Origin of the sequence: Anabaena sp. CA = ATCC 33047 (assembly GCF_963870205.1) — a bacterium.
GTDB lineage: Bacteria > Cyanobacteriota > Cyanobacteriia > Cyanobacteriales > Nostocaceae > Trichormus.
Genome location: NZ_CAWMSA010000044.1, coordinates 381,402 through 439,072 on the forward strand (window position 1 = coordinate 381,402; position 57,671 = coordinate 439,072).

Sequence of the window (57,671 nt, forward strand, 5' to 3'; positions counted from 1 at the left end):
ACCATCTTGGACGGTGCAGTATAACAGCCAGTGGTCGCTACATTCCATACTGCTTTGGACTTCGCATTCCATGTATGCTAAAGCGTCTGTAAGGATGGGAGAGCCGTTTTTGGCGGTTTGGGTTCTGACTCCGGCAAAGCGGTCAGCACCGGGCAGTAGACGCTTGAGGAAGTGTTTTTTGAGTTCTTGGTAGTTGCCTTCTTCGAGGACGTTGAGAACGAAGCGATCGCCTATTTGCATGAAGCTATCAATGGCGCGGTCTTTGGCGACTGCAATGGTGAATCCTAATGGTTGCAAACTCGCCTGTGCTACCCAAGAAGCTAACATTGCACTGCTGACATCGCCTTTTTTGGCGGTGACAATGTACAACCCGTTGCTAATTCGTCCCAATGCCTTTTCCATGTTGACATCGAGAGTCTTGAGTTGCTTAATGTTGCGTTGCCGTGTTAACAATTGACCTAAGTCGATACCAGCTTCTGTACACATTTGGTAGGTGGAAGGGGCTGGTACATCTTTAATGCGAATGGCTGGGAAGGCTTCTTTTACACCCAGGTCAATAAATTTGCGGCGCAGTGTATCAATAGGTTCGTCGTCGCCACCGAAGCACTCAAACAAGCCTACTACTTGCTTATCTTTGGCAACTGCTAATAGTGAACTAATCCCAGCTTGAGCCGCAACGGAAGTAGTAGGAGGCATACCGATAATTAAACCAGATGCTCTACCTGCTAGTTCTTGAATTTCTTGAATTTCGGCGGTACTGAGGTCGATAAATTCTGTTCCCACCCCGGTTTTTTGGATACCTTCGGCAATGGCTTGACCGAGGCGATCGCTATATCCATAATCGGAGGCGTAGAATATGCCTACAGTGGTTTCTGTTTTGGCTTGTCTTTGACTCCAATTTTGGTAGCACTCAGTTAATACGTCTAGGTGATGGTATAATAAGGGCCCGTGACCATTGGCAATAATGTTAATTTTGCCCAGTTCACTCATGCGCTTCATGGCGTTGAGCAGAGAACGAGCGTTAGGCCCCATGAGGCAGTCGTAGTAAAATCTAAAATCAGCTTCAATCGCTTCTAAGTCTTCGTCAAAGGTGCGATCGTCGCAGAAGTGCATCCCAAACGCATCACAGGTATAGAGGGTTTGGGTTTTGCGGTCATAACTAAAGATGGTATCAGGCCAGTGGAGGTTAGGAGCACTGACGAATTCGATGACATGACCTTTACCAATATCGATGCGATCGCCACTTTTGACAATCCGTTTAGAAAATGGCTCGTGTACCAAACCTTCTAAAAATTGCAAGGCAATTTTAGAAGCTAAAACAGTCGCTCTTGGTGCTAATTGCAGCACATCTTCCACCAAACCGCTATGGTCTGGTTCTGTATGACTGACAATAATGTAATCAATAGTCTTGGGGTTTACGAGACTTTTTAGTGTATCTAAATAAAGTTGGCTAAACTTCTGGTGAGAAGTATCGACTAAAACAGTTTGTTCGCCCCGAATCAGATAGGAATTATAAGTCGTACCGTTTTGTAGTCCGAATTCAATATCGAAGCGATCGCGATCCCAGTCTAGACAGCGAATCGCCGTAGTATTAGGGGCAATTTCTACAGTTTGGACAGTTAGCCGATGCTGAACATTTTCTGCTTGGGCGTAGCCGGTCGTAGACATCGCTGCCATTATTTTTTTAGTCTCCGAGTGCAAATAAACAGTATTGTTTCTCTGCCCCCCATTGTGCCGCCAACTGTCATTTCAAGTTGTAATAAAAACGATATTTCCCCAAATTCAACTTGTAGCAAATGTTGCTATTTTTCGGAGTATTTTTTAACCCTAAAACTCTCGGAATTTATTGGTAAATATAAACGTATCAAATTTTAAATATTGATATTTGTTCACATATTTTCACATTCATCACATATCATACATAACTTCTTATAATTAGGAACTTTTTCGTTACAAAACGCATATATTACACTTCATTGATAAGTATTGAAACCCGAAGAATATATCTCTCAAGAAACGCAGGGGTATAGGGGTGTAAGAGTGTAGGAGAAGAACGTGTTTCTTCTATATTTTCAGGACTTACGCAATTGGCATAATAGTAGGGTGCGTCAGATATCAATAATCAGGTTATTGACAGTATTTAAGGCATCTGACGCACCCTACAAGACATATTTAGTGTGACACTTGGGTAAGTCCTATTAACTAATGACTAATGACTAACCAAAACAAAATCCACCTAAAATTAGGTGGACTTGTTAAGTATATTTAGTGGATCCGAGCAGAGTCGAACTGCTGTCCAAATTGGGTATTGACCCCCCGCTCATTCACAGGTTTAGCCTTTCTGACCCTCAAGGCGGGAATCGTTCATTATCCCGAACGTAGGATGCTCTGATTAAGTCTTAGCTAGCAAGTCAACCAGAGAATACTTGCTAGGGCATCCGTTGGGGGTTGGTCTTTAATCCTTAACGGAGTCAGACTAAAGACGCTCGAATCTGTGAGAGATTATTAGGCAACTGCTACAGTAGCAGGCTTACGAGCAAATTTTACGATGTTATTCGCATTTACTTTTTTTTGAGCCTTGGATTTGCGAGAGATGACTCACTCTCGACCTGAATCACAGAGCAGCGTTCGCCAACCTGTCGAAACCGTTACGGACCCATGTGCTTCATAGTCTTATTATAGTGTGCCATTTTGGAAGTTGACAACCAAAAAGTATAGTTATTTGACATACTCCCCCCCCCTAGAAGGGTGGAGATTCTGGGTTCAAACAGCGATTGCAGGCTTTGCCCGTCTTATATCGCCTCGTCCAACAGACAATGCCCTGCCTGTTTCTGCGATTCTATCAGAAAGCCGTCCTTCTAGGACGGGGAACCTCAAACCCATTTCTTCGGTAATCTAAGAGAATTTTGGAAAAATATTGCTATTAGCACCAAATTCTTTCAAACCTCTCCCTAACCCTCTCCTACGAGGAGAGGGAAAAGGAAAAACGAGTATTACAGAAATCAAGCTGTAAATGTAGAGACGTTGCATGCAACGTCTCTACTTTCATATCTTTCCAAACATCTTTTAAGATGCAAGCAAATAAATTTTTGGCATAAATTAGGGATAGGAAAAATATTGTACAGCCTGGTGCTATAGCCATGACTAGCCAGACTCTGATTCAACCGGAAGAAATAGTTCATTTATCAGGTATCAGTTGGCATACCTATGAGAGTTTGCTAAATGAACTCAGTACCAGCCGCCGTTTGCGTCTGACTTATTACCGGGGTAATTTAGAAATTACGGTTCCTTCACCTGAACACGAAAGTTACAAAAAAGTCTTAGGTCGATTTGTGGAAACTTTAGCTGAAGAATTAGAAGTGAGAATTAAACCGCTTGGTTCTACTACTTTCAAACAACCAGAACTGAGTGGTGCAGAACCAGATGAATCCTTTTATTGTAAAAATATCAATTTCATCAAAGGTAAAAAAAGAATTAATTTACAACAAGATCCACCACCTGACTTAGTTATAGAAGTTGATATTACTAGCAGTTCCAAAGACCGCTTGACTATTTATGCAGAAATGGGTGTGCCGGAAATTTGGCGATACGATGGTCAATTATTTACTATCAATATTTTAGAAAATGGTCAATATAAGGTAGTTGATGAAAGTTTGGCTTTTCCAAATTTACCTTTGACCGAGATATCTAACTTTTTATCGCAGGTTGAAGAAAAGGATTATTTAGATTTAATTCAAGAATTTAGAAATTGGGTTAGAAGTAAAATTACGGCTTGCTGAATATATTTTGGCAAGGGCAAGACAAGAAAACGTTAAGGCGAATTAACAAGCTGATTGAGGCAACAATGCGACTAACGTTTGAAGATATCGGGAAGCCAGAAGCACTGAGGGAAAATCTAGCTGGCTTTGCGATCGCGGCGCATTGATGATACGAATCGGTTAGTTTATGCTGTGGATGATGAATATTTAACGATTATTGCTTGTCGATACCACTATTCTGATTGACAGCAAATTTTGATTAGTAAAGTCGCATTTGAATGCGTTAATGCAGCTTAACGAACTTATCGCGCCATCCAAAGTATCATCCTGTGTATACTGGCGATCGCAATCAAACTTTCCCAGCATTCATAGATATTCGCCTCAATTATCTCCCATGCTGTAGTTGAGTAATCTATCAATCGTCCTCTGCATCTTCAAACAGGCTTGGGATATCTCTTGCGCCATGCAGAATACGAATCACTTCAATTCCTTGGTTTATGGGACGGTAGAAAATTAGGTAGTTCCCTACTGGAAAACTCCGCAGATTGGGTACTAAGGAGTCACGCTTTCTTCCCATACCTGGGTTTGATGCCAGTATTTTGAGTTGGCTGTCAATTTTTTGTAGCACTCGATCTGCCTTTTCAAAGCTGTCATTAGCAATAAAATTCCAAATATCTAACAAATCAGCTTCAGCAAGCGGTTTTTTGAGAATTATCGCCATTATGCAGATTCTTGCTCCTGGCGTTGTTGTTTTGCCTTGGCGATAATTTCATCCATGTTTAGAGGTGTAGATTCTCCGCTATCAATTCCCTGCTGAATTTCCCGACGCAATTCTGCTAGGCGTATTTCTTTCAAAGCATCCTGTTCCTTGAGAAGCCGTAAACCTTCACGGATAACTTCACTTGCAGAAGTATACATCCCGCTTTCAACTTTCGATAGCACCCACTTTTCCAATTCGGGGGTTAAAGAAACGTTCATTGGCTACCTCTCGATAGGCTGATACCAATCATCCTATCGGGAATAACAAAAAATGTCCAAATTTGTTATTGCTATGGTTTGAAAACCGTCTCAGTCAGAAAATCTAGTGCAGAACGAAACCCAACAGGTTCAAGGTTTTTTGGGTAGTGCGTTAGCGCAGCTTAACGAAGTTATCGCTCCACCTAACCTACTATTCTAACTATGACTAAACCAAAAATTCTTCAATAAGAGCGTAAATATATTTTACACTCTTATTTTCAGATTATTGACATATATACCATAATAAGTTATTTTTTTAATATTTTATCGCACAAAATCATTGTTAATTAATATGTCTACTGAATCAGAAAATAAATCACAATTTCACCAAATTGAAGAACGTTGTCAAAATGCAAATATTGAAATAATAAGAGTAAATAAAGAAGATATTGATAAGGGATTTTGGATAAAGATAAAATCTGGAGAAGGTATTATTCAGATTCCAATTTTCGGAGAATCAAAGGCAGAATTACTCCTACAAGATGATATTCATTTTGAAAAAATTAGTGGTATTAATGGGTATCATGCCTATTATTCCATCGAACACAAGTATATTGAAGCTATGCTTGAATGTGAATATGGTGGGATGCCGCTTGGACATTATTCACTTTATGAAAGGTCTATCAAACCAAAACTAAACAATCAAGAAGAAAACTCAAGGATAGTTATTAAAATTAAAAACGATCAATACCACAATATTAAATTATCAGTTGGGATATCCAGTCCAACTTTTTCTGTTTTAGAAACACTTAGAGAATATATATTTCAAGGTCAACGGATTGACTATACTACTATCCGTATAGAACAGGTAGAAATTTCATCGCATGAAGAAGCTTTGGAAATTTTAGACAAATTCTCTGCTTCATTGCTTTTTGAGTTAACTTACATAACTGGATTACCAATTCTTTTAGCAGCTAGAACCGAATATAGCAGAAATATAGAGTTTTTAAGTGAAAATAAACATGAACTCAGTATTGCACGTCAATATGATAAAGAACCTATGTCTTTATATTTGTATGCAAGTACAGCAAGCATAATGCCTCTTGTACAATACTTAGCTTACTACCAAGTAGTTGAGTTTTATTTTCCTAAATTTAAAAAAGAGGAAGCTGTAAATATTATTAATCAAACCTTGGAAAATCCATTATTTGATACTGATCGCTATACGCAAATGCAAAACTTAATAAACAAACTTAACCCTTTGATAGCCAAGAATGAATATGCTAATGAGATATATGCTTTAAGAGCAACAATAAAAAATTGTGTACAACCAGAAGAGATCAAATCTTTTTTGGAAGAAAGAGAAGAAAGAAAAAAATTTTTTAATAGTTATAATAAATGGAAAGATATCACAGATAAACCAAGTCCACTTAGAGAACAAGGTGACATTGTAAATGATACAGCGAATCGCATTTATGCTATCCGTTGTAAAATAGTGCATACAAAAAATACAGAATCAATAAATTCAGACTCAACAAACAATGAAACCAAATTTATTCTGCCTTTCTCCGAAGAATCCCAAAAACTAGGTTATGACATTGAATTAGTTCAATTTATAGCTAGAAAAGTCCTAATAGCTTGTAGTAAACATTTATATATTTAGAATAATATGGTTCACTATTTCGGGTTTAAAATGTTGCTAAATAGCTATAAACTGACAGTTACTAATCATAGGTAAATTTAATATGTTACACTTGTAATCAGAGTATGTTTGTAATATGAAATCCCTGCAAGACTATATCAATATTATTCGCCCTGATGATAATGGTACTTTCGTTGCCTATGTTCCCGCTATTCCTAGCTGTCATGCTTTGGGAAAAACGCAACAAGAAGCTCTGAGAAAACTACAAGACGTATTTGAGATGATTTTAGAAGAGTACGAAGAAGAGGGAAAACCTTTTCCTGAAGACGTTAAACTTGGGATATTTCGTGACAACTAACATACTGAGAAACCATATTCTCAGTAACTTACAAACCATTATTTATAACAAACTGCCAAATAGATTAAGTGTTTGGCAGTATTATTTTTTGTGTTATTCTAGCTACAAAGCCTAGACAACTGCATAACAACTGTATATCCTTCCTCAAGAAAGTCTTCCTCCCGTGCTGTCTGCGTAGTCCACAATTAGGGGGAATGTATGCCAGTCAAAACACGACAACTGGAAAGACTTGCATCTGATCTTGGCTTTGAAAGAAAACACCAAAAAGGTGATCATGTGCGGTGGAAGCATCCAGATGGACGAGCAACCACAATACCAGTTTATCCTGAGATTGGTGGTTGGCTTCTATACGAAATCCTAGCCCAGCTAGGTGCTACTAAGGAAGAATTGAACCGACATCACAAAAAAGTCTGTTCAAAATTGAGCTAGATAAGGTCAGGTAAAAAATGCTCGCTAGTTTACAAGAACTTGATTATGATTGGTGCTTGAAACTGAGAAGTTTAAATTATTTTAATAGCTCTTAAAAAAAATAACTAATTCAGTATGTCTAGGCTGACCTAGTACGGAGTAAATTTCTTGCGGTAGGTCAAAAACAATAAAACAACCCAATCCGGTAATTACGGATTGGGCTATTTAGTCCAATAGTCGCTAAATAGTCAATAAATCACCCTTATCCCTTGCATACAAACCAAAAATAGCCAATTGCTAATTTTCAACTAATTAGCAATCAGCTGTTTTGTTACAGCTAGCAATTGTCTATTCCCTAACCTCATGCTTCTGCACCACCAACAACCTCCAAGAGTTCCTGGGTAATAGCGGCTTGATGGGCTTTGTTGTAAGACCAGGAAAGATTTACGTGTGTTTCGTCTGTCTGATATGTTAGGGGTGCTAGCTTACTGGTTGCATTGAACTCATTTGCCCTAGCTCAACACTCACAGCATCAAAGCGGTCATCTCCAGGACGGTAGGACAAAACTTCTAAACCAATTGGCTCGCCACTTACTCCATCTTTGATCAAAATCACCCCGTCGCCAAGTTCAGTGGCAATTTGGTTTTTTCTCGGTACTTGCCAAAAGACAGTTAATAGCTCCATTTCTGGTTCGTAAAACACCTTTATTTGAGCCACACTCTTTCGCCCTCCTTAATTGCATCGGTTTGGTAGGCTGTAATCAAGAATCCATCTCCATTTAAGCGTCGCGCCACCGCAACAACCCAACGTTTTTCTTTCCGTTCCCGATAAAATAATAATACTTCTGCATCTCGGCTACTGCGTCGAACTTCGTCCGGTGCAGCAAGAGCTGATTGAATTAGCTCCTCTAACTCCTCTATATCAGGATGCTTGATAATCAATCGTTGCCAATACTCTTCAGATGTTCTCACCGTAAAGCCTAACGGCGTAGAAATTTCAAACTTCATGGAAATGCTTGCACTATAAAGAGTTGTATCACATTTGTTTGTCGCATATCCTCAAAACCAAAAATAGCTAATCGCTAGTTTTAAACTCACCAGCAATTAGCTATTTTGTTACAGCTAGCAATTGTCTATTCCCTAACCTAATGCTTCTGCACCACCAACAACCTCTAGGAGTTCCTGGGTAATTGCGGCTTGGCGGGCTTTGTTGTAAGACAATGATAGGGACTTAATTAATTCACCGGCGTTGTCGCTGGCGTTGCTCATCGCTGTCATCCGCGCTGCTAGTTCACTAGCCGCAGATTCTTGCAATGCCCGCAAGAGTTGGTTACTCAAATACAATGGCAGCAATGAATCCAGAATTTGTACTGGGTCTTGCTCAAAAATCATATCACGGGGCAAAGGCCGAACTTGGTTAGTAACTGTCTGCCGTTCAACTTCAAATTGACCGCCACGGGTTGTTAAGCGGAAAATTTCGTCATCGGCTGCTTCTAAACCTTGGGGGTCAAGAGGTAGCAAAGTTTGCACTACAGGACGAGAACTTACCAAGGAGACGAAGCGAGTATAAACTAACTCGATGCGGTCTACTTTCTCTGAGAGGAACAAAGACAGCAATTCATCAGCAATCTTTGTTGCTTCTTCGGCGGTGGGGATTTGTTCTAAACCACTGTAGGTAGCATCAATCGGCTGATCACGGCGTTGGAAGTATTGAGTTGCTTTACGTCCAACAATCACGAAGGTGTAATCTAAACCTTCGGCTTTCAGTTCCTTAGCACGGTTTTCGGCGCGACGGATGACGTTGGTGTTGTAACCACCACACAGACCTCTGTCACCGGAAATTACCAGCAACCCGACTGATTTAACTTCGCGTTTTTTCAGTAGGGGTAGGTCTACGTCTTCAAACCGCAACCGGGTTTGCAAGCCATACAAAACTTGTGCTAAACGGTCAGCAAAGGGACGGGTAGCGATTACTTGCTCTTGGGCGCGACGTACTCTAGCCGCAGCCACTAGCCGCATAGCTTCTGTGATTTTTTTGGTGTTTTTGACCGACTGAATGCGATCGCGTATTGCTTTAAGGTTAGGCATATTCTTAAGTTCTGAGTCCTTAGTCAATAGCCAACAGTCAGCAGCCAATAGCCATTAATGTATTTACTAATGACTAATGACTAATGACTATTGACTAACTACGCTGTAGCTTTGAAGGTCTTTTTGTATTCGTCTAAAGCAGCCTTCAATGCTTTTTCTTCATCGTCACCCAGTACCTTCTTAGACTGTACGTCTTGGTAGTAAGGGTTAACACCAGATTTCAAGTAATCTCTGAAACCTTTGGTGAAGGTGGTTACTTTATCAACAGGGATATCATCTAAGTAACCGTTAATACCAGCGTAAAGAATTGCCACTTGTTCAGCTACGGACAAGGGTTGGTTTTGGGGCTGTTTCAACAGTTCCCGCAAACGTTGACCCCGTGCCAATTGGTCTTGGGTAGCTTTATCTAAGTCAGAAGCAAATTGCGCGAAAGCTTGCAAGTCGTCAAACTGTGCTAGTTCGAGTTTAATCTTACCAGCAACCTTCTTCATCGCTTTGGTTTGCGCCGCAGAACCTACACGGGATACGGAGATACCAGGGTTTACAGCCGGACGTACACCAGCGTTGAACAAGTCAGAAGACAAGAAAATCTGACCGTCGGTAATAGAAATTACGTTGGTAGGAATGTAAGCGGAAACGTCACCAGCTTGGGTTTCGATGATGGGTAGGGCGGTCATGCTACCTTTACCCAATTCGTCGCTGAGTTTAGCAGCACGTTCCAACAAGCGAGAGTGAATGTAGAATACGTCTCCGGGGTAAGCTTCCCGTCCGGGTGGACGACGCAGCAGCAAGGACATTTGGCGATAAGCTTGTGCTTGCTTAGACAAGTCGTCGTAAACTACCAGGGTAGCTTTGCCTTTGTACATGAAATACTCAGCAATGGTAGCACCGGTGTAGGGTGCGAGGAATTGCAGGGTAGCAGGGTCACTGGCGTTAGCAGCTACAACTACGGTGTAGTCCATTGCGCCTTTTTCTTGCAGGGTTTGGACTACGTTAGCAACGGTGGAAGCTTTTTGACCAACGGCAACGTAAACACAAACTACATCTTCACCTTTTTGGTTGATGATGGTGTCGATCGCGATCGCAGTCTTACCTGTTTGACGGTCGCCAATGATCAATTCCCGTTGACCACGACCGATGGGAATCATGGAGTCAATCGCGGTAATACCTGTTTGCATCGGTTCATGTACAGACCGACGGGCAATAATACCAGGCGCGGGAGATTCAATCAAACGGCTTTCGGTGGTTTTGATGTCGCCTTTACCGTCAATAGCACGACCCAAAGCGTCTACAACACGACCAATTAGAGCTTCACCTACAGCTACCTGAGCAATTCTGCCGGTGGCGGTAACGGTGCTACCTTCTTGGATGTCGCGACCTTCACCCATTAATACCGCACCAACGTTGTCTTCTTCCAAGTTTTGGGCGATACCAACTGTGCCGTCTTCAAATTCTAAAAGTTCTCCAGCCATGGCCTTTTCTAGACCATAAATCCGGGCGATACCGTCACCCACTTGCAGTACAGTACCAACGTTAGCTACTTTAACTTCTTGGTCGTACTGCTCGATTTGCTGCTGAATAATACTGCTGATTTCGTCAGGTCTAATTGAAATGCTCATCTGTGTATCTTTTTTTTCTTGCGAGACGGAAGATATGGAATAGACGCGAGAAGTATCGCGTCTGCATTTAGCTTGAGGAGTTAAGAGTTAAGTTTTAATTGCTTTGCCTCTTAACTTTACCTTCTAACTTTTCAGCTACTGCTTAAACGCAAGGAGAGGCGACGCAGTTGACCCCGGATACTGGAGTCAATTACCTGAGAGCCTATTTTGATAATCACACCACCAATCAGGTCACTATCTACTTTAGTTTCTAGTTCTACCTGACGAGCTTTACTGATGGCGAGTACCTTTTCTTTTACAGCTTCCAGCTGTTCTTCTGTCAGTGGCACAGCAGAAGTAACTTCTGCCAATACGGTTTGATTGAGTTGCCGCAATAGTGCTAGATACTGCTGGAGAATTTCCGCCAAGAAGAAAATCCGGCGTTTATCTACTAGCAGCAGTAAGAAATTGCGTAAATATGGGTTGGCATCTGCGCCCAAAATTTGTTTAATCGCAGCCTTTTTGTTCTCGGCAGAAATAAAAGGGTTGTCGATAAAAGTTTTTAGCTGCTGGTTCTCGGAAAGCAGACTCAGCAAAGTCCGCGCATCTGTGCCGAACTCTTCCGTCAAATTTTGCGATTGAGCGATGGACAACAGGGCCTGTGCGTAAGGCTGGGCTATTTCAGTGTTTGCTACTTTACTTGTCATACCTAGCCTCCCAGTTGTGCAATGCTGCGGTCAATTAAAGCTTTTTGAGCGTCATCAGCAATGCCGCCTTTAAGTTCTGTTTCGACCTTTTGCAACGCCAAAGCTACTACTCGCTGCCGCAACTGCGCGATCGCTTTATCTAGTTCTGCATTTAAGTCTGCTGTGCCGGCAGCTTGCAAGCGTTCAATATCTACAGCAGCTTGGTCGATAATTGCTTGACTTGCGGCTTGGGCGTTTTCTTGAGCAGCTGCTTTGATTCTTTCAGCTTCTGCTTGTGCTTGCGTTAGCTTTTGTTGTGCCTCTTGCAATTGCTTGGCGGCATTTGCGGCACGTTGTTCTGCATTCTTAATTGCTGTCTCAATGTTCTCGCGGCGAGTTTTGAGGGTATTACCTAGCACTTTCCGCCCAAAAACCAACAGCACAGTAATAATAATGGCTAGGTTAATCAGGTTGGTTTCTAGAATATTGGTATTTAGACTAAAACCACCTTCCGCCGCACCCTCTGCCAATTCACCTCCAACGGCGGTGGCTTCCGCCATCAACAGTAAAAAAGTCCCCATGATTCTTCATCCACAACTGCGCTGTCAAAGGTTTGTCATTTGTCCTGTGTCATTTCTGCTTGATTGTGGCTGAATGACTCAAACACAATGACTCATGACTGATCACGAATTTGTTGAGTTAACGCTGGTTTGCTAGATCAGCTCCTAACAGCTTTTCTAGAATTTGGCGACTTAGGGCATCGACTTGTTGCTCTAAAGAAGCCAGAGCTTGCTGTTTTTGCTGCTCAATTTCACTAGCAGCTTTTTCTCTTTGCACTTGAGCTTCTTGTTGTGCTGCGGCTATTTTTTGGGCAGCAATTTTTTGTGCTTCTGCTTGAGCTTCCGCAATAGTTGTTTGGGCTTGTCGTCTAGCTCCTGCTAACTCTTGCTCATATTGCTCTGCCAACTTTTCCGCTTTGGACAAACGCTCTTGAGCATCTAATTGATTGTTACGGATATATTCATTCCGTCCATCAATCGCGTTGCCTAGTGGTTTGTAAAGGGTGGCATTCAATAACAAGGCTAACACTAAAAACTGGATTGCCATTAAAGGTAGGGTAGCGTCTAAATCAAACAGCCCCCCTTCTTTAGCAACCTCTTCCACAGCCAATAAGGTGATCCAATGTGTCATGGTTGCTTGTTCCTATCTACTATGCTTAGTCCTGAGTCCTGAGTCGTGAGTTATAGAGTTAGGAGATAAACTCGTAACTCTTAACTCTTGTGTACTCAGTCCTCAGCACTCAGTACGCTGTACTGAATTATGCGAAGGGGTTAGCAAATAGTAGTACGAGAGCAACTACTAGACCGTAGATGGTTAACGCTTCCATGAACGCCAAGCTGAGTAGCAATGTACCGCGAATTTTACCTTCTGCTTCTGGCTGACGAGCAATACCTTCTACAGCTTGTCCTGCTGCATTACCTTGACCAATACCAGGGCCGATAGCAGCCAAACCAACAGCTAAAGCAGCAGCTAAAACGGAAGCAGCAGAAATCAATGGATCCATGATATTCTTTCCTTACTTTACTGAGTCGAGTGGGTTTTGATGTTGTGTTGCATCAATGGTCTTTTGTCATTATTTCATGACTTTTGTATAGGCGCGATTCATCACGTCTTTACTGACCAATGATTATCTGTCGTCTGAGGGATTTTTAGTGGTGTCCCTCATGCTCTTCGCCATGATGGTCTTCCATCGCTTCACCGATGTAAGCCGCGGCCAATGTGGCAAAAATTAATGCCTGGATGGCACTGGTAAATAGTCCCAAAGCCATGACTGGCAAAGGTACAAATAAGGGAACTAATAATACCAATACACCAACTACAAGTTCATCAGCTAAGATGTTACCGAATAAACGGAAGCTTAGGGATAGGGGCTTGGTGAAGTCTTCAATAATCTTAAACGGCAACATGAAGGATACAGGTTGCACGTAGTTGCCAAAGTACCCCAAACCTTTTTTGCTGAATCCGGCATAAAAATATGCTAAAGATGTCAACAAAGCTAAGGCAACCGTTGTGTTGATGTCACTTGTAGGTGCTGCTAATTCCCCTTCTGGCAAATGAATCAGCTTGAAAGGAACTAGGGCCCCAGACCAATTTGACACAAAAATGAACAAAAACAAAGTGCCAACGAAAGGCACCCAAGGGCGATATTCTTTTTCGCCAATCTGGTTTTTCGCCAAATCCCGAATGAATTCTAGGGCATACTCCATTAAGTTCTGTATGCCACTAGGAATCCGTTTAACGCTGCTGCTTGCTGCTACAGAAACAAGCACTAGCACGCCAATAACAAACCAGGATGTGAGAAACACCTGACCATGCAATTTTAAGTTACCTATTTGCCAGTACAGATGTTTTCCCACTTCCAATTCGGCAAGTGGAACAGAGTAGAAGTTCAGAAAATTCAGCATTTTCTTTCCATTTCAAATTCTTCTCTCAGGTTAACCGGAGAAGCGGAGCCTTTTAAGGTTGCCGGAGCTTTGGCGAGTCAGAGATAAACGCCACCCTAACTACATAGATGATGAGCGTGGCTTTATAGGTGAGAAATCCCAAAAATATGGGCATGATTTGTAGTTGATTCCACCGCGATGCTAGCAAAATCAGAGCTACTAACAGGGCTAACCGAGTTTTACTCAGCTGCTGTTTCTCTGTACCTAAACGCTCGACATCTTTCGCCAACATTCTCAAGTAAACCACACCTGTACACGCTCCCAACAAATAATTCAGGGCTACGTTTAAGGAGTAGAAGAACCAGACAGAGACAAAAATAATCCCTGTTAAGACAAGTGTGATTAGCAACAACTCCTGATAGAGTTGATAGAACTCCTGCATAGAAGAGTTTACTGGTTCTGTGTCCTCAAAACCAGGCTGAGTATCTTGTCGCGTTGTCTGAGTGGGTGCAATTGATTCGTCTGACAAGCTCACGGGACTTGAAACCAGTACAGCTAATTATGGTGACTGCACATTCAGTCAGCTGAATCATATCACGATCCGGTAACAATACTTTAGAAAAAAACAATTAACTTCTTGTTACACTCCCAAAAACAGCAAAAGTTTTCTTTCCAGCATCAAAGAGGAAAGTCTGGTATGCAGTCATCTAGCCACGTTCCTGGCTGAAAATTCAGAATTTTACTTGATTTGAGTAAACTTCTATCCTCCAATCTGGTTTTTTGAGTGTCCAGTCAGTTCTGTGTTGTGGTGATGCAGTCGGGTTTCTTCAACTCAGCTAGTGTTTGAGGCGCAATCACTTCACTGCTGAATTTCAAGAAACTCTGACTTACGGAGTGATCATCATCAGATGTTGAGCTACTGCTGGTCACTCTTCTACTTTACATGAGTTTTCCTGAAAACGGTTGTAGGCGATCACCCATCACCTGATAGGGTGTAAGAGTTTTGTTGTTCTTGACTCCTACACACTTTTTTTAGATTATCAGTTCGGCGTTTACTTTTACTACAACACAATTAAGCAGGTGTTAATATGAGCAACTGCTGTTGCATCAATGTTCTAACTGTATCCAACCCTAGTTGTACAGTCGCCAAAATCTCAGCCACAGTGGAATTACCATCACACTTTTGTAAAAACTCAAACTCGGCTGCTGACAGGTTAACAATTTGGTAGTCGTAATTAAATAAACACTGACTAGGAAATCCGTCAATACAGGGGTTGAGTTCGGGAATTGCTGAGAGTAGAATCTGATCATCTGACCAGTCGGTTTTGCTGATGGGTGGACGACCAAGGAAGAATTCGTAGTGTGTGACTTCTGGGTTGAGTAATTCTATTAAACGGTAACGTTGGCGATCGCTCAAGTTTTGCGCCCGTGCAATTAACTCTGGTGCTTTCCCCAAAAGTCTGTCTAAATTCCAAAAACTGGGATTAGAGAACCCGATAAACTCTAAACCTGAAGCATCAATTAATTCAAACAGAGTATCAATATTGTAGTCAACCTCCTGGGGATGAACATACATATCAGCGAAGCATTCATCCCGTTGGTTTTCCATAGCCCAGCGTTCTTTTTCCCGCTTGACAAGACGGTTGTTTTCTGGTAATGAGGCGAAGATTTGGCGACCGACTTGTACACCATCGCGATAATCGCCTTGTTTTTCATTTTGCAGGAGAGCGATCGCTTTTTGCATCAATTGAATTTCCCAGCGTCCCAACTCCCCGTAGACAAAAATGTGCATCAACCCACCAGGGGCTAACTTTTGCGCTAAAGCTTGTATACCACGGATGGGGTCGGGTAAGTGATGCAACACACCCACACAATTAATTAAATCAAACTCACCCGGTAACTGAGCCACATCATACAAACTCAGGTGATGAAATTCAACACGGTCAGCACCAGAACTTTTACAACGTGCTTTTGCTACTTCCAATGTACCGGAACTTAAATCAATACCGACTACCTGCGCTTGGGGGTTGAGATGTACTAAATATTCCGTTCCGACTCCCGAACCACAACCAGCATCTAAGATGCGGATATCTTGCTTTTGTGGTTTCCTTCCTGTGCAGAAGTTGTAAGCAGCCAACCAATTCCAACGCCAATTGTAACCGGGGGGTGGTTCATCTAGTATCGGTTCTGGCGGGAAGGGGTAAGTATCGTAGAGTTTCGCAACAGCACTACTGACAGCTTGAGAATCGGACATGAGCAGGACTAACGCAGCATTTCTGAGTTTAGCGGATAGGGGTGACGATTGGCATAGGGAGGAAGTTTTTCAAGTTATTAAGGATATTAAAAACCCCTTTCCATAGCTTGCTTCCCGTAGGGTACCTCTCCCCTGGAAATGTAGAGACGTTGCATGCAACGTCTCTACAAATTCCCCCATTCCCTACAAGGGAATGGGGGCAGGGGGGTTAGGTTTGAGAGACTTTAAGCTTAAAAACCTTGATTTTAGGCTAGCCCACGTAGGCGGACTTCTTTTATATAGGCGCGTCTTCCAGTCGTTCAGAATTAGTGCAAAATTTAGCTTTGTTGAGTGCGATTAAGTATTTAATAGCTAATATAATTTAATTAATATACATTGTCTAATAATTTACCTGACCAGGAGCATCAAATGGGGATAGGACTACCTGAATTTGCGGAAAATCCAGAAAATCGCTGCCCAGTGATACTTTTACTTGATACATCGGGTTCAATGTCAGGTCAGCCGATACAGGAATTAAATCGCGGGTTGGCGGCTTTTAAGGAAGATGTATTGAGAGATGCTCAAGCTTCCCTCAGTGTGGAAGTGGCTATTGTCACCTTTGGCCCAGTGCAACTGACACAAGATTTTGTAACCATAGACCAATTTACACCGCCCAAGCTAGAAGCTGATGGTGTGACACCAATGGGTGCAGCGATAGAGTACGCCTTGGATTTGTTGGAAAACCGCAAACAGACTTATAAAGATAACGGTATTCTTTACTATCGTCCTTGGGTATTTTTAATTACCGATGGTGCGCCTACAGATTATTGGGAAGGTGCAGCGCAAAGGGTGAGAGAAGCAGAAGAAAGTCGTAGACTGTCGTTTTTTACTGTTGCTGTCCAGAATGCGGATATGAATAAACTCAAACAAATTGCTCCGCCTCAACGTCCACCATTGATGCTGAATGGGTTAGATTTTCGCTCTTTGTTTGTTTGGCTTTCTACTTCCATGAAACGGGTTTCTAGTGGCAAAGTAGGCGAAGCTGTAGCATTACCGCCTGTGGGATGGGGTCAAATTACCACCTAGATTTTAAGGATTTATTGATTGTGAGTTGGAAAGCAATTGCTCGTTCTGAGACAGGAACGAGTCATCTAAGCCAAGGAATACCTTGTCAAGACTACGGGGGTTATCGCGTCTTTAAAGATGATGTAATTGTAGGCGCGGTTGCTGATGGTGCTGGTAGTGCTAAGTATGCTGATGTTGGTTCTGAATTGGTTGTAAAAAGGGTACTAGAATCTTTTTCTGAAATTGATAAATATCCAGATACACCAGAAGAATTAAAGCCAGGATTTTCTCAACCTCTGTCAAAACCAGAAGCTAATAAACTGTTTGAAAAAATTGTCAAAATAGTTATTACAGAATTACAAAACGAAGCAGAAAAACAAGGTTATTTGCTTAATGATTTAGCTTGTACACTTTTGGTTTTTGTTGCTACTCCCCACTGGCTAGCAGCTATGCAAATTGGGGACGGATTTATTGTATTGCGTCCTCAAAAATCAGAGGAATATCAATTGTTATTCCATCCAGATAAAGGTGAGTTTGCCAATGAAACTACTTTTATCACTTCAGAAAATGCACTACAAGAAATGCAGGTAAAGGTGATTTCAGGAGAGCAAGAATTTATTTGTGCGTCTACTGATGGGCTGGAAAAAGTAGCCATTCGTTTAAACGACTGGACACCATTTCCACCTTTCTTTAAACCTTTTGAGGAATACTTACAGCAAACACCAAACCCAGAAGAAGATGATAAATATGTGATGGATTTCCTCAACTATGAAAAGCTAAATGCTCGCACTGATGATGATAAAACTTTGCTTTTGTGTCTTTGGGAAAGAGAGTAAAATTCCATGACGCTTCTCATCTGCGGTAATACGAGTGAATCAATCACTCTGTTAGGTGAACCAATAGCTAAGAGTGGTGAAGGTACAATTTGGCGAACTAATCACGGTTACTTAGCGAAAATTTATCACTCGCCAACTCCAGAACGTGTGCAGAAGTTAGCGGTGATGATGGCGTACCCACCAATAGAGCCAAATTCTCATCTTAATCATATTTCTTTTGCTTGGCCTAAGTCGGTGCTGAAAAATGAACAAGGTGATTGTGTTGGCTTTTTAATGCCAGAAGTTAAGGGTGGAAAAGAACTTTTTGATATTTATAACCTCAAGCGTCGAAAGGCTTTGAAACTAGAGATTCATTGGCGGTTTCTGCATACAACGGCTCTGAATATTGCCTCAATTATTGCTGCACTTCATGAGGCTGGTTATGTATTAGGCGATATTAAACCACAAAATATTCTGGTTAATAATCGGGCTTTACCTTCAATTATTGATACAGATTCTTTTCAGGTTAAAAATCCTCACAATGGTAAAGTTTATCGTTGTTTAGTTGGTTCGGAAGGATACACACCAGCAGAATTAATTGATCAAGATTTTTCTAAGATTGAACAAACGGAAATACATGATAGATTTCGGTTAGCAGTAATTATCTATCAATTGTTGTTTGGTGGTGAAACTCCATTTCAGGGAAAATGGACAGGTGCGGGGGACACACCACAACCTAATGAACTTATCCGTCGGGGTTTATGGCTGTATTCACCAAATAATTTGATTCAACCTGTAGAGAGAACAATTCCTCTTGATATTGTTCATCCAGAGATTCAGCAATGTTTTCTCAGATGCTTTAATGATGGACATAAAAATCCTCATTTACGCCCGACTGCTAGGGAGTGGTTAGAGGCGTTAAGAGTAGGGAATGATAGCTTAACTATATGTGGCAGGGTAGACAGTCACTACTATAGCCGAACCTATGGTAAATGTTATTGGTGCGATCGCTCTACAAAACTTGGTGTTGATATTTTTCCTGGCGTTGTTAAATCAAAACCATCTGCTGTTTTGGTGTCAACATCACAATCGGCAATTGTTAATAATCAAGTAATAGGAAACCTACTGCAAACCCTCACTGGTCATTCTAGCGTAGTTAATTCTGTAGCCTTCAGTCCCAATGGTCAAACCTTGGCTAGTGGCAGTAGCGATAAGACTATCAAACTGTGGGATGTGATGAGAAGAAACCTACTGCAAACCCTGACTGGTCATTCTAACTCGGTTTTTTTTGTAGCCTTTAGTCCCGATGGTCAAACCTTGGCTAGTGGAAGTGGGGACAACACTATCAAACTGTGGGATGTGAGCAAGGGAAAACCACTGCAAACCCTCATTGGTCATTCTAGCTGGGTTCGTTCTGTAGCCTTCATTCCCAATGGTCAAACCTTGGCTAGTGGGAGTAATGATAACACTATTAAACTGTGGGATGTGAGCAAGGGAAAACCACTGCAAACCCTCACTGGTCATTCTAGCTGGGTTGATTCTGTAGCCTTCAGTCCCGATGGTCAAATCTTGGCTAGTGGAAGTAGCGACAAGACTATCAAACTGTGGGATGTGAGGAGGGGAAAGCTATTGCAAACTATCACTGGTCATTCTAAATCGGTTCGTTCTGTAGCCTTCAGTCCTGATGGTCAAACTTTGGTTAGTGGGAGTGATGATAAGACTATCAAATTGTGGGATGTGAGGAGGGGAAATTTACTGCAAACTCTCACTGGTCATTCTAGCTGGGTTCTTTCTGTAGCCTTCAGTCCTGATGGTCAAACTTTGGTTAGTGGGAGTGATGATAAGACTATCAAATTGTGGGATGTGAGGAGGGGAAATTTACTGCAAACTCTCACTGGTCATTCTAGCTGGGTTCTTTCTGTAGCCTTCAGTCCTGATGGTCAAACCTTGGTTAGTGGGAGTTACGACAAGACTATCAAAATATGGCAACTTAAAATATCTACTACTACAGGTAATTCATCAGCAATATCAGTTAATTCTATTTCTACAACAACCAATACAAGTGATAAAATTAAAAATAATGTATCTCAAAAATATCAGACTACAAACCAAACTATTCCTGTTGTTGCAGTGTTGCTTAGAGTATTGTTAACTCCTCTGTTAACTCCTCTGTTAACTCCTTTTTTCAATCCTGGCTTCGTTTGGGTAATAGTATTTGGTATTATAGTAATAATATTTTTAATTTTAATCATTAATAAAAAATAAATTATTACATTCAATAAAGTCACTTTTTCACTATTTAGTGATTTCATATAAACTTATATATAGATAGGTTAAATTATCTACACAATTATAATAATCAATATAAATAACCAAATAGGAGTAAATAAATTATTAATAATCAACCTCAACTAATTCCAGGAGAAGGAATTGTAGGCACTTATGGAGACTTACTCAAACAGGGACGTAGAGGCGATAACCTCACACCTCATCATATACCTGCGGATGCTTTTATGAAAGCCAAAGTTCCAGGTTATACACCAAATCAAGGATTTGCCATCATGATGGAACATTTATCACCAGGAAAAGGAGGTCGTCATCGGCAAACCATTTCTTACGGCAAACGCCCTAATTTAAACCTATCACCCAGAGACGCATTAGCACAAGAAATATGGGATGTACGTTCTATTTATATTCGTCAAGGTTTGTATAATAGAGAAATCAGGGAAAGTTTGCAAGCGTTAATCAAAAGTAATAAAGTAACTTGGCTATGTATTTTTGAGAAATAAGGTAAAAAACAATGAATCAAAATAATTTATTGGCTGCTTTGCGAGAAAATCGCTTAATGCAAACAGAAGAACAAGTTATCAATTTTGAAAATGCTTTAGCTGAACTAGCTGAAAATCCTGATGAAAATAATTTATCTGCATATCATCTAATTTTAGATGACCAATGTCAACAGCCAGAAGTGATGTTTAGCTTAATTCATTTTCTGGAATCTTTTGATATGGAAAAACAAATTACAGCATTTATTAATATTGTCCCTCAATTGATGATAACTGCACCTGAATGGACAAGAATTATTCACAACCGAATTTTAAATGATGAGTCAGCGTCTCAAGTTTATCAAAACCTATTACACTCAGCTAATTTAAAAACTCCTCATTTTCTCTACCATCTTTTGGAAGAAAGTATTGTAAACCAACTTAAAGCTAAAGAAAGCTCATTAAGCATCAAAAATAAATAATATTTTATATTTAGAATCCTTTATTTGAGATAAAATACGTAAAACCTAGATTCAGGAGTGCTGTATTTTTAGGAGAAGTTTTAAGAGTTAAATTCATGAGATTTTTACACTTTAATTTTTATATTAATTATAACTGCTAACATTTGTGGGATAAGCTCTCTAGCCTGTCTGGTGCGGGCAAGATGCCCACACCACAAGAACTATATTTTTGCATCATTTTAGTCTAGAATGCTGATATCATGTAGCATTTGCTACTCAAACCACCACTGAGAAGCACAAATTTAGCATTTAAAGTACCCAGTACGGATTTGCTGAGAAAATTTCACAAGGGAATGCAAAATAAAATATTTGGGGCAGTTTGTAAAGAAAATTTACAAAAATTAAATTTTCTCTCAGCCGCTAAAGAGTGGGTACTTGTGGAAATAGACAGTTCACGACCAAAAAATCTACATAGTTCTTAATAAATGAACAGTGCAAACGCAAAACGTTCTAATCTAAAAGCTGACTGGGTTAAATTTACTGGCAGTTTTGTAGGCAGTAATCGCGATACATAAAAACAACTATGTGTCAAGCCTCAAGCAACCCAGACTTAACACATAAATGATTATGATGGGAGTTTTAAAAATCCGATGAGTGTTAAGGCGAGTGGTGGAAGCTCAGTTGCGCGCCCGCAACTATATCAAACCCTAGCTGTAGCAACCATTTCTCAAGCGGAACAACAAGACCGCTTTTTGGGAACTGGTGAATTAAAGGAATTAGCAAGCTATTTTGCATCTGGTGCAAAACGTCTAGAAATTGCTCAAATCCTCACTGATAATTCTGAGATTATCGTATCCCGCGCTGCTAACCGGATTTTCGTGGGTGGTTCGCCAATGGCTTTCTTAGAAAAGCCCAAAGAACCCGAAATGGCAATGGCTGGTGCTGCTGTTGCTGCTGGCGGTGAGATGAGAGAAGGAATGAAACTTGGAACTGTCACCTACGTTGAAACTCGTGGTGGGTTCTTTGAAAATTTACGCTCCATTTTCAACACATCTGCTGGCGGCCCAACTCCTCCAGGCTTTAGACCAATTAACATTGCCCGTTACGGCCCTAGCAATATGTCCAAGAGCTTGCGGGATTTATCCTGGTTCTTGCGCTATGCTACTTATGCGATCGTCGCTGGCGACCCCAACATTATCGCAGTTAATACACGGGGCTTGCGGGAAATTATTGAAAATGCTTGCTCTGGTGAAGCAACTCTAGTAGCTTTACAAGAAATTAAAGCAGCATCCCTGTCTTATTTCCGTAAAGATGCTGAAGCCACAGACATTGTGACTCAGTACATGGATGTGTTGCTGACCGAGTTCAAAGCACCCACACCCTCTACCAAACTGCGTCAACGTCCTTCTGGCGACCAACAAGGTTTACAGCTACCACAAATTTATTTCAACTCGGCTGAAAGAAGACCTAAGTTTGTCATGAAACCTGGGTTATCAGCTAGTGAAAAAATAGAGGTAGTGAAAGCAGCCTATCGGCAAATCTTTGAGCGCGATATTACCCGTGCTTACAGCTTGTCAATCTCTGACTTAGAATCCAAAGTGAAAAATGGCGACATCTCCATGAAGGAGTTTGTGCGTCGTTTGGCAAAATCTCCCCTTTACCAAAAACAGTTTTACCAACCTTTTATTAACAGCCGCGTGATTGAGTTAGCTTTCCGTCACATTTTGGGACGGGGGCCAAGTAGCCGCGAAGAAGTACAAAAATATTTCTCAATTGTGTCTAGCGGCGGTCTACCAGCTTTAGTAGATGCTTTGGTAGATTCTCAAGAATACAGCGACTACTTTGGGGAAGAAACTGTACCTTACCTGCGTGGTTTGGGTCAAGAAGCTCAAGAATGTCGGAACTGGGGGCCACAGCAAGACCTGTTTAACTACAGTGCGCCTTTCCGTAAAGTACCTCAGTTTATTACCACTTTTGCGGCTTACGAACAGCCACTACCCGACCAACACCCCTACGGTTCTGGTAATGACCCCTTAGAAATTCAGTTTGGGGCGATTTTCCCGAAAGAAACCCGCAACCCCAGCACCAGTCCTGCACCTTTTGGTAAGGACACCAGACGCATCTTGATTAACCAAGGCCCTGGTATTAATAACCAATTGAGCAACCCGAAAGCCAGAGGTGTAGCTCCTGGTACTCTAGGCCCGAAAGTGTTCAAGTTGGATCAAATTCCGGCTACTCTGAGCAGAAATACTGGTCAGGGAGCAAGCGTTAAATTCTCTGAAAGCTCTACCCAAGCGGTAATCAGAGCGACCTACTTACAAGTGTTTGGTCGTGACGTTTACGAAGGTCAACGGCTGAAAGTGCAGGAAATTAAGCTGGAAAACGGCGAAATTTCGGTACGGGAATTTGTCCGCGCTTTGGCTAAGTCGGATTTATTCCGTAAGCTGTACTGGACTCCGCTTTATGTATGTAAAGCGATTGAGTACATTCATCGCCGCTTGTTGGGTCGTCCTACCTACGGTCGTCAAGAAAACAACAAGTATTTTGATATCGCTTCTAAGAAAGGTTTATATGCTGTTGTTGATGCGATTCTTGACAGCGTAGAGTACAGCGAAGCTTTTGGGGAAGATACTGTTCCTTACGAACGCTATCTGACTCCTGCGGGTGTGGCACTCAGAAAATTGCGCGTTGGTAGCATCCGTGAAGATGTTGGTGCGAAGGTTGAAAAACAAGAAACACCACGCTTTGTCGAATTGGGTACTGTTGCAGAAACCCGCACTGCACCGGATGTAAACTTCCGCATTAACCAAGGTGTTACCAAGCAACGGGAACAAACGAAAGTCTTCAAGCTGGTAGCTAACACTGTTGATAAAGTTGCTGTTCAAACTCTGATCAATGCAGCTTACCGTCAGATTTTCGAGCGTGATATTGCACCTTACATCGTTGAGAACGAATTTACAACTTTAGAAAGCAAGTTAAGTAACGGCGAAATCACCGTTAAGGAATTTATTGAAGGTTTGGGTTACTCTAACCTCTACCTGAAGGAATTCTACACACCTTACCCCAACACGAAAGTAATTGAGTTGGGTACTAAGCACTTCTTAGGACGCGCACCGATTGATCAAGCTGAAATCCGCAAGTATAACCAAATTTTGGCTACTCAAGGTCTGCGGGCGTTTATTGGTGCTATGGTAAATAGCCAGGAGTACAGCCAGGTATTTGGTGAGGATACTGTTCCTTATCGTCGCTTCCCCACCTTACCTGCGGCTAACTTCCCCAATACCGAGAAGCTATACAATCAACTGACCAAGCAAAACGATGATTTGGTTGTACCTAGCTTTAAGCCTGTGAAAGCGCGGATTGCGTCTGATAAGACACCAATTTTAGCGAAGGCGATCGCAGATTTAGCCGCCCAAGCCAGACAAATGGACAAGAGTAAACCCTTGTTCATTGAATTGGGTCGTTCCTTCAACGATGGCCGCGGACAGTCTGTAGAAGTGGGTGTTGGTACAACTCGCCGTAAACCGATTCGTATTTACCGCCTGACTGATGGTACAAACTCAACAGAAACACAGGTGGTAATTAACGCGATTTACCGTCAGGTAATGGATATATTTAGCGGACAAGTTCCTGACTACCTCCGCCGTTCTGACTTAGACAGTAAATTGCGGAACGGTGAAATTTCCGTGCGTGAGTTTGTGCGGGAACTAGCTAGTTCAGAAATCTATCGCAAACGCTTCTACACACCTTATCCCAACACCAAGGTAATTGAATTCTTGTTCCGTCACCTGTTGGGACGTGCGCCAGCTACCCAAGGCGAAATCCGTCAATATAACAAGTTATTGGCTGATAACGGTTTACGGGCTGCTGTGGAAGCAATTGTTAACAGCGCAGAATACAGCCGCTACTATGGCGAGGATGTAGTTCCATATCCACGCTTCCCATCTCTACCCGCAGGTAACTACTTGGGTAGTGTGCAAGCTGCTGCTGATTTGGTGAAACAATCTTGGTCTAGCTTGTCACCTTCTACTCTCACTGGTAGAGCAGGCGATCGCTAAATTCCTTGAGTTCCGAGATAGGGGACTAGGAACTAGGGACTAGGGACTAGGGACTGGGAAACTTACCCAGTAACCCATCCCCAAGACCCAGTACCAAATCCCCAGTTTTGCCGTGACAACTGTGGGAATCACGGTTAAACTGAAACGAATGTTACAAAGTATTAAGAGCAGTCATAAATGCTCAACAGAATGCCGGAGAATATTTTGCGTAAGGTAGCTGAGTTTAAAGGCTTGTTTAGTTGTGTGAACTAACGCCTACTTGTATGCTGATGACAATAGCAGTTACTTCAGTGAACTGTTGTGTCAAAAACGCGAGAGAATAATCTCAGCAACCAATTTAAAGTCGCACCAGTTTAATCAAAACCTGGTTTTATTTCGTACTGGAGGAATCCATTAATGAGTATCGTCACGAAGTCCATCGTGAATGCTGATGCAGAAGCCCGCTACCTCAGCCCTGGCGAATTAGATCGGATCAAGAGCTTTGTTGCTGGTGGTCAACAACGCCTACGCATCGCTCAAGTTTTGACCGACAACCGCGAGCGCATCGTTAAGCAAGCTGGCGACCAACTGTTCCAAAAACGTCCTGACGTTGTTTCTCCTGGTGGAAACGCTTACGGTAAAGAAATGACCGCTACCTGCCTGCGTGACCTAGACTACTACCTCCGCCTGATCACCTACGGAATCGTTGCTGGTGACGTTACCCCCATCGAAGAAATCGGTATCGTTGGCGTTCGCGAAATGTACAAATCCCTCGGTACTCCCATCGATGCAGTAGCTGGTGGCGTTGCTGCTATGAAGAACGTTGCTGCTGGCATGCTGTCTGCTGAAGACGCATCTGAAGCTGGTGCTTACTTCGACTACGTTGTTGGTGCAATGCAGTAGGTCGAAGCTGTTTCCACGGCACGAACTGAAATCTATTGCAATAAGGTTGGACATAAGGAAATAACAACATGCAAGACGCTATTACCTCTGTAATTAACTCCTCTGACGTTCAAGGTAAGTACCTTGACACCGCAGCTTTAGAAAAACTCAAAGGCTACTTCGCTACAGGCGAACTGCGTGTACGTGCTGCTACCACCATCAGTGCTAACGCAGCTGCGATCGTTAAAGAAGCTGTAGCTAAATCCTTGTTGTACTCTGATATCACCCGTCCCGGTGGTAACATGTACACCACCCGCCGCTACGCTGCTTGTATCCGTGACTTGGATTACTACCTCCGTTACGCTACCTACGCTATGCTAGCTGGCGATCCTTCCATCCTGGATGAGCGCGTACTCAATGGTTTGAAAGAAACCTACAACTCCTTGGGTGTACCCATCGGTGCTACCGTTCAAGCTATCCAAGCAATGAAAGAAGTAACCGCTAGCTTGGTAGGCCCCGACGCTGGTAAAGAAATGGGTGTTTACTTCGACTACATCTCCTCTGGCTTGAGCTAAGAGCTAATTGCACTTAAGTTGTTAGGTGCGGCTTTATTAAGGTCTGGAAATCAACCGTGAGTGCTAGAACGTCTAGTGGCTTATCAAACTAAAATTTAGTTATGAGTGTTAGGTGTCTAGTATTGATGTTTGATTTCCAGACTGGGAGAGATTATTAAATATCTGGGTAAAATACATAACTCCCGTTTTTTTTTGAAATAAAAAAGTTTTTCCATTTATCATAGGAGATTCAACTAATGGCGCGGTTATTTAAAGTTACAGCTTGCGTTCCTAGCCAAACCCGCATTCGTACCCAACGCGAATTACAAAACACCTACTTTACTAAGCTGGTTCCCTACGAAAACTGGTTCCGCGAACAACAAAGAATTCAAAAAATGGGCGGCAAAATCGTTAAAGTGGAATTGGCAACTGGTAAGCAAGGGCTTAATGCTGGTTTGCTGTAATTGCTATGAGTTGAAAATTATTATAGAAAGCTATACAAAGAGGTCTGATTTAGACCTCTTTGTTTTTTTGTTATTAAACGCAGATAAACGCAGATGAACGCAGATGAATTTATGTTTTATTTTGCACTATTCTTATACCGTTTCTTGATGTAGCTTGCGTGGCGTAGCGTTGTAGAGACTTTGCATGCAACGTCTCTACATCATTGATTTGATGCAACTTCGTAGAGAATTGGTATTAATCAGAACAGGTGGGCATTGCCCACAACGTAAAACTACAGCTTTGAGAAATTTCCAGGCAATGCCCACCCTACAAAAATTATCATCAAGGAAAAGGTGCAATCTGCTATGAATTTTGGTGAGTGACGGCGAATGTGGAAATTTTCCCATGAATCAAGTGAAATTTTGAAATTACGATGAAACGTCTTTTATTAATTACAGAAAGATTTGCGCCAGATTTGGGGGGAGTGGCTAGTAGTGCCACACGACTGGTGAGAACATTATGTCAATTGGGTATAGAAACTGATGTTATTACTTGGAGTCGTTATTTACAACCGGGTGAGGTTTTACCGCCAGAGTCTTTAGATATTCAGCCTCGTGTTTATCGTGTGGGTTTATATCGCCATTGGGATATGACTATGCCCCATACTTTAAATTTTTTAGAGTGGCTGCATCAAACTTATAATTATGATGCTGTGTGGGGACATTATCTGTTTCCTAGTGGTTTTTTGGCGACTTGGTTCGCAAAACTTCAGGGAATAGCTAGCACTGTTAGTGCGCGTGGTAATGATGTTGACAGGGAAATGTTTCCGCCTGGAGATTTTGCCCGGTTACAATGGACACTACAACACGCCAATGTGATTACGGCTGTTAGTGGTGATATGGCGCGGAAGATGCGGCTACTGTGTGGGCGTGATGATGTGTTAGTTTTAAAAAACACGGTTGATACAGAAATCTTTTCCCCTGAAAATCAAACTTCCCAGCAATCCACGTCTGTTTTTGCCAGCGAGGAGGAGTTTACACGGATAAACGATAATCTGCGGGATAGTTTGGGAATTGCTTCTGAGGAAGTGGTGCTGGGGTTTTGTGGGGAATTGCGGGAAAAGAAAGGGCAGCAGTTTTTACTCAATGCTTTAACAAGAGTTCGCCAGCAACAACCAGCTTGTCTGTTAATTATTGGCGAAGTTAGGACTTCTCAAGAATCTTTGTTGCAATTGTATGCAACTCATCAGCCAGAAGATGCCCAGCGAGTTATTGTTACTGGGCATTTATCTAACTCTGAAAAAGTTGCTGCCCATCTGCGGTTGTGTGATGTTTATCTTCAGCCTTCTCTGTGGGAGGGTATGCCTAATGCACTATTAGAGGCGATGGCTTGTGGTTGTTGTTGTATTGCTAGTGATGCGGGTGGGATTCCTGAGATTATTTCCCACGGTGAAAACGGGTTTTTGTTGTCTCGTTCCCATCTACATAAGTTGGGTGAGGCTGTTTTGGAATGTTTGGCAATGCCGTTAGGGGAAAAAAGGAGAATTCAGGAAGCAGCACGCGATCGCATCTTAACTGCCCATTCTATCACTCAAGAACTACAACAACTTCAAACTGTCATCGACCGCTTAATCCCTAACTCTTGATAAGCAGCAACTAAAGCCTCACCAGCCCGTCGCCAAGTATAATACTCTTCAATTCGCTGACGGGCATTAATGGCTAATTGAGTTGCTAATTCCCTCTGATTTTGCAAGCGTAACACGGCATCTTTAATTGCTTTAGCTGAACCGGGTTTAACTAATAAAAAATCAACTCCATCTTCTCCTAACTCCCTCACCACCTGTAAATCACTAGCAATTACTGGTGTTCCTGTTGCCATACCTTCTAAAATCTTCAAAGGACAACAACCTTGAATTAAATTGCGATCGCTTGCTGTGAGAGGGGCTAAAATCACATCTGAGTTATGAATATATGTCACCAATTGTTTTTGTGAAATTGGTTCTAAAACAGTCAGATTTTCTGCCACTCCTAACTTTAACGCCAGTTGTTTTAAATTTTTAATCTGATACTCTCTGGCTTGCCCAATTACTGTTAAATTAGCCGGAAAATCTCGATTTATCAACCCTAAAGCTTCAATAGCTAATTTTACACCCTGCCAGGATGAAAGTGTACCAAAATATAACATTTGTAAAGGTACATTGACAATATTACGCTTACTTAATTCATAACTAAATACATCTAAATCCACACCATTAGGAATCACTCTAATTTTATCTGTGGGAATGTTTCTGATTTGGTGCAAATACTCAGCAGTTACTCCACTAGGCGTGACGATTAAATCTGCTGCTGTTAAACAAACTTGTTCTTGGGAATGTAATTTATGTAAAAGTTCTCTGTCATCCACAACCGCAGGATAACGATACTTTAACTCGATGGAAGGTAAACCATTGACTTCAAAAATTAACTTGTCACAATATTGCTTTTTGTTAAGGGCAATGACTAAGCCTTCGTAAATTGAGCGAATATGTATAGCATCAAATCGCTTTCCTTCCAACCATCCACGCAACAGACGACGAAAGTACAAAACTCGCTGAATTAAATTTTCACCCAAAGCTGGCAACATGGTTTGCATAACTTGTGGATGAATGTGGTGATAATTTATTAGTTCGGCTGTAGGAGAAACTGTTAATAAATGTATATCACCAAAAGCTGCTGCTAAAACTTGAGAAAAAGCCTCAATATGGATAGCAGCACCCTTTGGTGCGGGTACGGTATCAAAGGAAATATACGCTATTTTTGATTGATTCATAAAAGTTTAATCTCGTTGACACTTAATTTTTTGTTTGGTATACTGGCGGCGTTTTATACCGTTTTGATGTCAAAAATATTGTTACAAAAATCAGCATTGTTGCAAAAAATTAAGCAATTGAGTTAATGGACTTAAGATAATATGCCCATTGAATTAGAGAAATTTCGCAAAGAATTAATTTATGAAGAGACTGCACCAATTACAGTGATTACCACTGATTTGGATGATTTGTCAGCCCTTGATAAACTGGCAGAGTTAAAACAACAGAAGTATGGTTCAACAGCACTTTACTATTTTTTAGGGTTATTAACCTTAAGTGTTCTGACTTTTATTGTATTTATTTTTGGCATCGAAAAAGCATTTATTAATATAGCTGTTGTTGTATTAATTACGGGCTGCATTGGTTTGGGTATTGCTTGGATTTATTACTTGAACATGAGTAATAAATATAAGAAATTGAATCTTAGTAATTATCGATATGATTTAACTAAAAGTCTTTTGCAGATGCTAGCGAGAGATATGGATGAAACAGCTTCCATATATGTCAGGCTAAGTTTCAAGAAAACTGAGAGAGATGATCATAAAAACAATACAATACCACACCCTTACAAATTTGGATTTAAAATAGATATTTATGAGAATGAATGGTTAAAAATTAAAGGTAGTTTTTTAGATAAGACTCGATTTTTCTTAAATACTAATGAAGTTTGTAAAAAACAATATGGCTATAAGCGTAGCCGGAGTGGTAAGAGTAAATACAAGTCGAAAGTTAAATCTTATGGTTTAGAAGTAAATTTAAGTTTAACTTATCCTCAGCGTCGCTACGGTGCAGTTAAAGGTTTAAAAAATGATGTAATTAAAGCCATAAAGCTACCACCAGCATCAACGCTGAGAAGAATAAAAGTTACAGATAAGGTAATATATCTTCTCGTCAGAATTCCGCCTGAGTTTGCTGAAAATAAAGATAAAGTTTACCAAACAATTACATCAATGTTTTTGAGTGTTTATCAGGTACTTAATTTAGCTAAAATGCTATCTAAATAATATGACAAAACAACTTGTCAAATTTATCATTTGTTGCTTCTTGCTGACATCGATTTTTAGCTGTACTAACAATCAAGTTAATCATACGACATCTAGTAGCAATAACCAAGCAACAACAACTGTAGCTAGCGTTGCTGAAACTACAGAGAAAATTAAGTTTAAAACCGCAGGTGATACAGATTTATTTTCTCTGAAACAACAAGCTGATGGTTCAAAGTTAGTTGATGGCAATAATCAGGAAATTGCCAGAATTAAAGCTGATAAATCGGGAAAGATTAAAATTAAAAATGCTCAAGAAAAAGTTTTAGGCTATGTAGTTAGTGCGCCAGGTGCTTGGATATTAAAAAATCCCGAACAAAATCAAGATTTATTTACTTTCAAACGTCAGAGTGATAGTGACTATCAATTAGAAGATGCAAATAAAAAATTAGTCTATAGAATTCAAAGCAGTCAGAATGGTTTAGAAATTGCAACACCTGATAAAAAGTTAGTTTATCAAGTGAAAATTAAAGATGGGAAAATGTCTTTAAGAAATCCATCAGGAAGAACAATTTTCTCGACAAAATCAAGTATGTCTCCCATTGCGGTTGCTTGCTTTGGTTTAGATGCACTCACCCGCGAACAACAAGCAGCTTTAGCTTATGCTGTAAATTTAACAGGAGGTAAATAAATTGTGCAGATTCAGCTAAATTGGATAGATCCGAATACAGGCGATCGCAGACAACCATTATTACAGATACCCGTGGCAATTGGCAAAGAATTCGCAGCTATGCCACCAGAAATTAATCATCAACAAGTTTCTAGAATTGTCATTCAAGATGACTTAGTTGCAGCTTATCATGCTTTAATAACTTGGGAAAATCAAGAGTTAATTATTCTTGACCAAAATACAAGTAATGGCATTAAAATCAATGGTGTACAGTTAACCACTGCTAACTTGAAAGATGGCGATCGCATCCAAATTGGTAACTGTGAAATTATCATCAACTATACAGCGACGGCTTGGGTGTGCGATCGCATGGTAGGATTTCTGTTTAAACGTGCTTGTGGACGCACTGATACCACAGGTTGTCCTTACTGTCAACAGACTTACGAAGAAGACTACGCCTATTATTCTAACTATGGTGATTATCGCTATCAGTCTTGGAGTAGTGACTACTACTATAACCGCGATCGCTATAACTATGACCCTGAAACTGGTAATATAGACTTTACAGAAGCCGATGCTATCAGTTTAGAAACTGAAAGAGATAGCGATTTTGAACGGTATATGGGAGCAAGTTAATTTAAAATCCCAAAGCCAGACAATCTTTACTAATGACTAATGACTAATAACTAATGAATTTTGACTAAAACTTGGTTAATTTACGCCCTTGGTGGTGGTTGGGGACATTTAAACCGGGCTTTATCTTTGGGGAGAATTGCAGTTAACCAAAGAAAAGTCGAAATTATTACAAATAGCCCTTATGCAAAGCACATCCATAATCAAGGGTGCTTATTACATAGCATTCCACATTATACAGGTTTTGCTGCAACTTGTCTACAAGTACAAGAAATTTTATTAAACACTGACTATGATTGCTTAATTGTTGACACCTTTCCGAGAGGATTGGGGGGTGAATTGGTGGATATTTTACCGCGACTGCATAGTATACCTCGGATTCTGATTCATCGAGATATTAATCCCCGCTATGTGATTGAGAAAGACTTGCGTTCATTTGTGGTAAAAAATTTTCAGGCGGTGATTGTACCAGGGGAAGGAAAAGATTTACCCTTGGGTGACTTACCGGGAGTGATACATACAGCACCGTGGTTAGTGCGGAATGCTGGGGAACTACTGGATAAAAAAACCGTGCGATCGCATATCCTCAGAGTTGATGATACTCAGAAAATTATCCTAGTTTGTGCAGCAGGACAAGCATCCGAGTTAGCGTTATTTAGTCAACTCACCCTGAAACTACATCAAACCTTCCCAGAATGCGCCGTGAGAATTTTAACACCCCATAGTCCCCAAGATGAGCTTAAAGATTTATGGGTATTTCATCATCCAGGGATAGAATGTTTAGCCGCAGCCGATGTAATTGTAGGTGGTGCAGGTTATAACACAGTTTACGAATGTGCAGCTGTGGGTGTACCGTTGGTAGCATTACCATTAGCGCGATTGTACGATCGCCAACACAAAAGAGTCAGCAGAAGTTATGCAGTCAAAAACATTCAGGAGGTGCTAACCACAGTCAACCAACTGCTACAAACCAGACAACCAGCAAATAAACCACCTATCCCAACTTATACTAATGGTGCGATCGCTGCCGTACATCACATCATCAATTACGAGTTATAAATTACAAGTGTAATATTTAATATATCTAGCCTTTTCTAATCTTATCTGCGTTTATCTGCGTCCATCTGCGTTCAATTTTAACTAATTTACCTATACTGAATCGTGAATCTACGCAACCTGATTCCAATTTTTGATAATTCCGTCACCGAATGGGGATTAGAAGCGCGGTTACTGCGCTGGTTAACATTTACTTGGCTATTTGTCGGATTAATTATTTTATTTTCCGCATCCTATGTAGTAGCCGATGTGCGTCAAGATGATGGTTTATTCTACTTTAAACGCCAAGTCGTTTGGGGATTAGCCGCCCTAGTAGGATTTAATCTGATTGTGAATCAACCCTTGCAAAAAATCATCAATGTATCTCATTGGTGGTTAGGGTTATTTTTATTGTTAATTTTTTTAACTCTCGTGCCAGGATTAGGCAAAAAAGCCTTTGATGCAGCCCGTTGGATAGCAATAGGGCCGATTCCAGTGCAACCCTCAGAACTAATTAAACCATTTTTAGTATTGCAAAGTGCGCGTCTATTTGGTCAATGGGAAAGAATACCTTGGCGAGTGCGATTTACTTGGCTGGGGATTTTTGGCTTAGTAATTTTAGGAATTCTCGCCCAACCTAACTTGAGTACAGCATCGCTGTGTGGTATGACTATATGGCTAATTGCGCTAGCTGCTGGTTTACCTTACAAATACCTAGGAGGAACAGCAATTGGTGGGTTCTTATTAGGATTACTCAGTATCAGTATTAAAGAATATCAACGTAGACGGGTAATGTCATTTCTCAACCCTTGGGCGGATGCAACAGGAGATGGCTATCAATTGGTACAAAGCCTTTTAGCCATTGGTTCTGGTAAAATTTGGGGTGCTGGCTTTGGAATGTCGCAACAAAAGCTGTTTTACTTACCAATTCAGGATACAGATTTTATTTTTGCCGTCTTCGCCGAAGAATTTGGTTTTATTGGCAGTATTGTACTGTTGCTGATGTTAGCCACATTTGCGACTTTAGGGTTAATTGTGGCATTAAAGGCGAAAAATCCCATACATCGATTAGTAGCGATGGGGATTACTATTGTCATGGTAGGACAATCACTGTTACACATTGCAGTAGCCACAGGAGCATTACCAACTACAGGCTTACCCTTACCCATGTTTAGTTATGGTGGTAACTCCATGATTGCCAGTTTAATCGGTGCTGCATTGCTAATTAGAGTCGCGCGGGAAAGCAGCGAAGCGGAGGTACTACCCTTAATAAGACCCCAGGAAAAGAATCCCCGTCAACGTCGGCGAAGTTTAAGATAAAATAAATCTACATTAACCCTAAAAAATTCGTTATGATTGGCACTCATGTAGTATGATTACTGGCTAATTTTACAAATCACAGTGCCATGACTTGGTTTTCCTTATCAGGGAGAAGATGGGGACGGGTAACAAAATTTCTGTCTTTGTTCTCTCTATGTTTATTGTTAGTTATCAGTTGCGGACAGCAACCACAAACAACTAATGTATCTTCTAGTTCAGGAAGTACAGCTGCGGGTGATGGACGGATTACTATAGGGACAACATCCAAACCGAGAACTTTAGATCCAGCCGATGCTTATGAATTAGCGTCCTTGGGTTTAGTATTTAATATGAGCGATCGCCTCTATACTTACGAACCAGGAAGCACAGAAATTAAACCACAACTAGCAACAGCATTACCAAAAGTCAGCGCAGACGGCTTAACTTACACAATTCCTCTGCGTCAAGAAGTCGTATTTCATGATGGCACACCCTTCAACGCCAAAGCAATGGAATTTAGCATCAAGCGATTCATTGAAAACAAGGGTAAACCGTCCTTCTTACTAGCCGACACAGTAGACTCAGTAGCCGCCACAGGCGATTATGAACTAACAATTAAGCTGAAAAAACCTTTTGCAGCTTTTCCTTCCCTCCTAGCCTTTTCTGGCGTGTGTGCTGTTTCACCCACAGCGTATGAACTGGGCGCAGGGAAATTTAAACCAGATATTTTTGTGGGAACAGGGCCTTATAAATTGGCGCAGTATGGTACAGACTCCTTGCGTCTAGATGTGTTTGATAAATATTGGGGAGAAAAACCAGCAAATAACGGAATTAATTTGCAAATTCAAACTAGCCCAGTCAACTTGTTTAATGCTTTCCGTACCAATGCGGTAGATGTAGCGTACTTGTCACTACAACCTGATCAAATTCGTAGCTTAGAAGAAGGTGCGAAAAAAGGAGATTGGCAAGCGATTACGGCGCAAGGTAGTGTAGTCAGTTATCTGGTATTAAATCGCAATCAAAAACCATTAGATCAACCAGAAGTGAGACAGGCGATCGCTGCTATAATTGAACGACCCTTATTAAATGAGCGAGTCTTATACAGTCAAGCCGACCCGCTTTATAGCATGATTCCCACCACATTCAATGTTTCCCAACCATTATTTAAAGATAAATATGGCGATGGTAACTTTGAAAAAGCAAAACAATTGTTAACTGCTGCTGGTTACTCCAAAGAAAATCCAGTCAAAATTCCCGTTTGGTATCCTTCCAGTTCACCCACGCGCAGTTTAGCAGCACAAACATTAAAATCCCTTGCCGATACCAGAATGGAAGGCATAGTACAATTAGAAGTCAACACAGTAGAAGGCGCGACATTTTTTAAAGACATTTCCAAAGGTTTATATCCCGCCGCATTACTAGATTGGTATCCAGACTTTCTCGATCCAGATAACTACGTGCAACCATTCTTATATTGCCAAAAAGGCTCAGAAACTAAAGGTTGTGAAGACGGTGGAAGTCAAACTCAGGGGTCGTTTTACTATAGCGAAACCATGAATAAATTAATTGACGACCAACGTCAAGAACAAAATCCCGAAGCCAGACAGAAGATTTTTGAGCAAATTCAAACACAAGTAGTGAATGATGTTCCTTACGTTCCCCTATGGCAAAACAAAGATTATGTATTTGCCCAAAAAGGTGTAAGTAACGTCAAACTAGACCCCACCCAAAACTTAATTTATCGCACCATCAAGAAATAATAATTGGGTAATTCGTAATGTCTAATTATGAATTACCCTTCAAGTGAGGTACAGTCAGAAGGGAACGCAGATAAACGCAGAGAGAAGTCTGAGCGGCGGCTTCCGCCGTAGACGCGCAAGCGGCTTGTCGTAGACATCAGAACTTCTCCTAACGGAGACGCTGCGCGAACGGTGTAAACGCAGATAAATCTGTAGCTTAGTAGATTAGAAAACGCTGTATTAATTTTGAATTTTGAATTTTGAATTATTATGTCTCGTTCTAAAGCTTTACAATATTACATTTTATCCAGGTTGCTGCTAGCACCACTCCAGTTATTAACCATCATTACCATAGTATTTTTATTACTAAGAGCCACACCAGGCGACCCAGCCGATGCGATTTTAGGGGGACGTGCGCCAGAAGCAGCTAAAGAAGAATTACGAAAACAATTAGGATTAAATTTACCCTTGTGGCTGCAATATCTCAATTACTTAGGTAATGTACTTCGGTTTGATTTAGGAACATCATTAACCAGCCGAGGACAGCAAGTTTGGAATATTATTGCACAACATTTTCCCGCAACCGTAGAGTTAGCAATATCTAGTATGTTAGTTGCGCTGATTGTTGGCGTTATCGTTGGTATACTGTCAGCATCTCGGCCTGGAACATCCTTTGATATTGGCGGAAGATTATTTGGAATTATCACTTACGCACTACCAATGTTTTGGGCAGGAATGCTATTACAATTAATTTTCTCAGTGCAACTCGGTTGGTTTCCTAACTCCAACCGCTTTCCCCCCAACCTTGACCCTCCCATAACAATTACAGGACTATACACCATTGATAGCTTACTCAGAGCTAACTTTACTCAGTTTTTTGCATCCTTACATCATTTAGCCCTTCCCAGCCTCACACTAGGAATTTTGCTGAGTGGAATTTTTGAAAGAATAGTCAGAGTTAACCTAAAACAGACCCTACGAGCCGACTACGTAGAAGCCGCTAGAGCCAGAGGAATCACTGAAAACAAAATTTTAGTCTCCCATGCCTTAAAAAACGCCTTAATTCCCGTAATCACCGTCTTAGGTTTAACCTTTGCCTCCCTATTAGGAGGTGCGATTTTAACCGAAGTGACATTTTCTTGGCCAGGGCTAGCAAATAGACTATATCAAGCCATCGCCGATCGCGATTATCCCACAGTTCAAGGCGTGCTAGTCTTCTTTGGAGCGATCGTCGTCAGTGCCAGCATACTAATTGACATACTCAACGCCTATGTTGACCCACGCATTCGCTACTAAAAATTGACTCTCCCCTAACCCACCACCTCAAAACAAACCTCCGCGCCCCTCCGCGTTTAAAAAACCAAAGTAGACACAGGCGCACTCTTCATTGTGCGCCTTTACTGTATAGATTTTCTTTATAGTGCAGAATTCAAGAAAATACAGCAGATATATTGAAATCAGCAAGCCTTAATTAAACCCTCTTAATAATTCATGCGAGTTCTCTTTCTCCATTCCAACTTTCCGGCGCAGTATCGTCATGTAGCCCAAGCCTTGGCGAAAGACCCCAAAAATCAGATAGTTTTTGCCACCAAAAATCAAGATGTCACCCTTCCTGGTATCAACAAAGCAATATTTGCACCTAGCCGGGAAGCGCACCCTACAACCCATCACTACGTCAGACCCCTAGAAAATGCGGTTTTACATGGTCAAGCAGTATTTAAGTTAGCTGAACAACTAAAAAAACAGGGCTTTGTACCTGATGTGATTTATGGTCATTCTGGTTGGGGGCCGACTTTGTTTATGAAAGATGCTTTCCCAAACACACCTCTAATGTGTTATTTTGAGTGGTTTTATAATGCCGTTGGTTCAGATGCAGATTTTGACCCAACAGACCCGCTAACAGTTGATGATATAGCACGTATCCGTGTCAAAAATGCACCAATTTTAATTGATTTATATACCTGTGATTGGGGTTTATCGCCAACATATTGGCAAAAAGCTCAGTTCCCCAAAGAATTCCATCCCAAGATTTCTGTGCTGCATGATGGAGTCGATACGGAATTCTTTAAACCCAACCCAGGCGCGAAATTAGTATTACCTAATCTAGACTTATCCGGTGTTGATGAAATTATCACCTATGTAGGGCGAGGAATGGAGCCTTATCGTGGGTTTCCGCAATTTATCGAAACCTTGGCCTATGTACAGGAACGCAGGCCGAACTGTCATATAGTCATTGTAGGGTCAGATAGAGTTTGTTATGGCAAGTCTTTACCAGATGGTATGACCTACAAAGAATTGATGCTGAAAAAAGTACCGCTAGATTTATCACGGGTTCACTTTACTGGGTCATTGCCCTATCATCTATACTTACAAGTAATTCAAGCATCATCAGCCCATATTTATCTCACTAGACCGTTTGTTCTGTCTTGGTCGATGATTGAGTCTATGGCGACGGGATGTTTAGTAATTGGTTCTGATACCGCACCTGTGAGAGAAGTGATTAAAGACGGTGAGAATGGTTTGTTGGTGGATTTTTTCTCACCCCAAAAAATTGCAGACCGCATTGATGAGGTACTAGATCATCCTACCCGCATGGCAGAACTTCGAGCCAATGCCCGGAAAACTGCCCTAGAGCGTTATGATTTAGCAAGATTATTACCTCAGCATTTGCAATTGATTGAAGATGTTGCTAACGGCTCAAAATCCATTGCCTAAAGTTTGTAGTAAGGACTTCAGTCCTTACTCTCAACAAATCAACTTAACTGTGTAAACTTATATATTGCTTCCTATCTTGTGCCGCTAAAGTCGTTGCGTACCAATGCGGTTTAATATTTTTACTATGTCTACTCAACCGATAATCGAAAGTATATACACAGATGGTGCTTGCACCGGTAATCCTGGCCCTGGGGGTTGGGGTGTGGTTGTCTATTTCAATGATGGCTCAATTCATGAAATGGGCGAGGCTGCCAGCCATACCACGAATAATAAAATGGAAATGCAAGCTGCGATCGCCGCTTTAAAATTTTTTCATGCCTCTGGACAAACTCAACCTATCACCCTCTACACTGATAGCGAATACTTGATTAACTGCGTTACCAAATGGGTAAAAGGCTGGAAGCGCAAAGGCTGGAAAAAAGCCGACGGCAACCCCGTACAAAATCAAGACTTACTCGAAATTTTAGACGAACTGAATACTATGCAAGTCAATTGGCATCATGTACGTGGTCATTCTGGTAACGTCGGTAATGAACGCTGTGATGTGATTGCTCGCAGTTTTGCTACTGGCAAAGTCCCATCTTTACAGCAATTATCTGCATCTTTTCCTTACAAATCTTTACCTAATCCCAACGCAAATACTGTAACAAAAGTACCTAATTATGTTACAAACTCTACAATAGTTAATAAAAAAACACAAGAAGTCGGTACTTCTGTAACAAACACAACCACTATGGAACCACCTACCGCACAAGCGGCGGCTACAATCGAAGACAAGCTACCCGAACATCGGGTTGACCAACTGCGTAACTTAATCGAAACTCTACGTATTGCTGACGAAATAGCCGCTAAAGGCTACCTGATCACCAGTTCTGAGTTAGCAGATTTGATGGATGTTCACGCCAGTGCTGTCACCAGTCGCGGAGACCAATGGCGTTGGCGAAATTGGATAGTGTCACGGGTGAGACGCGAAGGTAATCAAATTCTCTGGGAATTAGAACGAGGCGATCGCCTGGGAGGTGAAGAAGATTAATTGAGTCATAAATTCTAGTAAAGACGCGATTTATCGCGTCTTTTACCGTTTTCACTGACTATATTTTCTACCTCGCCACTCCTTGGGCTGACGAAATGCAGATAAAAAGATACGCAACACTGCCAAAGGGTCAGCCAAAGGAGACAACCAGAACAGCCAACCACCTTGAGCATCTTTTCGGTCATAGGAAGGGGCGATCGCTAATAGCATAGCAAAGCGAATCACCAATAAAAATACATTCAATCCCAATAAACCCTGTAAAGGCAACACCGCAGGCAAGGGCAGCAGTAACGAAACTAACAAATAACTTAGTAAAATCAGGATGGGTAAACCTTGCACTGCCGACAATAACCATAAATCTCCCCAAACCTGCGCTTGCGGTGATGCGTCTTTGAGGTCGAGACTACGCCCCCATTCTTTCCAAGTTTCTCTCGCACCCTCATACATTCGTACCTTCAGCACCTTTGCACCGTCTAAAAAGCCTACCTTAAATCCTTGGGCAGCAATATAACGTGCTAAAGTGACATCATCACAAAAAGAACTACTCGCACTACTATAACCACCCACAGCCGCCAACACAGAACGCCGACACAAAAAGCATTGACCATTAGCCATGACTCTTTGTGGTTGGTCTGTAGTAATCCCTGCCGGGTCAAAGCGGTAAAGTAGAGTCATCAACAATGCAGGTTGCAGCCAACATTCCCCAGGATACTTGAGGATAAACTGAGGAGACAGGGAAACCAAATCATAACCCTGTACTGTTGCGGTTTTCACTAAGCTAGCCACTAACCCAGGATGAGGCTGTGTATCAGCATCCATCCCTAAAAACCATTGACTATCTTCTGCGCTAAACAAAAAGCCATTATGCAAAGCCCAAGGACGACCAACCCAACCAGGGGGTAAAGGGTCATCATTCATCAAGCGAAAGCGCGGGTCTTGTTGCTGTGTCGCTTTTACTAAGTCGGGAGTCCCATCTTGAGATTTGCTATCTACAACAATAATTTCTCGCACTTCGTAACTTTGCCGACTCAAACCTGCTAACAATGGGCTAATGCGAAGTGCTTCATTTAGCGTAGGCACTACAACGCTGACACTACCGAACATCTCTGGTGTGGGCTGTTGCGGTTGGATAGGGGGGTTACGTCTTGGCCCCTTGAACAGACGAGAAAGCAGTATTGCTGTTGCAGGTAATTGCAAAACTAACAGTAGTAATGAGAGGATGCTGACTACTGTGACAGCGTTATCCACGGTAAAAATATTCTGCAATGGGAATCTTTACTATAACTAAGATGTATTTTTTAGCGAATTGGGGATTGGGGATTGGGCATAAACAAGTCAAAAGTCACACATTCAAAAGACAAAAGTCAAGAATTGTGGGAAAAAATCTCCCCTACACCCTGCGGTTAAAGCTCACGGAAGCCCCTACAATGCCATTTCCGATTACTCAACAATTCTTTAATTTTGAATTTTGAATTTTGAATTTTGAATTGATTTGTCCCCATTCCCTAAACACGTTTACTTCAAAGCAACTTTAACGCTAGCCACAGAGACTTCATTGGCTGGTTCGACGGCAATTTGGGCGGGAGAAGCTGAACTGTTCCACCATAACGCCAAAGCAGGAGCTACACCTAAGACCAAGCCCAATAATACAGGAATGGAAAACCCAGCAGCCAAGCTCATCACAGTAGCAAAACCAAAGTTGCCGAGATAAATAGCTAGTGGTACATTTAGCTGCGATCGCTCAAATTTGATTGGCTGATTTCTCCACAACAATGCCGCCACAGTCATAAATACCGCACCAGTACCCAACCAGCCAGCAAAGTTTTGATAAGGCATCCCAAAGAACGCCCCTGGTTGTTGCCAATACCAGAAGGGTAGGGAAGTTTGGCTCATTGCCGGATCAAGTACAAAATCCCAGGAAGTCAGCAACAATGCACCCAAGCCAATCGCACCTACATGACGCAACAAACTGGGTTTTTTGTCAACTTCTAAACCAGCACGCCCCAACAGATAGGCAGAACATCCCACATAGAACCATGACAAAGGAATGGTAAATGGTACTAAACCTGCGATTTTATACCCCAAGCCACTTAAGTAACTGTAGTGTCCAAAAGGAAAACCTGTGCTAGTTCCTAAAAGTTCACTGGTTAAGGAAATCAAGACCGCAGGCAGCATAAACCCCAAAATACGACCTAAACCTAATGTCCGCAAGCCATACAAAAATACAGCTGCTGCACCCAAGATCATATAGACCACACCACCACCAGCCATACTCCACTGCATGGCAGTCTGTCCAATCTCGGATAAGTGTAAAATCACTTCGGCATTAGGTATAACCAGTAGTATACCTACCAATCCAAATACCATTGACACAATATGACCGATGAGGCTGACGCGCTCAACGATAACAAGCTGTTTGATCATAATTCCTTAAACACAATGTGATAATTCGCTACTCTGCTGCTAACAGTTTACAAATATTTACGAAAAAATTTAACTATTTTTTACCCTAATCTCTGCGAAAATTTGTTGAACTTGCTTGTCACAGCATAACAATCTGTGAATTACATCTACAAAAAATATGATGATAAACTTATAGTCTAAGCTATTGCTGCCACAATACATTCAGATAACTGATTTAATCTCTAGTTCATCCCATAACTAGACTAGCTATTAATACACCAACCCATGCTAATTGTCAACAAAATTCCCTGGATAGCCTTAACGCTATTACTACTTAGCTACAGTACCTTGGGTTGGGTATTATCTGAGGCAAAAGCCCCTTGGTTTGTGTGGCTCGCCCTGGTACTAACATTATTACTGTTGGTAGGAATTTTAACCGCTCCCTATGCAACAATAGCAAAATACTTCGGTGTTTTCTTTGGCTCAAATACTAAGAGTTTCATTGCTACCGTATTCGGAGCATTTTTATTTTTCATCATGCTTGCCTGGTTTCGCGTATTTCTTGATACATTGCTGATTATTTCTGCTGCTATACTAGCGAGAATTGATTTTCAATCAGCTGGTTTTAAAGAAGGACAAGCATTTATAATTACGTCTATTTTCTCCATTGCTGGCGTAGGATTAGGCGCGCTGATAAATATGATATTTATGCAGCGATTATTACTGTGGTAATCGCTGGTTATTTCTGGCATCCTACTAAAACCTAAATTTTAGGGTGGGCATTACCCACCCTGAGAATTATCTAGCTAGCTACTGCTTCTGCTGCAACTGCTGGATAAACACTGACTTTTTTGCGGGATTTACCTTTTCTTTCAAAGGTAACTACACCATCAACCAAAGCAAACAAAGTGTCATCTTTGCCGATACCGACGTTGTTACCAGGGTGAAATTTGGTTCCCCGTTGACGCACAAGAATATTACCCGCGCGTACAGCTTGCCCACCAAAACGCTTCACACCTAGACGCTGGGCATTAGAGTCACGACCGTTACGTGTACTACCTGTTCCTTTCTTATGAGCCATAATTTCCTGTTTTTATCGCTTCTTCTTTACTATTATTCAGCAGTTTCCGCACCTGGGGTACTAGCAACACCAGCCTCAGCAGTTGCGTCTGCGGGTGCGGTGAATACAGTACCGTTAAGGGTGATGGAATTAATCATTAGTCTAGTGATTTCCTGGCGATGCCCCCGTTTTTTGCGGGTTTTCTTTTTGGGCTTCATTTTATAAACCAGGACTTTGCGCCCTCTCAGATGGCGCATCACTGTTCCTTCTACTGTTGCCCCTGAGACTAACGGCTGTCCAATGGTAACTTCACCGTCATGCTGCACCAGTAATACAGAATCTATTGTAACTGTTGCATCTGGTTCAGCAGCGAGCAGTTCAATATCATAAAAACGACCTGGCTCTACTCTTAATTGTTTGCCGCCAGTTTCAATAATTGCGTAGGTCATGTAATTGTCCTTGAGGTTGCCGTACAGGTAGCTGGACTTTATCTGTTGTAGATGTCAGCTTTTGTAGGATGTCTACCTGATCCGAGCAGGAATTAGACAGACAATCTAAAATCATATACCATCCAATAGTGTTAAGTCAAGTCAGTAGCCATAGGTTATGACTAGGGATTTAGAAGTATTGAGCAGAGGAAAATTTATCAATAATTTCGACATGAGTTTACGAAATTTTGAAAGTCGTTGATGTAGTCAATAGCGACACAGAACAGCACCAATAAATCTGAGCAACTACCGGATATGTTTGCTCAGATTTTCCCTTTAGAGCCAGCTTCGATTTGTAGAGTGATAAATTAGGCGATCGCCTAACATAAACAAGTAACATAAAATTAGACTCTACTAAGGAGAAGCTGAGATGACTGCTCAAGCTGTCGATATCACCTCAGAATTAATTGCTAAACTGCAAACCCTCGCACCGGAACAGCAACAGCAGGTTTTAGATTTTGTAGAATTTTTAGCACAAAAATATTATCAACCTGAACAAATGCCTGAGAAAAGGTACTAGGTTTAAATCAAGGTGAAATTTGGATGAGTGATGATTTTAATGAGCCTTTACCTGATGAATTTTGATATCTTAAATTATTGCTATGAAAAGAATAGAAGTTGAAAAAAGAACTATTTTAATTGGTTTAGCAGGTAGTCATGGCTATGGGCTAAACCGCCCTGATTCTGATTTTGATTTCCGAGGTGTGTTTATCGCGCCTAAAAGATATTATTTAGGATTTGATCGCATCGAACAAAAAGATACTGGTTGGGATGAAACAGGAATTTTTTCGTTTATTGATGGTAATAAAGATACAGTTATCTATGAACTTAAAAAAGTCCTTCAGTTATTAGCAGGTGCTAATCCCAATGTTTTAGAATTGCTGTGGTTACCTAATTACCCGGTTTTAACTTCAGTCGGACAGCATTTAATTAAACACAGAAAATTATTTTTAAGTAAGAAAGTTAAACATACTTACTCTGGCTATGCTTTTGCTCAAATCAAAAAGATGGAAACTCATCGGAAGTGGTTGTTGAATCCCCCGCAAAAGAAACCACTACCATCTGATTTTGGCATGGAAAATGAACAGCCTTTGATTAAAGATGAATTAAATGCTTTTTTAGAGTATTTGTATATTTTAATTAGAGGGAAAATAGAATTTTTAGAAGAAGCTGAACAATTATATAAATTGCTAACGGCTGATATTGATTTTAAAGGGTTACTAAAACAATACACTTTACCTGATGAGGCTTTGGAATATACCCAAAAGTTAACTAATAGCCGTAAGGATTTTATTCGCCTATTACAGAAAAGCCAAAATTACCAAATAGCGTTAAGAGAATGGCAAGCTTATATATCATGGCAAGAAAACCGCAATCCCGCTAGGGCGGAAATGGAAAGAAAGTCAGGTTTTGACTTGAAACATGGGATGCACTGCATTAGATTACTACGCAGTGGTTTAGAAATATTGCAGACAGGACAAATAATTGTAGATAGAAGAATAGCGGGTGATGTGGAGGATTTAAGAGCTATTCTCAAGGGTGCGTATTCTTATGAAGAGGTGATGAAAATGGCAGATGATTTAGTTGCTCAAATGGAATCTGTCTATGAAAATTCAAGTTTACCTCATCAACCAGATTTAGAGCAAATTAATGATTTGTGTATGGAATTAGTGGAAATGGAAGGGTGGTAATTAATTCAAAATTCAAAATACCCTACGGGAAGCAAGCTACAAAATTCAAAATTAAAGAATTCTTGGGCATTGGGAATAACAATATGTAGGGTGCGTCAGTCAGAGAAACCCTTGATATTCCCAGAAATGATTCGTACTGACGCACCCTACTAACTGACTTTACGATAGCCATTAGTCAAGAGTTTTGATTAAGTCGGCGAAACCGTAGAAACTGATAAGACATAATAATACTGCTGTGAGTTGGGTAAGTCTGGTTTGGGGTGAGGGTGCGATCGCCTCTCGCACTAAAATAGAAATAGATGCACCAATCACCAAGCTTAAGCCCAAGACTAAATAGGGTAGTTCTGGTAAAATCGTCGCTACAGCTAACATGGCGATCGCTAGCATCAACATCACTAACTCTACAAACCGAGGCGGATTGTATTGGCTAGCTAAAATCAAGCTGTTTAACCAAAATTGCCAAACTCTCATGAGTCCTGAGTGATGAGTTCTCAGTGAACAGTTAATCATGATTACTGTTCACTGACGATAATTACCGGACACCTGTCTTCATTTGACCAGCACCGTTTTTCTGTGCCGCATCATCTTCTGGTAGTTCTACACCAAAAACACGGGCAAAAACTTTTTCGACTTTATAACCAGAATCAATTGATTCTAAGGGGTCTTTCCGCAGACGGTGACGTAAACATAAAGTAATTACACGGCGAATATCATCAACTGTGACTTCTGTACGTCCCTCAAAAGCTGTTAAAGCTTTGGCGGCGCGGTTAGTCACGATATCACCACGTAAACCGTCTACATCTAATTCTGAACAAACCTCAGAAATTTTCACCCGCAGGTCATAGTCAAGCTTAACTTCTGGTAACAGCTTTTGCGCGTTGACTATTTTTTGTTGGAGTGCTTCTTGGTCAGTTTTGTGTTTTTCCAGAAATGAGGGCGGATTTTGGTCAAATTCTGACCGTTGTTCGACAATTTGCACCCGCAAAGCAGGTTCTTTAACCGTGTGAATTTCTGCGTGCATCCCAAAGCGGTCAAGTAGCTGAGGACGTAATTCACCTTCTTCTGGGTTTCCAGAACCGACCAAGACAAATCTTGCCGGGTGACGGATAGAAATACCTTCCCGTTCTACAGTGTTCCAGCCACTAGCAGCAGAGTCGAGGAGTACGTCTACTAGGTGGTCATCTAACAAGTTGACCTCATCCACGTAGAGGATACCCCGATTTGCTTTAGCCAGCAGACCTGGTTCAAAAGCTTTCACACCTTCAGATAAAGCTTTTTCAATGTCGATAGTGCCACATACCCGGTCTTCCGTAGCACCGAGGGGTAGGTCTACCATTTGAACTTTTTTCAGTTCTAAGGCAACTTCTGCCCCTTGGTCAACCTTTTGGCGGACTTCATCACTCATCAGGTCGGGGTCGCTGGGGTGGCTGTTGAAGGGGTCATTGGCAACCACAGGAATTTCTGGTAATAGGTCAGCCAGCGCCCGGATAGTTGTGGATTTGCCGGTACCGCGATCGCCCATAATCATTACACCACCAATTTTGGGATCAATCACGTTTAACAGCAGTGCCAGTTTCATTTCTTCCTGGCCCACAATTGCCGTAAATGGAAATACCACGCGACGCGCACTTGCCGTGGATTGAGCAGTTGGAGTCACTAAATTACCTTAACAATATTTTTCTTATTACAGTTCTTTATTGTGCCACACTTAGGGCTTCGGGGGAGCGAACAGATCAGATGTAGATTCTAGTTGGGCAAAATTTCATTCTTGGCGACTCGAACAAACAGAACCACCCACCGGGCTTTTGCGGTTTCCTAACTTCTAGAGAGTGGCGAAAATATTTTTCTTGATCAGAGGCTATGCCAACATGCAGAGTCTCATGAATAATTTCGGTGTTGAGCAGCAATTTTTGGTATTAGTATTGCCACCGAATATCATTAAGTTTTTCTTAAGAAGAATAACCAAATCATTTTTATAAAAAACACCGACATTATTTAGTCAAAATCTCAAACATTGACTAAAATTGTCATAAATTCACGATTACCAAAGAATGAGGTTTGTTAAGCGTCTCAAGCAGGAACAATCTTTAACATTAATTAATAATAAAAATTGAGTTATTGTTACTTGGTTGTAGCCTGCACAGACAATTGCTACTAAAATCTAACCTCAGAGAAATCGTTTTTTTAGTATCTCAGGGTTATCTTGTGGAATTAGGTAGACTAAGGAGTAATTAATTACTACAACACTCCAAAGTCACCATGATGGCTTAACTAACAAATCTCATGTTTATACATCATCTAATGCGATGGTGGCGAGACTGTAAACAGCAGATTATAAAGTTACAATAGTGAGACTAAAACCGTGAAATATTTCTTTCTTGCTGAAGGATGGACTGTAGGCAGAGTGTGGGCATCTGATGGACTATGGCAGATAACCGCATGGCGACGACAACCAGATATTCAACGCCTAAATATTTGTTTAGTAGAAAAAAATGAATTAATGTGGCTGTACCGCATTGAAGATGATGTGTTAACCGTAGAAGTGAAACCAAGCACATCAGAATTTGTAAATCAAACTATTGGTCAAGTTGTAATAAAACGCTTGCTGACGGCTGAACAAGTAATTGAGCGACTAGGAACTGCTCAAGCCAAGTGTCATTTGCAAAATATCCAATTAGTCGTTTAGGGGATGAGGGGGATGAGGGAGCGGAGGAAGAAAAACTTTTACCCAGTCCCCAATACCCAGTCCCCAGTCCCCAGTCCCTTCCAATCCCAAAATGTAAAGATTTATAAAAATACGCAAAATATATATTAACGGCGATTCATGGCAAGATAAATCTTACAGACCATCTGAGCGCATCTATTTACACGCTTGCAAACAGTTCCATCAATAGTTACACTTTTTTAAATAATTCTCATTTTTACTTAGCGATCGCTAGCATCTGGGATAATTTCTCCGAAATGTGTCAGCATTGCTAAGGCGGCCATATCTAGCTGACAAAGCTGGATGATGGCAAAGCTCAGGCTCTGGCAGTAAAAAAATCAGAGAAGTCCGAGGTGAGGCTTCCAACCTTGGCACCTTAAGTAAGAAAATTGTTTTGTAAACATAACTCATCGAGGAGGAGCGTAGTCGATGGGACTACCCTGGTACCGAGTACATACAGTCGTTCTGAATGACCCAGGCCGACTGATTTCTGTACACTTGATGCACACAGCCTTAGTGGCAGGCTGGGCTGGTTCAATGGCTTTATACGAATTAGCTATTTATGACCCCAGCGACCCAGTTCTCAACCCCATGTGGCGGCAAGGAATGTTTGTGCTGCCCTTCATGGCGCGGTTAGGCGTTACCCAATCTTGGGGCGGTTGGAGTGTGACTGGAGCTTCAGCAGTTGATCCTGGTTTCTGGTCATTTGAAGGCGTTGCCGCAGCTCACATCGTTCTGTCTGGTTTATTATTCTTAGCTGCCGTTTGGCACTGGGTTTACTGGGATTTGGAACTCTTCAGAGATCCCCGCACTGGCGAACCTGCTCTAGACTTGCCAAAAATGTTTGGCATTCACCTGTTCTTATCTGGTTTACTTTGTTTTGGTTTTGGTGCTTTCCACCTCACAGGTCTATTTGGCCCTGGAATGTGGATTTCTGATGCCTATGGTATTACTGGTAGCGTGCAACCAGTAGCACCAGAATGGGGGCCAGCCGGTTTTAACCCGTATAACCCCGGTGGTGTAGTGGCTCACCACATCGCTGCTGGTGTTGTTGGTATTATTGCTGGTTTATTCCACCTGACAGTTAGACCACCCGAAAGGCTCTACAAAGCCCTGCGGATGGGTAACATTGAAACCGTACTCTCTAGCAGTATTGCAGCAGTATTCTTTGCGGCTTTCGTAGTTGCTGGAACAATGTGGTACGGTAGTGCTACCACCCCCATTGAACTGTTTGGGCCTACCCGTTACCAATGGGATCAAGGCTACTTCCGCCAAGAAATCGAGCGTCGTGTGCAATCTAGCGTAGCTCAAGGTGCAAGCCTTTCTGAAGCGTGGTCACAAATTCCTGAAAAATTGGCTTTCTACGATTACGTTGGTAATAGCCCCGCTAAAGGTGGTTTATTCCGTACAGGGCCAATGGTGAAAGGTGATGGTATTGCCCAATCTTGGCAAGGTCACGCCGTATTCACAGATGCTGAAGGTAGAGAATTAACTGTACGTCGTCTACCCAACTTCTTTGAAACATTCCCAGTTATCCTGACCGATGCTGATGGTATTGTCCGCGCTGACATCCCCTTCCGTCGGGCAGAATCTAAGTATAGCTTTGAGCAAACAGGCGTAACTGTTAGCTTCTACGGTGGCGATTTGGATGGTAAAACCTTTACCGATCCCGTCGATGTGAAGAAATATGCCCGGAAAGCTCAAGGTGGAGAAATCTTTGAATTTGACCGCGAAACCTTAAACTCTGACGGTGTATTCCGTACATCTCCTAGAGGTTGGTTTACCTTTGGTCACGCTATATTTGCTCTATTCTTCTTCTTTGGCCATATCTGGCACGGTTCTCGGACAATCTACCGAGACGTATTTGCTGGTGTGGAAGCGGATCTAGAAGAGCAAGTGGAATGGGGTCTATTCCAGAAAGTGGGTGACAAAACAACCCGCCGGAAGGAAGCTCTTTAATTTCCAGGGATGGGCGATGGGGAGAAGAAAATTTTTCTCATCACCCAATCCTCAATACTTTAATTACTAGCTGGATAGGCAGGAGCTTTTAACATGGAAAGCGTTGCGTACATCTTAATTTTGACCCTGGCAATTGGTGTTCTCTTCTTTGCGATCGCATTCCGCGAACCCCCTCGCATCGAGAAAAAAGAAGATAAGTAGGTCATTGACACCAAACATTGACACTCAGATCAAATTTGTATCCGTTGTTTCTACACTCAGGAACAACGGATATTTTCCGGTTTTGCTTTTTGAGCAATGTAGCTAAAATAGTTATAGTTAACTAATAGTTTTCCATGAGCAACGGGGGCATAACTCCTAAAAGCAGAACTTGGTTAATAAATTTGTGAATAAATCTTGTTCAGATAGTTATGATATAATTATCTATCTGGAAGTTGATATGTGTTAATACTAGCTTTTCTAGGCTAGGATTAAAAAAAGTCGGTGTACACTACCATTTAGGCAGTTGCATACATATCGCTATTATGGCATAACCTTTACGGAGACTCGAACCAGGAACAAATCAGCATGGTCAATCAGAACTTAACCGCTACAGAAATAGGATTTACTCACGAAGATTTCGCCGCCCTACTTGATAAGTACGATTATCATTTCAGCCCCGGAGATATCGTACCAGGCACAGTTTTTAGTATAGAACCGCGTGGCGCTCTGATTGACATCGGTGCTAAGACAGCAGCATACATACCTATACAAGAAATGTCTATAAACCGGGTTGATGCCCCGGAAGAAGTTTTACAATCAAACGAAACAAGAGAATTTTTCATCCTCACCGATGAAAATGAAGATGGACAGCTAACTCTTTCCATCCGTCGTATCGAATATATGCGTGCTTGGGAGCGTGTACGGCAGCTACAAGCAGAAGATGCTACCGTGCGCTCTGGTGTATTTGCTACCAACCGTGGTGGAGCGTTGGTTAGAATCGAAGGATTGCGTGGTTTTATCCCCGGTTCTCACATCAGCACCCGCAAACCTAAAGAAGAATTGGTCGGCGAAGAACTACCATTAAAATTCTTAGAAGTAGATGAAGAACGGAACCGCCTAGTTCTATCTCACCGTCGGGCATTAGTTGAACGTAAGATGAACCGCCTAGAAGTGGGCGAAGTCGTCATTGGTACAGTACGCGGTATCAAACCCTACGGTGCTTTCATCGATATCGGTGGTGTGAGTGGTTTGTTGCACATCTCTGAAATTTCTCACGAGCATATTGATACACCCCACAGTGTATTTAATGTCAATGATGAAGTGAAAGTGATGATCATTGACTTGGATGCAGAAAGAGGCAGAATTTCTCTGTCTACCAAACAGCTAGAACCAGAACCCGGTGACATGATTAAAAACCGTGATCTGGTTTATGATAAGGCCGAAGAAATGGCTGCTAAGTATCGAGAACAGCTGCTAGCTAAACAGCAAGGTATTACTTTACCAACTGAAGAAGTAGAAGTTACCACTGCGGTTGATGAAGAAGAAATTCCTTCAGCTACTGAAGCTGAAGCTGAAGCTGAAGCTGATACAGCAATTGAAGCAGCAGCAGAAGCAGAAACACCCGCAGCTATTGAAGAATAATACAGTTAAACTGTAGTGAAAAGCATTAAAACAATTTTAAAAGAGGGAAATTCCCTCTTTTTTTATGGGTTGATCAATTTTTAGGGAACACCAAAAAATCAATTATCCAAATCGACTCTTAGTAGGGTGCGTCAGTACGAGAAACTCTAGCTATACCAAGAAAATGTTCATACTGATGCACCCTACATTTTGGAGATTTTTTGCTCTGGAAGTCCCTGATTATTTTGTGGAGTAATATTTTGACAACTATTCAATGTAGAAACGTAAATTTTCCGAATGTTCAGGCGATTTTTTTCGACAAAAATGGTACTTTAGAAGACTCAGAAATTTATTTGCGATCGCTTGGACAAAAAGCAGCCCGGTTAATCGATGCTCAATTCCCTGGGATTGGCGAACCCTTATTAATGGCATTTGGGATTAACGGCGATATCCTAGATCATGCTGGCATCATGGCAGTCGCTAGCCGCCGAGACACAGAAATAGCCACCGCCGCCTATATTGCCGAAACCGGGAAAGGATGGTTTGAATCTTTAAAAATTGCTCGTCAAGCCTTAGATGAAGCGGAAAAAGCCGTTAAATCAACTCCTGCACCTCTATTTACTGGCGTTTTAACAGTTTTACAAACCCTCTCAGCCGCAGAAATCAAACTTGGTATCCTTTCCGCCGCGACAACAGCAGAAGTTAAAGATTTTGTAGCACGATATCAATTAAGTGATTACATCCAAGCTGAAATAGGCGTAGATGATGGACTGAGTAAACCAGATCCGGCACTATTTCTACAAGCTTGTCAAGTCCTAGGTGTAGAACCCGAAGCTACATTAATGGTAGGTGATTCCGTCGGTGATATGCAAATGGCGCGAAATGCCAAAGCCGCAGGTTGTATCGGTATTACTTGGGTAAATCAATCCAATAATGTCCAAGGTGCGGATGTGGTGATTAACAGACTAGATGAAATTCAACTTTTAGAAAATTCAGAACTTACGCAACTGGCATATTAGTAGGGTGCGTCAGATATCAAAAATACATTTATTGACAGCATTTAAACAGTCTGACGCACCCTACAAGACTAAAATTGATTCAAGTATCCGCACTTCCTACTCTCCATTCCCCAGTTAAACTAAACTGGCATTAAGACTCTTCATGGAGAACCTCTGATGCTATCAGTTAAACATCGATTTCAAAGCTTTGAAGAATACCTGTCCTATGATGATGGCACAGATAAGCTTTATGAGTTGTTTAATGGGGAGTTAATCGAGATGCCACCAGAATCAGGGATTAATGTTCAGATTGCCACCTTCTTATTAATTCAATTTGCCTCACTATTAGGTTATAGAAGAGTACGGGGGCATGGTTTAGAACTGGAAGTCAGAGGAGAACCCAGAAACCGTTATCCTGATCTGACTATTATTAGGGAAGAGCATATTCAGCAGTTAGCACAGCGTAATACTATTCGCCTATCGATGCTACCTCCGCTATTGGTGGTAGAAGTGGTGAGTCCCGGAGAATTACAACGACATAGAGATTTTATTGCCAAGCGTGTGCAGTATCAAGATTGCGGGATTCCTGAATATTGGATTGTTGACCCCGAAAACCAAACTGTATTGGTGTTAGAACTCTCTGATAATACTTACAGCGAGATTGGTAACTTTTCTGGTGATGATTTAATCGTTTCTCCACAATTTAATCAGCTAAATCTCAAAGTAGCGCAAATTTTTGCTGCTGTACATCAGGATTAAATAGAAAAATTAAATATCATATTATTGTTTATCTGTCAATATAAAGATACTAATATATTTATTTCTGCTAGTGGGCAACAAGTCATGCAAAACACAGAAACCACATTACAACTTCGCCAGTGGACAGTTGAAGAATATCACCGAATGGCTGAGGCTGGTATTTTTGGTGCAGAGGAACGAGTTGAACTTTTAGAAGGAAACATTATCTGGATGATTGCCAAAGGCACAGCCCATCGATCAGCAGTGGGTAGAATAGATAGATTGCTGCAAAATAGTTTAATGGATCTAGCTTTGATATGTGTTCAAGACCCTGTAAAGTTAAATGAACGGTCTGAACCAGAACCGGATATTGCTGTTGTGAAATTAGATCCTTTAGACTATGCAGACCACCATCCTACACCTGCTGAAGTTTATCTAATTATAGAAGTAGCAGATAGTAGCCTGAAGCTGGATTGTGAAACTAAAGCTCAAGCTTATTCCCAAGCGGGAATTCGAGATTATTGGGTGTTAGATGTAGTTAAACGTCAATTGCACGTTTTCCGAGAACCGACTATTGACGGTTATCAAAACCAAGTTATTTTGGCGGAAGATGGGACTATTACACCGTTGGAGTTTCCCGACTTACAGATTGGGATTTTAGAGATGTTACCGCCAATCAGTCGGTCTTAATTGAGAGAAATCATGTACTTCAACCATTGTAAGACTCGATTCCAAGCCCACCAAGGATCGGGGTCTTGCGCTTGTTGCTGATTTTTTTTGCTACTCATATAGGCAAGATGACCACCATGACGGGTGAGAATCAAATCGAGCATCGGATTGCTAGCACAAGCCGCTTGTAAGTCTGGTATGATGTCTGGGGGAAAAAATGGGTCATCAGCAGCATAAATGATCAAAGTTGGTTTTGATATCTCTGGTAACAGTTGTAAAGCATTGCTGGCTTTATAATATGCTTCTACTGAAGGAAAACTGAGTTTTGGAATTACCAGTTCAGCGTCAAAATCCCAAATCCTATTTACCCGTTGAATAGCTGCTGCATCTAAGCTACCGGGGTGAGTGTCATGTATTTGCCAGGCCAGTTTTTTGAGTGATTTAACAATTACAGAATCTAAGTATCTACCAAAGGGATAGCTGACTAGATATTTGAGCGATCGCATCTTATCTAAATTAGGACAAAGCACTACCCCACCTGCAATATCGCTGTATCTCAGACCAAAATATTCATTGTCTTTGGTCAAGTCAGCAGCCTTTTTTAACCCCCACAGTGCCAATTGTCCCCCTAGAGAGAAACCTGTAAACCAAAATTTCCTCGGACATCCCATAGCAGCAGTCGCCGCCGCCATCCTGACAAAATCTTCACCCTCAAATAAGCCATCAGACATTAATGTAGGTGACAATTCAGCCGTTTTACCATGACCGCGCCAATCAAATAACACGACAGCAAATCCTTGGGCATAAGCTTTAGTGGCCAGACTTCTGAGCAACCAATTACTATCTAGCTCGCCTGTAATCCCATAAGTGCCTACAATCGTACTATGTGCATTTTCAGGGATGGCAATCCAGGTATGAATCGGCACATTCTGCCCGCCCATCAGCACTGTTTTTTTATAAAGTGGCTCTGGATGAGGAATTGTGTTTTGCCAGTAACGTTGACCCCATAAAGCAGTATAGACTGTTGCGATCGCACCATTTTCTAAAAACCAAGCTGGTTTGTAGGGAAAGTAACACATCATTGCGAAAATTTCATGTAACTTAATGCTGATTTGGAAATTGTAATATTTTTAAGGTTTATGTTAGATTTAAAATCTTTTTTATAATCAAGACAGAAATCTTTGTATCTACCAAAGGTTCTTATTTATCCTTAATAAGTAGTAATAATTTTTTAAGAATGCCAAGGATTCTTGTCATAGACGATGACCCAGCAATTTCAGAACTGGTTGCTGTCAACCTAGAGATGGCTGGCTACGATGTTAGTCAAGCCGAAGATGGCATCAAAGGTCAAGCATTAGCTCTCCAGCTACAACCAGACTTGATCATGCTGGATTTGATGTTGCCGAGAGTGGATGGATTTACAGTTTGCCAGCGTTTGCGGCGAGATGAGCGTACAGCCGAGATTCCCGTTCTGATGTTGACTGCCCTCAGTCAAACCCAAGATAAGGTAGAAGGCTTTAATGCTGGCGCAGACGACTACCTCACCAAGCCCTTTGAGGTAGAAGAGATGTTGGCCAGAGTACGGGCGTTATTACGGCGCACTGACCGCATACCCCAAGCAGCAAAGCACAGCGAAATTTTGAATTATGGCCCTTTAACTCTGGTTCCAGAGCGATTTGAGGCTATATGGTTCCATCAAACGGTGAAACTCACTCATTTAGAATTTGAACTGCTGCACTGTTTGCTGCAACGTCATGGACAAACTGTTTCCCCTAGCGAAATCTTGAGGGAAGTTTGGGGTTACGATCCTGATGATGACATTGAAACTATTCGCGTGCATATCCGGCACTTGCGAACCAAGTTAGAACCAGATCCCCGCCATCCTCGCTATATCAAAACCGTTTATGGTGCGGGATATTGCCTGGAATTGCCCAGCGTGCCACCATCAAATGAGGGTGCGACTACATCAGTAGTTGAATGAAATCTTACTCAATTCCTTGACTTAAGTGAACTCAGTAATGGATTTCATGAATTAGTAACATTAGCATCATGCTCAAAAGGAGGCAATTCACAAAGTAGGGTGAGGATCACAGGAAATTCTACTCTTCAATAGCTTGCGTTATGCCTGTTTAGATTTCGCTTCGCTAATTACCCTACAGGGAAGCCTTGCCTATAACTTGACAGATACGCCGCTACACATTAAAGCCAAACTTTTCTCAAATTAATTGGCACTCCCTGCTAGCAGAATCTAGGGAGTGCCAATTAAATCAGTTAACAGTTAACAGTTAACAGTTAACAGTCTAAATTAGGGTGCTAAGGCGTTACCACGCAACAGACTACCAATTGTCTTAGCAGTAATTTTTAACTGAGTGATGGGGTTAGCGGGAACAACTGTCTTATAAAGATAGCTGTCAAAAGTCAGCTTCTGCACATCCAAGTCTGCACACATCTCTACAAATGCTTCGCGGGTAGCATCAGAGCGATAGAATACGGTTTGCAGGATGTCCAGAACTTTATAAGTGAGTCCGTATTTTTTATCCCAACGCTTGAGATAAAGCTTGATTTCGTTTTCTGTAGGAATGCGGCTACCATTTTGGGAAACTTCCACAATGGTTTCTGCACACATCCGTCCAGATTTCGCCGCAAAGTAAATACCTTCACCGGAAGATTTGGTAACGTAGCCAGCCGCATCTCCAACTAAGGCGATACGTCCAACCACACGACGGGGACGGGGGTGTTCAGGAATGGGGTGAGCTTCGATTTTGATGATTTTGCCGCCTTCTAGCTTTTTGGCTGCACGGGCGCGAATTCCAGCCTGTAACTGTTTGATGCTGGCTTTATTGACGTGCATTGTGCCAGTACCGACCGCTACGTGGTCATATTTGGGGAACACCCAAGCGTAGAAGTCTGTAGAAACGTCATTTCCTACATACATTTCCGCTAGGTCGTGGTAGTACGCCAGTTTATCTTCGGGTAAGCGAATTCGCTCTTGGAAAGCGATCGCATAATTATAATCCCCAGCATCCATTTCTTTGGCAATCCGGGAATTAGCCCCATCCGCCCCGATAATTAAATCTACTTTCAGGGTTTTGGTAACACCTTGTACACCGCCTTCACTATGATCAATATAGTGAATAGTATATGGATCGGTGTTATTTGATGGTATATCTACTTTATGAACTGTGGCATTAATTAAATTTGCCCCTAGTT

At 41.5% G+C, this 57,671-nt stretch carries 59 protein-coding genes and 1 other RNA gene (1 of these 60 only partly in view); 36 read left to right on the forward strand and 24 right to left on the reverse strand.

Annotated elements, in window-relative coordinates; all coding sequences use genetic code 11:
* On the reverse strand, positions 1-1,677 hold a 1,677-nt coding region (locus AACS98_RS13615), incomplete at its 3' end, for a diflavin flavoprotein (RefSeq protein WP_066380649.1).
* 589 nt (positions 1,678-2,266) lie between these two features.
* Positions 2,267-2,658, reverse strand: a transfer-messenger RNA (tmRNA) gene (gene ssrA, locus AACS98_RS13620).
* A 482-nt stretch (positions 2,659-3,140) separates the two neighbouring features.
* Here ssrA and AACS98_RS13625 point away from each other — a divergent pair.
* The 3 genes from AACS98_RS13625 to AACS98_RS13635 are packed head-to-tail and all read left to right on the forward strand — an operon-like array spanning position 3,141 to position 4,004.
* The gene (locus tag AACS98_RS13625; protein ID WP_066380650.1) at positions 3,141-3,779 is read left to right on the forward strand and encodes a Uma2 family endonuclease; all 639 of its coding nucleotides are present in this window, start codon (positions 3,141-3,143) and stop codon (positions 3,777-3,779) included.
* Positions 3,773-3,925 carry a type II toxin-antitoxin system YoeB family toxin gene (locus AACS98_RS13630; RefSeq protein WP_304439109.1) on the forward strand — a complete coding sequence of 51 codons (153 nt, stop codon included), beginning with the start codon at positions 3,773-3,775 and terminating at the stop codon, positions 3,923-3,925. Before AACS98_RS13625 ends, AACS98_RS13630 begins: the two co-directional genes overlap by 7 nt.
* A 25-nt stretch (positions 3,926-3,950) precedes the next feature.
* The gene (locus AACS98_RS13635; RefSeq protein ID WP_304439111.1) at positions 3,951-4,004 is read left to right on the forward strand and encodes a hypothetical protein; all 54 of its coding nucleotides are present in this window, start codon (positions 3,951-3,953) and stop codon (positions 4,002-4,004) included.
* Positions 4,005-4,173: 169 nt separating this feature from the next.
* On the opposite strand, the gene AACS98_RS13640 is transcribed toward AACS98_RS13635, so the two are convergent.
* Positions 4,174-4,479: a type II toxin-antitoxin system RelE/ParE family toxin gene (locus tag AACS98_RS13640; protein WP_066380652.1), complete on the reverse strand. Its 306-nt coding sequence runs from the start codon at positions 4,477-4,479 to the stop codon at positions 4,174-4,176.
* Complete coding sequence (locus AACS98_RS13645; RefSeq protein WP_066380653.1) at positions 4,479-4,736, reverse strand: type II toxin-antitoxin system ParD family antitoxin; 258 nt, start codon at positions 4,734-4,736, stop codon at positions 4,479-4,481. Before AACS98_RS13645 ends, AACS98_RS13640 begins: the two co-directional genes overlap by 1 nt.
* Before the next feature lie 331 nt (positions 4,737-5,067).
* Here AACS98_RS13645 and AACS98_RS13650 point away from each other — a divergent pair, with 331 nt between their 5' ends.
* The 3 genes from AACS98_RS13650 to AACS98_RS13660 all read left to right on the forward strand — a co-directional run bounded on the left by AACS98_RS13650 (position 5,068) and on the right by AACS98_RS13660 (position 7,144).
* Complete coding sequence (locus AACS98_RS13650) at positions 5,068-6,378, forward strand: hypothetical protein (protein ID WP_066380655.1); 1,311 nt, start codon at positions 5,068-5,070, stop codon at positions 6,376-6,378.
* A gap of 115 nt (positions 6,379-6,493) precedes the next feature.
* Positions 6,494-6,715, forward strand: a complete 222-nt coding sequence (locus AACS98_RS13655) for a type II toxin-antitoxin system HicB family antitoxin (RefSeq protein WP_066380657.1) — start codon at positions 6,494-6,496, stop codon at positions 6,713-6,715.
* Between the two features lie 198 nt (positions 6,716-6,913).
* Positions 6,914-7,144 carry a type II toxin-antitoxin system HicA family toxin gene (locus AACS98_RS13660; RefSeq protein ID WP_066380659.1) on the forward strand — a complete coding sequence of 77 codons (231 nt, stop codon included), beginning with the start codon at positions 6,914-6,916 and terminating at the stop codon, positions 7,142-7,144.
* Between the two features lie 459 nt (positions 7,145-7,603).
* On the opposite strand, the gene AACS98_RS13665 is transcribed toward AACS98_RS13660, so the two are convergent.
* The 11 genes from AACS98_RS13665 to AACS98_RS13715 all read right to left on the reverse strand — a co-directional run bounded on the left by AACS98_RS13665 (position 7,604) and on the right by AACS98_RS13715 (position 16,192).
* Positions 7,604-7,840, reverse strand: a complete 237-nt coding sequence (locus tag AACS98_RS13665; RefSeq protein WP_066380660.1) for a hypothetical protein — start codon at positions 7,838-7,840, stop codon at positions 7,604-7,606.
* Positions 7,828-8,130, reverse strand: coding sequence for a hypothetical protein (locus AACS98_RS13670; RefSeq protein WP_066380661.1), 303 nt, complete (start codon positions 8,128-8,130; stop codon positions 7,828-7,830). Before AACS98_RS13670 ends, AACS98_RS13665 begins: the two co-directional genes overlap by 13 nt.
* Before the next feature lie 132 nt (positions 8,131-8,262).
* Entirely contained in the window at positions 8,263-9,210 is a 948-nt protein-coding gene (locus AACS98_RS13675) for a F0F1 ATP synthase subunit gamma (RefSeq protein WP_066380662.1), read from the reverse strand.
* Positions 9,211-9,308: 98 nt separating this feature from the next.
* Positions 9,309-10,829 carry a F0F1 ATP synthase subunit alpha gene (gene atpA / locus AACS98_RS13680; protein WP_066380664.1) on the reverse strand — a complete coding sequence of 507 codons (1,521 nt, stop codon included), beginning with the start codon at positions 10,827-10,829 and terminating at the stop codon, positions 9,309-9,311.
* Positions 10,830-10,960: 131 nt separating this feature from the next.
* Complete coding sequence (gene atpH, locus AACS98_RS13685) at positions 10,961-11,515, reverse strand: ATP synthase F1 subunit delta (RefSeq protein ID WP_066380665.1); 555 nt, start codon at positions 11,513-11,515, stop codon at positions 10,961-10,963.
* Between the two features lie 2 nt (positions 11,516-11,517).
* Positions 11,518-12,075, reverse strand: coding sequence for a F0F1 ATP synthase subunit B (locus AACS98_RS13690; RefSeq protein ID WP_066380667.1), 558 nt, complete (start codon positions 12,073-12,075; stop codon positions 11,518-11,520).
* A gap of 118 nt (positions 12,076-12,193) precedes the next feature.
* Positions 12,194-12,685: a F0F1 ATP synthase subunit B' gene (locus AACS98_RS13695; RefSeq protein ID WP_066380668.1), complete on the reverse strand. Its 492-nt coding sequence runs from the start codon at positions 12,683-12,685 to the stop codon at positions 12,194-12,196.
* A 127-nt stretch (positions 12,686-12,812) separates the two neighbouring features.
* Complete coding sequence (gene atpE / locus AACS98_RS13700) at positions 12,813-13,058, reverse strand: ATP synthase F0 subunit C (RefSeq protein ID WP_006278178.1); 246 nt, start codon at positions 13,056-13,058, stop codon at positions 12,813-12,815.
* A 145-nt stretch (positions 13,059-13,203) separates the two neighbouring features.
* Positions 13,204-13,959: a F0F1 ATP synthase subunit A gene (atpB, locus tag AACS98_RS13705; protein ID WP_066380673.1), complete on the reverse strand. Its 756-nt coding sequence runs from the start codon at positions 13,957-13,959 to the stop codon at positions 13,204-13,206.
* A gap of 52 nt (positions 13,960-14,011) precedes the next feature.
* Positions 14,012-14,473, reverse strand: coding sequence for an ATP synthase subunit I (locus AACS98_RS13710; protein ID WP_066380674.1), 462 nt, complete (start codon positions 14,471-14,473; stop codon positions 14,012-14,014).
* A 537-nt stretch (positions 14,474-15,010) separates the two neighbouring features.
* Positions 15,011-16,192, reverse strand: a complete 1,182-nt coding sequence (locus AACS98_RS13715; protein WP_066380676.1) for a class I SAM-dependent methyltransferase — start codon at positions 16,190-16,192, stop codon at positions 15,011-15,013.
* A gap of 408 nt (positions 16,193-16,600) precedes the next feature.
* On the opposite strand from AACS98_RS13715, the gene AACS98_RS13720 reads away from it, so the two are divergent.
* The 10 genes from AACS98_RS13720 to AACS98_RS13765 all read left to right on the forward strand — a co-directional run bounded on the left by AACS98_RS13720 (position 16,601) and on the right by AACS98_RS13765 (position 28,839).
* Positions 16,601-17,257 (forward strand): vWA domain-containing protein, encoded by a 657-nt coding sequence (locus tag AACS98_RS13720; protein ID WP_066380677.1) that lies wholly within the window; start codon positions 16,601-16,603, stop codon positions 17,255-17,257.
* A 20-nt stretch (positions 17,258-17,277) separates the two neighbouring features.
* On the forward strand, positions 17,278-18,072 hold the full coding sequence (locus tag AACS98_RS13725) for a PP2C family serine/threonine-protein phosphatase (protein WP_066381012.1): 795 nt from the start codon (positions 17,278-17,280) through the stop codon (positions 18,070-18,072).
* 6 nt (positions 18,073-18,078) lie between these two features.
* Entirely contained in the window at positions 18,079-20,316 is a 2,238-nt protein-coding gene (locus tag AACS98_RS13730) for a protein kinase domain-containing protein (RefSeq protein ID WP_232317153.1), read from the forward strand.
* Positions 20,317-20,564: 248 nt separating this feature from the next.
* Positions 20,565-20,840: a hypothetical protein gene (locus tag AACS98_RS13735; RefSeq protein WP_066380679.1), complete on the forward strand. Its 276-nt coding sequence runs from the start codon at positions 20,565-20,567 to the stop codon at positions 20,838-20,840.
* An 11-nt stretch (positions 20,841-20,851) separates the two neighbouring features.
* Positions 20,852-21,298 (forward strand): Imm30 family immunity protein, encoded by a 447-nt coding sequence (locus AACS98_RS13740; protein ID WP_066380681.1) that lies wholly within the window; start codon positions 20,852-20,854, stop codon positions 21,296-21,298.
* A gap of 629 nt (positions 21,299-21,927) precedes the next feature.
* Entirely contained in the window at positions 21,928-25,335 is a 3,408-nt protein-coding gene (locus AACS98_RS13745) for a phycobilisome rod-core linker polypeptide (protein WP_066380683.1), read from the forward strand.
* Positions 25,336-25,731: 396 nt separating this feature from the next.
* Complete coding sequence (apcA, locus tag AACS98_RS13750; RefSeq protein WP_066380685.1) at positions 25,732-26,217, forward strand: allophycocyanin subunit alpha; 486 nt, start codon at positions 25,732-25,734, stop codon at positions 26,215-26,217.
* A gap of 68 nt (positions 26,218-26,285) precedes the next feature.
* Positions 26,286-26,771 carry an allophycocyanin subunit beta gene (gene apcB / locus AACS98_RS13755; RefSeq protein WP_015141457.1) on the forward strand — a complete coding sequence of 162 codons (486 nt, stop codon included), beginning with the start codon at positions 26,286-26,288 and terminating at the stop codon, positions 26,769-26,771.
* A gap of 236 nt (positions 26,772-27,007) precedes the next feature.
* A complete protein-coding gene (locus AACS98_RS13760; RefSeq protein ID WP_066380687.1) occupies positions 27,008-27,214 on the forward strand; it encodes a phycobilisome linker polypeptide in 207 nt (68 codons plus the stop codon).
* Between the two features lie 413 nt (positions 27,215-27,627).
* Positions 27,628-28,839, forward strand: coding sequence for a glycosyltransferase (locus AACS98_RS13765; RefSeq protein ID WP_066380689.1), 1,212 nt, complete (start codon positions 27,628-27,630; stop codon positions 28,837-28,839).
* Here the strand turns inward: AACS98_RS13765 and AACS98_RS13770 are convergent.
* Positions 28,803-30,002: a glycosyltransferase family 4 protein gene (locus tag AACS98_RS13770; RefSeq protein WP_066380691.1), complete on the reverse strand. Its 1,200-nt coding sequence runs from the start codon at positions 30,000-30,002 to the stop codon at positions 28,803-28,805. The two genes, AACS98_RS13765 and AACS98_RS13770, sit on opposite strands and share 37 nt — an antisense overlap.
* Before the next feature lie 141 nt (positions 30,003-30,143).
* On the opposite strand from AACS98_RS13770, the gene AACS98_RS13775 reads away from it, so the two are divergent.
* The 9 genes from AACS98_RS13775 (at position 30,144) to rnhA (ending at position 40,149) form a co-directional block, all read left to right on the forward strand.
* Positions 30,144-31,046 (forward strand): hypothetical protein, encoded by a 903-nt coding sequence (locus AACS98_RS13775; RefSeq protein WP_066380693.1) that lies wholly within the window; start codon positions 30,144-30,146, stop codon positions 31,044-31,046.
* A 1-nt stretch (position 31,047) separates the two neighbouring features.
* Positions 31,048-31,716 (forward strand): hypothetical protein, encoded by a 669-nt coding sequence (locus tag AACS98_RS13780; RefSeq protein WP_066380695.1) that lies wholly within the window; start codon positions 31,048-31,050, stop codon positions 31,714-31,716.
* A gap of 3 nt (positions 31,717-31,719) precedes the next feature.
* A complete protein-coding gene (locus AACS98_RS13785; RefSeq protein ID WP_066380697.1) occupies positions 31,720-32,331 on the forward strand; it encodes an FHA domain-containing protein in 612 nt (203 codons plus the stop codon).
* A 60-nt stretch (positions 32,332-32,391) separates the two neighbouring features.
* Positions 32,392-33,387 carry a glycosyltransferase gene (locus AACS98_RS13790; RefSeq protein WP_066380699.1) on the forward strand — a complete coding sequence of 332 codons (996 nt, stop codon included), beginning with the start codon at positions 32,392-32,394 and terminating at the stop codon, positions 33,385-33,387.
* A gap of 102 nt (positions 33,388-33,489) precedes the next feature.
* Positions 33,490-34,683 (forward strand): FtsW/RodA/SpoVE family cell cycle protein, encoded by a 1,194-nt coding sequence (locus AACS98_RS13795; protein WP_066380701.1) that lies wholly within the window; start codon positions 33,490-33,492, stop codon positions 34,681-34,683.
* A gap of 86 nt (positions 34,684-34,769) precedes the next feature.
* Positions 34,770-36,422 (forward strand): ABC transporter substrate-binding protein, encoded by a 1,653-nt coding sequence (locus AACS98_RS13800; RefSeq protein ID WP_066380702.1) that lies wholly within the window; start codon positions 34,770-34,772, stop codon positions 36,420-36,422.
* Positions 36,423-36,671: 249 nt separating this feature from the next.
* A complete protein-coding gene (locus AACS98_RS13805) occupies positions 36,672-37,697 on the forward strand; it encodes an ABC transporter permease (RefSeq protein WP_066380704.1) in 1,026 nt (341 codons plus the stop codon).
* Between the two features lie 195 nt (positions 37,698-37,892).
* Positions 37,893-39,116, forward strand: coding sequence for a glycosyltransferase family 4 protein (locus AACS98_RS13810; protein ID WP_066380706.1), 1,224 nt, complete (start codon positions 37,893-37,895; stop codon positions 39,114-39,116).
* Between the two features lie 124 nt (positions 39,117-39,240).
* Positions 39,241-40,149, forward strand: coding sequence for a ribonuclease HI (gene rnhA, locus AACS98_RS13815; protein WP_066381014.1), 909 nt, complete (start codon positions 39,241-39,243; stop codon positions 40,147-40,149).
* Positions 40,150-40,200: 51 nt separating this feature from the next.
* Here the strand turns inward: rnhA and cruG are convergent, their stop codons facing one another.
* Entirely contained in the window at positions 40,201-41,397 is a 1,197-nt protein-coding gene (gene cruG, locus AACS98_RS13820) for a 2'-O-glycosyltransferase CruG (protein WP_066380708.1), read from the reverse strand.
* A gap of 267 nt (positions 41,398-41,664) precedes the next feature.
* Positions 41,665-42,570 (reverse strand): gamma-carotene 1'-hydroxylase CruF, encoded by a 906-nt coding sequence (gene cruF / locus AACS98_RS13825; RefSeq protein ID WP_066381015.1) that lies wholly within the window; start codon positions 42,568-42,570, stop codon positions 41,665-41,667.
* A 267-nt stretch (positions 42,571-42,837) separates the two neighbouring features.
* Between cruF and AACS98_RS13830 the strand changes: the two genes are divergently transcribed.
* Positions 42,838-43,284, forward strand: a complete 447-nt coding sequence (locus AACS98_RS13830) for a hypothetical protein (RefSeq protein ID WP_066380712.1) — start codon at positions 42,838-42,840, stop codon at positions 43,282-43,284.
* A 70-nt stretch (positions 43,285-43,354) separates the two neighbouring features.
* On the opposite strand, the gene rpmA is transcribed toward AACS98_RS13830, so the two are convergent.
* Together rpmA and rplU are read right to left on the reverse strand one after the other, a co-directional pair.
* Positions 43,355-43,633, reverse strand: coding sequence for a 50S ribosomal protein L27 (rpmA, locus tag AACS98_RS13835; RefSeq protein WP_066380715.1), 279 nt, complete (start codon positions 43,631-43,633; stop codon positions 43,355-43,357).
* A gap of 32 nt (positions 43,634-43,665) precedes the next feature.
* Positions 43,666-44,061, reverse strand: a complete 396-nt coding sequence (rplU, locus tag AACS98_RS13840) for a 50S ribosomal protein L21 (protein ID WP_066380717.1) — start codon at positions 44,059-44,061, stop codon at positions 43,666-43,668.
* Positions 44,062-44,470: 409 nt separating this feature from the next.
* On the opposite strand from rplU, the gene AACS98_RS13845 reads away from it, so the two are divergent.
* Entirely contained in the window at positions 44,471-44,620 is a 150-nt protein-coding gene (locus tag AACS98_RS13845; protein ID WP_231866935.1) for a DUF2281 domain-containing protein, read from the forward strand.
* 82 nt (positions 44,621-44,702) lie between these two features.
* On the forward strand, positions 44,703-45,791 hold the full coding sequence (locus AACS98_RS13850) for a nucleotidyltransferase domain-containing protein (protein ID WP_066380720.1): 1,089 nt from the start codon (positions 44,703-44,705) through the stop codon (positions 45,789-45,791).
* Positions 45,792-45,962: 171 nt separating this feature from the next.
* Here the strand turns inward: AACS98_RS13850 and AACS98_RS13855 are convergent, their stop codons facing one another.
* Positions 45,963-46,262: a hypothetical protein gene (locus tag AACS98_RS13855; protein WP_066380722.1), complete on the reverse strand. Its 300-nt coding sequence runs from the start codon at positions 46,260-46,262 to the stop codon at positions 45,963-45,965.
* Between the two features lie 61 nt (positions 46,263-46,323).
* Positions 46,324-47,448 carry a magnesium chelatase ATPase subunit I gene (bchI, locus tag AACS98_RS13860; RefSeq protein WP_066380724.1) on the reverse strand — a complete coding sequence of 375 codons (1,125 nt, stop codon included), beginning with the start codon at positions 47,446-47,448 and terminating at the stop codon, positions 46,324-46,326.
* A gap of 705 nt (positions 47,449-48,153) precedes the next feature.
* Between bchI and AACS98_RS13865 the strand changes: the two genes are divergently transcribed.
* The 7 genes from AACS98_RS13865 to AACS98_RS13895 all read left to right on the forward strand — a co-directional run bounded on the left by AACS98_RS13865 (position 48,154) and on the right by AACS98_RS13895 (position 54,482).
* Positions 48,154-48,477: a hypothetical protein gene (locus AACS98_RS13865; RefSeq protein ID WP_066380726.1), complete on the forward strand. Its 324-nt coding sequence runs from the start codon at positions 48,154-48,156 to the stop codon at positions 48,475-48,477.
* Between the two features lie 447 nt (positions 48,478-48,924).
* A complete protein-coding gene (gene psbB / locus AACS98_RS13870) occupies positions 48,925-50,454 on the forward strand; it encodes a photosystem II chlorophyll-binding protein CP47 (protein ID WP_066380728.1) in 1,530 nt (509 codons plus the stop codon).
* A gap of 93 nt (positions 50,455-50,547) precedes the next feature.
* A complete protein-coding gene (locus tag AACS98_RS13875) occupies positions 50,548-50,655 on the forward strand; it encodes a photosystem II reaction center protein T (RefSeq protein ID WP_066380730.1) in 108 nt (35 codons plus the stop codon).
* Positions 50,656-51,021: 366 nt separating this feature from the next.
* The gene (locus AACS98_RS13880) at positions 51,022-52,077 is read left to right on the forward strand and encodes a 30S ribosomal protein S1 (protein WP_066380732.1); all 1,056 of its coding nucleotides are present in this window, start codon (positions 51,022-51,024) and stop codon (positions 52,075-52,077) included.
* 239 nt (positions 52,078-52,316) lie between these two features.
* Positions 52,317-53,075 carry an HAD family hydrolase gene (locus AACS98_RS13885; RefSeq protein WP_066381020.1) on the forward strand — a complete coding sequence of 253 codons (759 nt, stop codon included), beginning with the start codon at positions 52,317-52,319 and terminating at the stop codon, positions 53,073-53,075.
* 156 nt (positions 53,076-53,231) lie between these two features.
* A complete protein-coding gene (locus AACS98_RS13890; protein WP_066380734.1) occupies positions 53,232-53,813 on the forward strand; it encodes a Uma2 family endonuclease in 582 nt (193 codons plus the stop codon).
* 84 nt (positions 53,814-53,897) lie between these two features.
* The gene (locus AACS98_RS13895; protein ID WP_066380736.1) at positions 53,898-54,482 is read left to right on the forward strand and encodes a Uma2 family endonuclease; all 585 of its coding nucleotides are present in this window, start codon (positions 53,898-53,900) and stop codon (positions 54,480-54,482) included.
* Here the strand turns inward: AACS98_RS13895 and AACS98_RS13900 are convergent.
* The gene (locus tag AACS98_RS13900; RefSeq protein ID WP_066380737.1) at positions 54,479-55,543 is read right to left on the reverse strand and encodes a YheT family hydrolase; all 1,065 of its coding nucleotides are present in this window, start codon (positions 55,541-55,543) and stop codon (positions 54,479-54,481) included. The genes AACS98_RS13895 and AACS98_RS13900 overlap by 4 nt on opposite strands.
* A gap of 155 nt (positions 55,544-55,698) precedes the next feature.
* Between AACS98_RS13900 and AACS98_RS13905 the strand changes: the two genes are divergently transcribed.
* Complete coding sequence (locus AACS98_RS13905; protein ID WP_066380738.1) at positions 55,699-56,442, forward strand: response regulator transcription factor; 744 nt, start codon at positions 55,699-55,701, stop codon at positions 56,440-56,442.
* Between the two features lie 324 nt (positions 56,443-56,766).
* On the opposite strand, the gene chlP is transcribed toward AACS98_RS13905, so the two are convergent.
* Positions 56,767-57,671 carry the 3' portion of a geranylgeranyl reductase gene (gene chlP / locus AACS98_RS13910; RefSeq protein ID WP_066381021.1) on the reverse strand. 316 nt of this gene lie beyond the right edge of the window, so 905 of the gene's 1,221 nt are visible here — the last part of the coding sequence; the start codon falls outside the window, past its right edge — the gene reads right to left on this strand; the stop codon is at positions 56,767-56,769.

What these genes read in the sequence shown, in the direction of transcription:
- AACS98_RS13625 (WP_066380650.1), top strand. Translation starts at nt 3,141, where the DNA reads ATGACTAGCCAGACTCTGATTCAACCGGAAGAAATAGTTCATTTATCA.
- AACS98_RS13640 (WP_066380652.1), bottom strand. Translation starts at nt 4,479, where the DNA reads ATGGCGATAATTCTCAAAAAACCGCTTGCTGAAGCTGATTTGTTAGAT.
- AACS98_RS13645 (WP_066380653.1), bottom strand. Translation starts at nt 4,736, where the DNA reads ATGAACGTTTCTTTAACCCCCGAATTGGAAAAGTGGGTGCTATCGAAA.
- AACS98_RS13650 (WP_066380655.1), top strand. Translation starts at nt 5,068, where the DNA reads ATGTCTACTGAATCAGAAAATAAATCACAATTTCACCAAATTGAAGAA.
- AACS98_RS13655 (WP_066380657.1), top strand. Translation starts at nt 6,494, where the DNA reads ATGAAATCCCTGCAAGACTATATCAATATTATTCGCCCTGATGATAAT.
- AACS98_RS13660 (WP_066380659.1), top strand. Translation starts at nt 6,914, where the DNA reads ATGCCAGTCAAAACACGACAACTGGAAAGACTTGCATCTGATCTTGGC.
- AACS98_RS13670 (WP_066380661.1), bottom strand. Translation starts at nt 8,130, where the DNA reads ATGAAGTTTGAAATTTCTACGCCGTTAGGCTTTACGGTGAGAACATCT.
- AACS98_RS13675 (WP_066380662.1), bottom strand. Translation starts at nt 9,210, where the DNA reads ATGCCTAACCTTAAAGCAATACGCGATCGCATTCAGTCGGTCAAAAAC.
- atpA (WP_066380664.1), bottom strand. Translation starts at nt 10,829, where the DNA reads ATGAGCATTTCAATTAGACCTGACGAAATCAGCAGTATTATTCAGCAG.
- atpH (WP_066380665.1), bottom strand. Translation starts at nt 11,515, where the DNA reads ATGACAAGTAAAGTAGCAAACACTGAAATAGCCCAGCCTTACGCACAG.
- AACS98_RS13690 (WP_066380667.1), bottom strand. Translation starts at nt 12,075, where the DNA reads ATGGGGACTTTTTTACTGTTGATGGCGGAAGCCACCGCCGTTGGAGGT.
- AACS98_RS13695 (WP_066380668.1), bottom strand. Translation starts at nt 12,685, where the DNA reads ATGACACATTGGATCACCTTATTGGCTGTGGAAGAGGTTGCTAAAGAA.
- atpE (WP_006278178.1), bottom strand. Translation starts at nt 13,058, where the DNA reads ATGGATCCATTGATTTCTGCTGCTTCCGTTTTAGCTGCTGCTTTAGCT.
- atpB (WP_066380673.1), bottom strand. Translation starts at nt 13,959, where the DNA reads ATGCTGAATTTTCTGAACTTCTACTCTGTTCCACTTGCCGAATTGGAA.
- AACS98_RS13715 (WP_066380676.1), bottom strand. Translation starts at nt 16,192, where the DNA reads ATGTCCGATTCTCAAGCTGTCAGTAGTGCTGTTGCGAAACTCTACGAT.
- AACS98_RS13720 (WP_066380677.1), top strand. Translation starts at nt 16,601, where the DNA reads ATGGGGATAGGACTACCTGAATTTGCGGAAAATCCAGAAAATCGCTGC.
- AACS98_RS13730 (WP_232317153.1), top strand. Translation starts at nt 18,079, where the DNA reads ATGACGCTTCTCATCTGCGGTAATACGAGTGAATCAATCACTCTGTTA.
- AACS98_RS13735 (WP_066380679.1), top strand. Translation starts at nt 20,565, where the DNA reads ATGAAAGCCAAAGTTCCAGGTTATACACCAAATCAAGGATTTGCCATC.
- AACS98_RS13740 (WP_066380681.1), top strand. Translation starts at nt 20,852, where the DNA reads ATGAATCAAAATAATTTATTGGCTGCTTTGCGAGAAAATCGCTTAATG.
- AACS98_RS13745 (WP_066380683.1), top strand. Translation starts at nt 21,928, where the DNA reads ATGAGTGTTAAGGCGAGTGGTGGAAGCTCAGTTGCGCGCCCGCAACTA.
- apcA (WP_066380685.1), top strand. Translation starts at nt 25,732, where the DNA reads ATGAGTATCGTCACGAAGTCCATCGTGAATGCTGATGCAGAAGCCCGC.
- apcB (WP_015141457.1), top strand. Translation starts at nt 26,286, where the DNA reads ATGCAAGACGCTATTACCTCTGTAATTAACTCCTCTGACGTTCAAGGT.
- AACS98_RS13760 (WP_066380687.1), top strand. Translation starts at nt 27,008, where the DNA reads ATGGCGCGGTTATTTAAAGTTACAGCTTGCGTTCCTAGCCAAACCCGC.
- AACS98_RS13765 (WP_066380689.1), top strand. Translation starts at nt 27,628, where the DNA reads ATGAAACGTCTTTTATTAATTACAGAAAGATTTGCGCCAGATTTGGGG.
- AACS98_RS13770 (WP_066380691.1), bottom strand. Translation starts at nt 30,002, where the DNA reads ATGAATCAATCAAAAATAGCGTATATTTCCTTTGATACCGTACCCGCA.
- AACS98_RS13775 (WP_066380693.1), top strand. Translation starts at nt 30,144, where the DNA reads ATGCCCATTGAATTAGAGAAATTTCGCAAAGAATTAATTTATGAAGAG.
- AACS98_RS13780 (WP_066380695.1), top strand. Translation starts at nt 31,048, where the DNA reads ATGACAAAACAACTTGTCAAATTTATCATTTGTTGCTTCTTGCTGACA.
- AACS98_RS13800 (WP_066380702.1), top strand. Translation starts at nt 34,770, where the DNA reads ATGACTTGGTTTTCCTTATCAGGGAGAAGATGGGGACGGGTAACAAAA.
- AACS98_RS13805 (WP_066380704.1), top strand. Translation starts at nt 36,672, where the DNA reads ATGTCTCGTTCTAAAGCTTTACAATATTACATTTTATCCAGGTTGCTG.
- AACS98_RS13810 (WP_066380706.1), top strand. Translation starts at nt 37,893, where the DNA reads ATGCGAGTTCTCTTTCTCCATTCCAACTTTCCGGCGCAGTATCGTCAT.
- rnhA (WP_066381014.1), top strand. Translation starts at nt 39,241, where the DNA reads ATGTCTACTCAACCGATAATCGAAAGTATATACACAGATGGTGCTTGC.
- AACS98_RS13830 (WP_066380712.1), top strand. Translation starts at nt 42,838, where the DNA reads ATGCTAATTGTCAACAAAATTCCCTGGATAGCCTTAACGCTATTACTA.
- rpmA (WP_066380715.1), bottom strand. Translation starts at nt 43,633, where the DNA reads ATGGCTCATAAGAAAGGAACAGGTAGTACACGTAACGGTCGTGACTCT.
- rplU (WP_066380717.1), bottom strand. Translation starts at nt 44,061, where the DNA reads ATGACCTACGCAATTATTGAAACTGGCGGCAAACAATTAAGAGTAGAG.
- AACS98_RS13845 (WP_231866935.1), top strand. Translation starts at nt 44,471, where the DNA reads ATGACTGCTCAAGCTGTCGATATCACCTCAGAATTAATTGCTAAACTG.
- AACS98_RS13850 (WP_066380720.1), top strand. Translation starts at nt 44,703, where the DNA reads ATGAAAAGAATAGAAGTTGAAAAAAGAACTATTTTAATTGGTTTAGCA.
- AACS98_RS13855 (WP_066380722.1), bottom strand. Translation starts at nt 46,262, where the DNA reads ATGAGAGTTTGGCAATTTTGGTTAAACAGCTTGATTTTAGCTAGCCAA.
- psbB (WP_066380728.1), top strand. Translation starts at nt 48,925, where the DNA reads ATGGGACTACCCTGGTACCGAGTACATACAGTCGTTCTGAATGACCCA.
- AACS98_RS13875 (WP_066380730.1), top strand. Translation starts at nt 50,548, where the DNA reads ATGGAAAGCGTTGCGTACATCTTAATTTTGACCCTGGCAATTGGTGTT.
- AACS98_RS13880 (WP_066380732.1), top strand. Translation starts at nt 51,022, where the DNA reads ATGGTCAATCAGAACTTAACCGCTACAGAAATAGGATTTACTCACGAA.
- AACS98_RS13890 (WP_066380734.1), top strand. Translation starts at nt 53,232, where the DNA reads ATGCTATCAGTTAAACATCGATTTCAAAGCTTTGAAGAATACCTGTCC.
- AACS98_RS13895 (WP_066380736.1), top strand. Translation starts at nt 53,898, where the DNA reads ATGCAAAACACAGAAACCACATTACAACTTCGCCAGTGGACAGTTGAA.
- AACS98_RS13900 (WP_066380737.1), bottom strand. Translation starts at nt 55,543, where the DNA reads ATGATGTGTTACTTTCCCTACAAACCAGCTTGGTTTTTAGAAAATGGT.
- AACS98_RS13905 (WP_066380738.1), top strand. Translation starts at nt 55,699, where the DNA reads ATGCCAAGGATTCTTGTCATAGACGATGACCCAGCAATTTCAGAACTG.